Origin of the sequence: Yoonia litorea (assembly GCF_900114675.1) — a bacterium.
Taxonomy (GTDB): Bacteria; Pseudomonadota; Alphaproteobacteria; order Rhodobacterales; family Rhodobacteraceae; genus Yoonia; species Yoonia litorea.
In genome coordinates this window covers 112809-169984 of the sequence record NZ_FOZM01000002.1, presented here as the reverse complement: position 1 = coordinate 169984, position 57176 = coordinate 112809, and the positions used below count along the sequence as shown (strand labels likewise).

Annotated in this window: 53 protein-coding genes, 1 tRNA gene and 1 riboswitch (2 of these 55 cut by a window edge); of the genes, 37 read left to right on the top strand and 17 right to left on the bottom strand. The window is 57.6% G+C overall.

The annotated features are described in order from the left end of the window. Together BM316_RS11040 and BM316_RS11035 are read left to right on the top strand one after the other, a co-directional pair. Positions 1 to 471: the final stretch of a glycosyltransferase family 32 protein gene (locus BM316_RS11040; RefSeq protein ID WP_090208320.1), read on the top strand. Its footprint begins 1038 nt before the window's first position; the window shows 471 of its 1509 coding nt (coding positions 1039-1509); its start codon lies beyond the left edge, outside the window; it ends in the stop codon at positions 469 to 471. Next, positions 468 to 1274: an alpha/beta hydrolase gene (locus BM316_RS11035; protein ID WP_090208316.1), complete on the top strand. Its 807-nt coding sequence runs from the start codon at positions 468 to 470 to the stop codon at positions 1272 to 1274. The genes BM316_RS11040 and BM316_RS11035 overlap by 4 nt, the downstream gene beginning before the upstream one ends. On the opposite strand, the gene BM316_RS11030 is transcribed toward BM316_RS11035, so the two are convergent. The 5 genes from BM316_RS11030 to BM316_RS11010 form a co-directional block, all read right to left on the bottom strand. After that, a complete protein-coding gene (locus BM316_RS11030) occupies positions 1271 to 2080 on the bottom strand; it encodes a glycosyltransferase family 32 protein (protein ID WP_090208313.1) in 810 nt (269 codons plus the stop codon). The two genes, BM316_RS11035 and BM316_RS11030, sit on opposite strands and share 4 nt — an antisense overlap. Before the next feature lie 70 nt (positions 2081 to 2150). Next, positions 2151 to 4451 carry a sulfatase-like hydrolase/transferase gene (locus BM316_RS11025; protein WP_090208310.1) on the bottom strand — a complete coding sequence of 767 codons (2301 nt, stop codon included), beginning with the start codon at positions 4449 to 4451 and terminating at the stop codon, positions 2151 to 2153. Between the two features lie 4 nt (positions 4452 to 4455). Beyond that, positions 4456 to 5241 (bottom strand): hypothetical protein, encoded by a 786-nt coding sequence (locus BM316_RS11020; RefSeq protein WP_090208307.1) that lies wholly within the window; start codon positions 5239 to 5241, stop codon positions 4456 to 4458. Beyond that, positions 5234 to 6721 (bottom strand): hypothetical protein, encoded by a 1488-nt coding sequence (locus BM316_RS11015; protein ID WP_090208304.1) that lies wholly within the window; start codon positions 6719 to 6721, stop codon positions 5234 to 5236. Before BM316_RS11015 ends, BM316_RS11020 begins: the two co-directional genes overlap by 8 nt. A gap of 79 nt (positions 6722 to 6800) precedes the next feature. Further along, the gene (locus BM316_RS11010; protein WP_090209402.1) at positions 6801 to 8558 is read right to left on the bottom strand and encodes a glycosyltransferase family 2 protein; all 1758 of its coding nucleotides are present in this window, start codon (positions 8556 to 8558) and stop codon (positions 6801 to 6803) included. Positions 8559 to 8715: 157 nt separating this feature from the next. Between BM316_RS11010 and BM316_RS11005 the strand changes: the two genes are divergently transcribed. Beyond that, positions 8716 to 9726, top strand: coding sequence for a glycosyltransferase family 8 protein (locus tag BM316_RS11005; protein ID WP_090208302.1), 1011 nt, complete (start codon positions 8716 to 8718; stop codon positions 9724 to 9726). A 77-nt stretch (positions 9727 to 9803) separates the two neighbouring features. Here BM316_RS11005 and BM316_RS11000 read toward each other — a convergent pair. Then, positions 9804 to 9890: transfer RNA gene (locus tag BM316_RS11000), tRNA-Leu, on the bottom strand. 154 nt (positions 9891 to 10044) lie between these two features. On the opposite strand from BM316_RS11000, the gene BM316_RS10995 reads away from it, so the two are divergent. Beyond that, a complete protein-coding gene (locus BM316_RS10995) occupies positions 10045 to 11025 on the top strand; it encodes a complex I NDUFA9 subunit family protein (RefSeq protein WP_090208299.1) in 981 nt (326 codons plus the stop codon). On the opposite strand, the gene BM316_RS10990 is transcribed toward BM316_RS10995, so the two are convergent. Continuing rightward, positions 11022 to 11825: an undecaprenyl-diphosphate phosphatase gene (locus tag BM316_RS10990; protein WP_090208296.1), complete on the bottom strand. Its 804-nt coding sequence runs from the start codon at positions 11823 to 11825 to the stop codon at positions 11022 to 11024. The two genes, BM316_RS10995 and BM316_RS10990, sit on opposite strands and share 4 nt — an antisense overlap. Before the next feature lie 218 nt (positions 11826 to 12043). Here BM316_RS10990 and BM316_RS10985 point away from each other — a divergent pair, with 218 nt between their 5' ends. From BM316_RS10985 to BM316_RS10950, 8 genes are all read left to right on the top strand, one after another. Then, the gene (locus tag BM316_RS10985; RefSeq protein WP_090208293.1) at positions 12044 to 13471 is read left to right on the top strand and encodes an NAD(P)-dependent oxidoreductase; all 1428 of its coding nucleotides are present in this window, start codon (positions 12044 to 12046) and stop codon (positions 13469 to 13471) included. Positions 13472 to 13569: 98 nt separating this feature from the next. Beyond that, positions 13570 to 14241: a hypothetical protein gene (locus BM316_RS10980; protein ID WP_090208291.1), complete on the top strand. Its 672-nt coding sequence runs from the start codon at positions 13570 to 13572 to the stop codon at positions 14239 to 14241. 57 nt (positions 14242 to 14298) lie between these two features. Then, positions 14299 to 18831: a glutamate synthase large subunit gene (gene gltB, locus BM316_RS10975; RefSeq protein WP_090208288.1), complete on the top strand. Its 4533-nt coding sequence runs from the start codon at positions 14299 to 14301 to the stop codon at positions 18829 to 18831. A gap of 72 nt (positions 18832 to 18903) precedes the next feature. Continuing rightward, the gene (gene mtgA / locus BM316_RS10970; protein ID WP_090209399.1) at positions 18904 to 19680 is read left to right on the top strand and encodes a monofunctional biosynthetic peptidoglycan transglycosylase; all 777 of its coding nucleotides are present in this window, start codon (positions 18904 to 18906) and stop codon (positions 19678 to 19680) included. Positions 19681 to 19734: 54 nt separating this feature from the next. Next, positions 19735 to 20400: an FtsZ-binding protein FzlA gene (gene fzlA / locus BM316_RS10965; protein WP_090208285.1), complete on the top strand. Its 666-nt coding sequence runs from the start codon at positions 19735 to 19737 to the stop codon at positions 20398 to 20400. A gap of 32 nt (positions 20401 to 20432) precedes the next feature. Beyond that, positions 20433 to 21497: a tRNA epoxyqueuosine(34) reductase QueG gene (gene queG / locus BM316_RS10960; protein ID WP_090209397.1), complete on the top strand. Its 1065-nt coding sequence runs from the start codon at positions 20433 to 20435 to the stop codon at positions 21495 to 21497. Next, on the top strand, positions 21472 to 22626 hold the full coding sequence (locus tag BM316_RS10955) for a PQQ-dependent sugar dehydrogenase (RefSeq protein ID WP_090208284.1): 1155 nt from the start codon (positions 21472 to 21474) through the stop codon (positions 22624 to 22626). The genes queG and BM316_RS10955 overlap by 26 nt, the downstream gene beginning before the upstream one ends. A 54-nt stretch (positions 22627 to 22680) precedes the next feature. Beyond that, the gene (locus tag BM316_RS10950; RefSeq protein WP_090208281.1) at positions 22681 to 23601 is read left to right on the top strand and encodes a DMT family transporter; all 921 of its coding nucleotides are present in this window, start codon (positions 22681 to 22683) and stop codon (positions 23599 to 23601) included. Here the strand turns inward: BM316_RS10950 and BM316_RS10945 are convergent. Further along, positions 23598 to 24170 (bottom strand): hypothetical protein, encoded by a 573-nt coding sequence (locus tag BM316_RS10945; protein WP_131802573.1) that lies wholly within the window; start codon positions 24168 to 24170, stop codon positions 23598 to 23600. The genes BM316_RS10950 and BM316_RS10945 overlap by 4 nt on opposite strands. A 272-nt stretch (positions 24171 to 24442) precedes the next feature. Here BM316_RS10945 and BM316_RS10940 point away from each other — a divergent pair, with 272 nt between their 5' ends. Further along, positions 24443 to 24625: a hypothetical protein gene (locus BM316_RS10940; RefSeq protein ID WP_131802572.1), complete on the top strand. Its 183-nt coding sequence runs from the start codon at positions 24443 to 24445 to the stop codon at positions 24623 to 24625. A 55-nt stretch (positions 24626 to 24680) separates the two neighbouring features. Here the strand turns inward: BM316_RS10940 and BM316_RS10935 are convergent, their stop codons facing one another. Next, positions 24681 to 25550 carry a branched-chain amino acid aminotransferase gene (locus BM316_RS10935; RefSeq protein ID WP_090209394.1) on the bottom strand — a complete coding sequence of 290 codons (870 nt, stop codon included), beginning with the start codon at positions 25548 to 25550 and terminating at the stop codon, positions 24681 to 24683. 148 nt (positions 25551 to 25698) lie between these two features. Between BM316_RS10935 and BM316_RS10930 the strand changes: the two genes are divergently transcribed. From BM316_RS10930 to BM316_RS10900, 7 genes are all read left to right on the top strand, one after another. Further along, the gene (locus BM316_RS10930) at positions 25699 to 26205 is read left to right on the top strand and encodes a MarR family winged helix-turn-helix transcriptional regulator (RefSeq protein ID WP_090208272.1); all 507 of its coding nucleotides are present in this window, start codon (positions 25699 to 25701) and stop codon (positions 26203 to 26205) included. Beyond that, the gene (locus BM316_RS10925) at positions 26202 to 26903 is read left to right on the top strand and encodes a response regulator (RefSeq protein WP_090208269.1); all 702 of its coding nucleotides are present in this window, start codon (positions 26202 to 26204) and stop codon (positions 26901 to 26903) included. The genes BM316_RS10930 and BM316_RS10925 overlap by 4 nt, the downstream gene beginning before the upstream one ends. Before the next feature lie 72 nt (positions 26904 to 26975). Further along, the gene (locus BM316_RS10920; protein ID WP_090208266.1) at positions 26976 to 27899 is read left to right on the top strand and encodes a histone deacetylase family protein; all 924 of its coding nucleotides are present in this window, start codon (positions 26976 to 26978) and stop codon (positions 27897 to 27899) included. Beyond that, complete coding sequence (locus tag BM316_RS10915) at positions 27896 to 28129, top strand: exodeoxyribonuclease VII small subunit (protein WP_090208264.1); 234 nt, start codon at positions 27896 to 27898, stop codon at positions 28127 to 28129. Before BM316_RS10920 ends, BM316_RS10915 begins: the two co-directional genes overlap by 4 nt. Next, a complete protein-coding gene (locus BM316_RS10910) occupies positions 28122 to 29024 on the top strand; it encodes a polyprenyl synthetase family protein (RefSeq protein WP_090208262.1) in 903 nt (300 codons plus the stop codon). The genes BM316_RS10915 and BM316_RS10910 overlap by 8 nt, the downstream gene beginning before the upstream one ends. Positions 29025 to 29035: 11 nt before the next feature. Continuing rightward, positions 29036 to 30949 carry a 1-deoxy-D-xylulose-5-phosphate synthase gene (dxs, locus tag BM316_RS10905; protein ID WP_090208259.1) on the top strand — a complete coding sequence of 638 codons (1914 nt, stop codon included), beginning with the start codon at positions 29036 to 29038 and terminating at the stop codon, positions 30947 to 30949. Positions 30950 to 30989: 40 nt separating this feature from the next. Further along, positions 30990 to 31991, top strand: a complete 1002-nt coding sequence (locus BM316_RS10900) for an ATP-grasp domain-containing protein (RefSeq protein WP_090208257.1) — start codon at positions 30990 to 30992, stop codon at positions 31989 to 31991. Here the strand turns inward: BM316_RS10900 and BM316_RS10895 are convergent. Then, on the bottom strand, positions 31988 to 32761 hold the full coding sequence (locus BM316_RS10895) for an ion transporter (RefSeq protein ID WP_090208253.1): 774 nt from the start codon (positions 32759 to 32761) through the stop codon (positions 31988 to 31990). The two genes, BM316_RS10900 and BM316_RS10895, sit on opposite strands and share 4 nt — an antisense overlap. A gap of 134 nt (positions 32762 to 32895) precedes the next feature. Between BM316_RS10895 and BM316_RS10890 the strand changes: the two genes are divergently transcribed. Then, complete coding sequence (locus tag BM316_RS10890; protein ID WP_090209390.1) at positions 32896 to 33552, top strand: androgen-induced gene 1 family protein; 657 nt, start codon at positions 32896 to 32898, stop codon at positions 33550 to 33552. On the opposite strand, the gene BM316_RS10885 is transcribed toward BM316_RS10890, so the two are convergent. Then, the gene (locus tag BM316_RS10885; RefSeq protein ID WP_090208250.1) at positions 33518 to 34378 is read right to left on the bottom strand and encodes an SDR family oxidoreductase; all 861 of its coding nucleotides are present in this window, start codon (positions 34376 to 34378) and stop codon (positions 33518 to 33520) included. The genes BM316_RS10890 and BM316_RS10885 overlap by 35 nt on opposite strands. A 56-nt stretch (positions 34379 to 34434) precedes the next feature. On the opposite strand from BM316_RS10885, the gene BM316_RS10880 reads away from it, so the two are divergent. Then, positions 34435 to 35061 carry a class I SAM-dependent DNA methyltransferase gene (locus BM316_RS10880; RefSeq protein WP_090208247.1) on the top strand — a complete coding sequence of 209 codons (627 nt, stop codon included), beginning with the start codon at positions 34435 to 34437 and terminating at the stop codon, positions 35059 to 35061. Here the strand turns inward: BM316_RS10880 and BM316_RS10875 are convergent. After that, positions 35058 to 35807 (bottom strand): class II aldolase and adducin N-terminal domain-containing protein, encoded by a 750-nt coding sequence (locus BM316_RS10875; protein ID WP_090209387.1) that lies wholly within the window; start codon positions 35805 to 35807, stop codon positions 35058 to 35060. The two genes, BM316_RS10880 and BM316_RS10875, sit on opposite strands and share 4 nt — an antisense overlap. A gap of 70 nt (positions 35808 to 35877) precedes the next feature. Between BM316_RS10875 and araD the strand changes: the two genes are divergently transcribed. From araD to BM316_RS10860, 3 genes are read left to right on the top strand one after another with little or no spacing between them, the layout of a single operon-like run. After that, positions 35878 to 37635: an L-arabinonate dehydratase gene (gene araD, locus BM316_RS10870; RefSeq protein ID WP_090209384.1), complete on the top strand. Its 1758-nt coding sequence runs from the start codon at positions 35878 to 35880 to the stop codon at positions 37633 to 37635. After that, positions 37635 to 38546 (top strand): Gfo/Idh/MocA family protein, encoded by a 912-nt coding sequence (locus BM316_RS10865; protein WP_090208245.1) that lies wholly within the window; start codon positions 37635 to 37637, stop codon positions 38544 to 38546. The genes araD and BM316_RS10865 overlap by 1 nt, the downstream gene beginning before the upstream one ends. 56 nt (positions 38547 to 38602) lie before the next feature. Beyond that, a complete protein-coding gene (locus BM316_RS10860; protein WP_090208242.1) occupies positions 38603 to 38866 on the top strand; it encodes a DUF7218 family protein in 264 nt (87 codons plus the stop codon). Positions 38867 to 38901: 35 nt separating this feature from the next. Here the strand turns inward: BM316_RS10860 and BM316_RS10855 are convergent, their stop codons facing one another. Next, positions 38902 to 39570: a ferredoxin reductase domain-containing protein gene (locus BM316_RS10855; protein ID WP_090209381.1), complete on the bottom strand. Its 669-nt coding sequence runs from the start codon at positions 39568 to 39570 to the stop codon at positions 38902 to 38904. 269 nt (positions 39571 to 39839) lie between these two features. On the opposite strand from BM316_RS10855, the gene BM316_RS10850 reads away from it, so the two are divergent. Continuing rightward, the gene (locus BM316_RS10850; RefSeq protein WP_131802571.1) at positions 39840 to 41009 is read left to right on the top strand and encodes an NAD(P)/FAD-dependent oxidoreductase; all 1170 of its coding nucleotides are present in this window, start codon (positions 39840 to 39842) and stop codon (positions 41007 to 41009) included. Positions 41010 to 41033: 24 nt separating this feature from the next. On the opposite strand, the gene BM316_RS10845 is transcribed toward BM316_RS10850, so the two are convergent. Together BM316_RS10845 and BM316_RS10840 are read right to left on the bottom strand one after the other, a co-directional pair. Then, a complete protein-coding gene (locus BM316_RS10845; RefSeq protein WP_090208237.1) occupies positions 41034 to 42056 on the bottom strand; it encodes a P1 family peptidase in 1023 nt (340 codons plus the stop codon). Further along, on the bottom strand, positions 42040 to 42777 hold the full coding sequence (locus tag BM316_RS10840) for a glucose 1-dehydrogenase (RefSeq protein ID WP_090208234.1): 738 nt from the start codon (positions 42775 to 42777) through the stop codon (positions 42040 to 42042). The genes BM316_RS10845 and BM316_RS10840 overlap by 17 nt, the downstream gene beginning before the upstream one ends. Before the next feature lie 95 nt (positions 42778 to 42872). After that, a riboswitch (FMN riboswitch) is annotated at positions 42873 to 43020 on the top strand. 76 nt (positions 43021 to 43096) lie between these two features. On the opposite strand from BM316_RS10840, the gene BM316_RS10835 reads away from it, so the two are divergent. From BM316_RS10835 to panC, 3 genes are all read left to right on the top strand, one after another. Then, positions 43097 to 43510, top strand: coding sequence for a 6,7-dimethyl-8-ribityllumazine synthase (locus tag BM316_RS10835; protein ID WP_090209378.1), 414 nt, complete (start codon positions 43097 to 43099; stop codon positions 43508 to 43510). Positions 43511 to 43641: 131 nt separating this feature from the next. Then, positions 43642 to 44466 (top strand): 3-methyl-2-oxobutanoate hydroxymethyltransferase, encoded by an 825-nt coding sequence (gene panB / locus BM316_RS10830; RefSeq protein WP_090208232.1) that lies wholly within the window; start codon positions 43642 to 43644, stop codon positions 44464 to 44466. Then, a complete protein-coding gene (panC, locus tag BM316_RS10825) occupies positions 44463 to 45305 on the top strand; it encodes a pantoate--beta-alanine ligase (protein WP_090208229.1) in 843 nt (280 codons plus the stop codon). Before panB ends, panC begins: the two co-directional genes overlap by 4 nt. Positions 45306 to 45383: 78 nt before the next feature. On the opposite strand, the gene BM316_RS10820 is transcribed toward panC, so the two are convergent. Together BM316_RS10820 and BM316_RS10815 are read right to left on the bottom strand one after the other, a co-directional pair. Then, on the bottom strand, positions 45384 to 46163 hold the full coding sequence (locus tag BM316_RS10820) for a methyltransferase domain-containing protein (protein ID WP_165606583.1): 780 nt from the start codon (positions 46161 to 46163) through the stop codon (positions 45384 to 45386). 161 nt (positions 46164 to 46324) lie between these two features. Beyond that, positions 46325 to 47608, bottom strand: coding sequence for an acetylornithine deacetylase/succinyl-diaminopimelate desuccinylase family protein (locus tag BM316_RS10815; RefSeq protein WP_090208222.1), 1284 nt, complete (start codon positions 47606 to 47608; stop codon positions 46325 to 46327). Between the two features lie 159 nt (positions 47609 to 47767). Between BM316_RS10815 and BM316_RS10810 the strand changes: the two genes are divergently transcribed. The 8 genes from BM316_RS10810 to BM316_RS10775 form a co-directional block, all read left to right on the top strand. Next, entirely contained in the window at positions 47768 to 48697 is a 930-nt protein-coding gene (locus BM316_RS10810) for a glycosyltransferase family 2 protein (protein ID WP_090208220.1), read from the top strand. Positions 48698 to 48701: 4 nt separating this feature from the next. Beyond that, positions 48702 to 49145, top strand: a complete 444-nt coding sequence (locus BM316_RS10805; protein ID WP_090208217.1) for a GtrA family protein — start codon at positions 48702 to 48704, stop codon at positions 49143 to 49145. Beyond that, complete coding sequence (locus tag BM316_RS10800) at positions 49145 to 50926, top strand: hypothetical protein (protein ID WP_090208215.1); 1782 nt, start codon at positions 49145 to 49147, stop codon at positions 50924 to 50926. Before BM316_RS10805 ends, BM316_RS10800 begins: the two co-directional genes overlap by 1 nt. 15 nt (positions 50927 to 50941) lie before the next feature. Further along, positions 50942 to 52951, top strand: a complete 2010-nt coding sequence (locus BM316_RS10795) for a hydantoinase/oxoprolinase N-terminal domain-containing protein (RefSeq protein WP_090208211.1) — start codon at positions 50942 to 50944, stop codon at positions 52949 to 52951. A gap of 102 nt (positions 52952 to 53053) precedes the next feature. Further along, positions 53054 to 53662 carry a CDP-alcohol phosphatidyltransferase family protein gene (locus BM316_RS10790; protein WP_090208209.1) on the top strand — a complete coding sequence of 203 codons (609 nt, stop codon included), beginning with the start codon at positions 53054 to 53056 and terminating at the stop codon, positions 53660 to 53662. A 13-nt stretch (positions 53663 to 53675) separates the two neighbouring features. Beyond that, on the top strand, positions 53676 to 54875 hold the full coding sequence (locus tag BM316_RS10785) for an ABC transporter substrate-binding protein (protein WP_090208207.1): 1200 nt from the start codon (positions 53676 to 53678) through the stop codon (positions 54873 to 54875). Positions 54876 to 54914: 39 nt separating this feature from the next. After that, positions 54915 to 56609, top strand: coding sequence for an ABC transporter permease (locus BM316_RS10780; protein ID WP_090208204.1), 1695 nt, complete (start codon positions 54915 to 54917; stop codon positions 56607 to 56609). Beyond that, positions 56602 to 57176, top strand: the 5' portion of a protein-coding gene (locus BM316_RS10775; protein ID WP_090208201.1) for an ATP-binding cassette domain-containing protein. 64 nt of this gene lie beyond the right edge of the window; the window shows 575 of its 639 coding nt (coding positions 1-575); it begins with the start codon at positions 56602 to 56604; the stop codon falls past the right edge of the window. Before BM316_RS10780 ends, BM316_RS10775 begins: the two co-directional genes overlap by 8 nt.

Sequence of the window (57176 nt, the reverse complement as noted above, 5' to 3'; positions counted from 1 at the left end):
GCCGGACATCTTCCCCTTGTGGCGATGCACCTTAACCCTGATTTGCGGATATGTGCGATCGACAGCGGCAAATGGCGCCGTGACAAAGATCGCAACCCTCCGGCGACGCAAGTTTATGTTCCGGCAGCAGCAAATTGGCTGAATGCGCGATTTCCCGAAGCCGTCTCTGCATCAGTTGGGATGGAAGCTGAGCATCTGACAAACATGTCCCAAGACGCTGCAAACCATCGCCGCTTCGATCTACTCTTGATGCCTGCAAGTGACGTCACCAGTCTTTCAGTCCTCAAAGCCGCGTTGCCACTTCTGAAAGAGGACGCTGTCGTTGTGACGGCCAGTGCGCAACATCTGACTGGTGCAACGCAAGCCACCCGATTTCTGATGCAAGACCTCGCCTGCTGCCCAATCGAGCAACATGATTACGGGACGCATAACGGGTCCATGAGTGCATTTCGGCCCATAGCAGTCCGATGACTGATCAGATTGCAATCCAGCCCATAGAATTAAGTTATGCCCCACCTCATCTGGCGCTCGATTTGTGGCGTCCTGAGAAGGATTATAGAGGCTTGGTGGTCCATGCGCATGGGGGCGGTTTTGTGCATGGCTCCCGCGATGATCGTATTGCGCGGGCCTACGGACCGTTGTTGTCGGCCCGCGGCATCGGTTTTGCCAGTATCTCCTATCGAAAAGGGGGTGCGCCGCGCCGTGCATTTGAACCCAAGGCGCTTGAGCGTATCAGCGCCGCATCAAGCAAGAGCGCAGCCTTCTACCCGAACGTGAGGGAAGGCTTATTCGGGCCTGCACTCTACCGGGCGGCTGTGGACTTCGGAAAAGCAGTTGCGTTTCTGCGGTCTGAGGAGGCTTTGGGATTGAAAGGCTGTTCCTGGGTGGCGATGGGCAACTCCTCTGGCGCATTGGCGGCCATCGGAGTTGCGCACGGACTAGAAGGACTCGAGCCTCAACCGGGGGTGCAGCGGCCAAAGAAATGCATCGCCATTGCGAGCGTAGCACCACAACCTTGGGTGCTGTCACAGGATGGTCCCCCTGTAAGTCTTCTATGCGCGAGAGGCGATCAGGTCTTCCCGAGAAATGATATCAGCCGACTTGATGCATTCATTGATGCCAATGCGCTGCCGGTGACAATCAATCGAATTCCTTATGGTCAGCATATGCGGCCTGTCAGAGAGGTTTTAACCGATAACCGCGGCGAACTGACCGGATGGGCGGAATGGCTGGTGAATGAAATAGAGTCAGCACTCCCACGAACCGACGGCTAGCCCAAGGCCTCACCGGGATCGATTCCGACTTCCTTGCACATACGCCACGCATAGCTGTTTTTGAGAGGCTTGTGCTTACGCCACCAAGGTTTCGTGCCGTTGGTATAAAGATGGACTGACACAGTCTGGTCCGTGAACCAGCCTTCAACCCGCCCGTGGGGGTCATAAAAAATATCGTTGAGTTGGAATGGCACCGGGTAAAGAACATCCGGTGTCATCGCCTTGTCGAAATCACCTGTTTGCTTGGCGAAGTGCGTAAATGCCTGTGGTCCGAATGCGGTGCGTTCGGTTTTGTATATCTTGACCGCGTGGGACTCATTGCCCTTTTGGCGGTCCATTTTCTTGCGTTGGTTGGCATTCCACCAAGCGGGATAGTCGGGAAGATTGTCGTAGTAATCAATCAACTGTTCGATGAGTTCACACTGTCTTGGCAGGCCGACCACGCCACAATTCAATGCCCCGCGCATGCCGTGTCCAGCATAGATCCACTTCCATTCGTCCGGGAAAGGCTTATGACAGAAGGCGTCGCAGTCGATCCAGATGGCGCCTGTCTTCTGGATCATTTTGTAGCGAAAGACGTTGGACAAAAACGAAGCTGACGTCGCTTCAACAATGTCCATCGGAACATCCATGATTTCGGAAGCGGGCCGGATCTCGACACCATCCGGCGCGTTCGTCACCGTGTCTGTGCAGTAAAGCGTGACAGGATGCCCATGTCGAAGATGCGATTTCAGGCAGAGTTGGTTGAGATATTGAAGCCGGTCTCCGATCCACAGAGAGGCGACAGGTCGGCGGTCGAGGGGCATCGCATTTGCCTTGGTCGGTTGGGAATAATTTAGCGAGACTATCCCCATTTCTGGGGAATGTGCAAAGGGATTAGGTGCTTAGAAGCAGTTGATCCTTGATATGATCCGGCTCGCGCACACCGGTGATTTCCACGATGGACAGACCGCAGCGCAGGCGGACGCGGCCCTTCTCGAAGAGTTGCACGTTTGGTCGTTTTGGCCAGTCGCTCAGATCGTAGATTTGTTCCGGCGCCCAGCTGCGAATGATGGTAATCCCGCCATAGCCAATCCGAAATGTGACAGCACCACTGCCGGGATCAATTTGATTCACACCGGTTCCCACGACAACAACGTCGTCACCGTGGGACAGAGAAATCAGGTTCTGGCCCGGACCGGTGTCAACAAAGGATGATCCGTCACCGTCATAAATACGGTCATTCCCGTGACCGCCATAGAGTTTGTTGTTTCCGCGTCTGCCATGGATAACGTCATCCCCGGTTCCGCCATCCAGAAGGTCGTTGCCCGGTCCACCAGACAAATAGTCGTTGCCAGCTTCGCCGTAAAAGTAATGGCGCGCGTTATCCATCGTGGCTTTCGCAATCAACTGATCGTCGCCAGCGCCGCCATAGAATGTCGCGCCACCGTATTTAGGCCCGAACATGATGTCGTCTTTGGTTGAACCCTTCACGTCGACGGTGACACGCTCTGAGGTTTCAAATTCAATCGGACTGTCAGGGTGGGCAACAATCTGGATGGTCTTGGCTGAGCTTCCGTCGGATTCTTTGCGTGAAACCACCGTCGCGATGCGGATCTTCTCAACATTGGCGGGACAGTGAAGGACATAGTCGTCCGGACCCGCCATGTACCAAAGCGTGTCTGTCCCGCCGTCCTTGTCCTCACTGATTTTTTCCGCGTCGCTGCCATAGGCCCAATAGTGGTTGTCAGCGCCACCCCCTGCCAGAACCACACTACCGTCAACCGCCATCATCGCATTGACGCCTTTGGCGGGGTTTTCGAACCCGCGCAGGTCCAGACCGAGTTCAAGTGCCCCACTGACGAGTTCGTTGCGCAGGAAATCCATAGGCGCACTCTCGATGAGGTTGGTCGTCTCGCCGGGATCGCTGACGATGTCGTAGACGTGTTCTTCGCCGTTGGGATACCGAAAATAGCGCAAATGCTCGTAGCCTTCGACCGACGGCCTGACCGACAACGTGCCAAAAACACATGTGACTGGGGACTTGCTTCGGTCAAAGTGTCCGAATGATGGGTCGATCAACGGCAGAAGGCTTTGACCGCTTGTCCAATCTGGCCTTGGCGGCAGATCGGCAAGCTGCATGATCGTTTTGGGGATGTTGTGAAGCGATACAGGAAGCGCGATCTCCTGCCCGCCATTCATGCCAGCGTGCCAGATACCGAGCGGAATATGTGCTGCACTGTCCCACTGGCTCATCTTGTGAAAACTATCGTGATTGCCAAGATTGAAACCGTTGTCAGACAGAAATACGACAGTGGTATTCTCTGCGATCGGTGAGGCGCGCAAGGCATCAAGGAAACGCCCGATTTCATGGTCAACATGAGAAATCGCGGCGAAGTAGGCGCGGACGACTTGTCGCCAAGCCTCGTCCCCTGATTTTTCCGGTGTCCAGCGCCCATTGGCGATGTAGGCTGCTTCGTAAACCGCAAAACCCGGCTGTGGTCCGTGGTAATCTTCTTCCGCCGCAATCGTGGGCCACTTGATGCCGCGCACGTCATACTGCTGATAGAACCTGTCGGGGCAATCAAGGTTGTAGTGCGGATGCTTAAAGCCGAGTTGAATCAGGTTCCGCCGGTTCGGGTCCACACGCTTGAGGAAATCAATCGCGTTTTGAGCAACCTGAAAGTCATAGAACTTGTCGTCCTGTGAGCCGTCGTCATCGGGGTGGTTTACACCACGAATGCCCGGCCCGCGTCCAAGGTAGTCATGCACCCTTTCACGTTTGCTATTGTCGACGGCGCGGCAGTCTTCATGAAACAGGATGCGTTGGTATTCTGCTGGCATAGGGCGGTAGTTGGCATCTACTTTACCGGTCGTGAAATTGTAAAAGCCAGCCCGTCTCAGGTCGTAGGCCCAAGCCTTCTCGGGTGGGTAGATATCGCGCCAGAACCGGTTGAGATCGACCAGACCGCTGCGAAATGGCGATATGCCTGTCGCAAGCTCAGCACGGCATGGTGCGCAAAGCGGCACTGTCGCATAAGCGTTCGTGAACCTCACACCTTCTGCCATGAAGCGATCAAGGTTGGGGGTCTGGATCGTAATTCCGAACGTGTCGCGCCAAGTGAAGACATCAATCATGTCATCCACCCAAATGGCGCAGATATTCCCGCCCTTTACGCTTTCGGCAGTAAAGGCCATGGCGTCAGTGCTCCCAAAGGAAATAGCGTTTTAGGTCTGTATAGGCTTTTGCGTCCTCAGCGCCCCGCGGAATCAACAGCGCGTGTTTGGGCCAGAACAGAACATCAAGAACTGTCGCGCCACCCAAAGTTTTTTTGAGCCCGCTACGATTGCTGCGGCATCCGATAAAGAGATCAGCCTCGGTACGCATACCTGCATCAGCGCCATGAGCAACGACAGGCGTTGACAAATTTTCCGCAACGGCCAAGGTGTTGCCGGACAAGGTAACAATCGCCATGCGAACACGGTCCGATGGAGAGGTGACAGGAGCCAAGACTTCGACAGCGCCACGCGTATCTTTCGCAGTGAAAAAATCGCCAGCGTCAGACAGAAAGACATAATTGCTGTCGGCGTCGCTGCCACCAGAATAGCCGGTGTTGACGGTCACAAGCGTCTTTGATTGCCCATCCGGTGCGGGCCGATAGAGAACCGCCATTGAGAAGGTGCCTGCGTTTTCCGTGATGTTCGGGACAACAAGTCCACAATTGGTTTCAGGGATGCACTGTAACCCAACCAGAGCTTCAGACTTAAAGAGCCGCCCGTTGCCCTCGTTAGGCTCAGCGGGTGTCGCTGTCTTGTGGCCATCAATACTCTGCCATTTCTGGATTGCACCGGTCTCGTCATCAACCTCGAAGCTTTCCCTGTCTCCATGAAGCCAGACTGCGCCCGTACGTTGCAGCTGGCTGGCGAATGTCTCGCGTGCACCGCCCAAAAGGGCGCCATCCGGCAGGGATTGGTCCAGCTTAAGCATCGGAGGCCCCCGGCTGTAGCGGTAACAGACAGGGAAGCGCCCAACGGTTCAGAACGCGGCCTGTCTTGCTTTCCAACTGCCAGGTATCCCTGACAACACCACAATTTGCCGGATAACTGCCATCGCGGGGTGCTGCACCAAACGCGTAGGCGATTTGCACACCTTCACCCTCTGGCCGCGCCGAAAGTCGCAGATGCAAGGCCTTCGAGTCATCTGGGTCGACGCTGACGTCCGTCACATCAACGGGATTGTCAGCATACAGCACGCGAAAACCCCCACCGGCCCCGGCATCGAAAGGATCGTATTGATCAACAACAAGATCAGTCATCGACTGTGCGACGACTTTAATCACCTTGGGATCGCCCGTTCGTTCGGCCAGATAGAATGTCGGGCATTGCCAGTTTTCGGGATCAGCGATAGCTGCAGCCGTCATTTCAGCCATCTCGCGGCGCGCGTCCGTCGTTGCGCGTTCAAATCTGTCGTGCGCAAACATGTAGCTCGGGGCAGAATACAAAAAGCGATGTGACCCGTGGTTCCAAGCCAGTTCCCACTGCCCCTCAATCGCCGCAGCTTGTGTGATTTCAGCCGTTCCGCTTTCCATCCGTGCGACAAAAACAGGATTTTCAAACCCGAGTTTGAAAAGCGCATCTTCAGCGCGACCCATGACCGACAGCATCCCATCTCGGTAAGCAACCGCGTCATCCGATGTATCTTCTAGGCTGTAGTCCAGGTGGACGCACATCAGCTTGGGTTTTTTTCCCATGCGTTTGGCGGCCAAAGTAAGGTTGCTGGCAGCGGCTACAAAGTTCTCAAACGCCTTTCCGTTGGCAAGTTGTGCGGATGTTGCTGAGCTGTCGGTTTCCACCCGGGTCATGAAAACAGGAAAAGCCGCGTATTTTTCCTGCTGCCAACGAATGAAGGTTTCTGCGACCAGCGCCTCGTGGGTGACCTCGCGCAGATGTTCAAGCGTATCGACGGATTTGGCATCCTCGACGCCTGCATGTCCAACTGCGCCGATGTCGTCTGCTGGTGCCGTGATATGCTGCGGATAATGTGAGGCTTCACGGGTTGCGATGGCCGCGCGCGGACCGCCGAGGCCAAGAATCCCGACGAGCGGGCCCGGTGCATCACCTAGAATATCGCCGCCGTCGCCGAGCCTGCGAAACCCGCGAACACCTTGATCGCCTGGAAGGTTGGCTGCAAAATATAGCCACTCCCCGTCTTGCCGCACCTCCCAAGCGTCGATGCCTTCCAGATGCTCATGTGGATCGACACGGATGCTGGAAGGTTTCTGGCTATCAGACCGTTCTGACGTAGGCGGAATGCGATGATCCAGGCGCAGTGCGATATCGTCGATCACCTTGTCAGAAAGGCGCATGACCAACCCGGTCGGGTCATAGCGGATCACATCGCCGTTGCGCGAAACAACGACCACACCATGGCCTGCTATTGCTTTTGTGTCGTCTGGTTCTTCTGCCAAAGCTTGCCCTGTTTTTGGTGGATTATTCAGTCAAAGCACATCTGAAACCAACGGGCGATGCAACGCAAGTTATTGAAGGCTAGATTGACTTATCGAACTGCAGCGATCCAGCGCTTGCACGCCCTTCGGTTTCCAAAAAGCCGTTATCCTTGAGTATTGGCGCATAGTCTGTGCGATAACGATCCTCGGTCGCCGTGTCGTGGAATGGTATGATCACACGCCGGACGGATTCCAGGTCAGCCTTCGCGAGAGCGTCTGGTGGCAGATCTGGCGCGTGAGACAGGCGCAAAGCGTCCGGTTTAAAGTCCCGCAGGTAGGCAGCCAATCCCGACGCGGCACCGTCACGATCTGCCGGAAGGAATAGATCAGCATCCGATAGCTTGAGCCGCGCTGTACTGGCCATCCCATTTCGCGCTGCGATATCTTTTGCAATTCTGATCAGCCCCTTGCGATAGTCCTGCGCCATCACGACAAGCTCGTCAGTCTCGCGCAGCGCTTTGAGAGGAATGAAGCCGACACCAGTCCCGATGTCCAAGAGCCTTTTCATACCGACAAGATAGCTGCCGATATTGCGCGCATGACGTCGGTCGAACCGACCTGTCAGAACGCTGTTGAGGCTATCAGGATGAAAGATGCGCGGGTCGGTAGGCAGTGCAATTTCATGATTGGGCACCCAGTCAACTGTGTTGTCTCCAGAAACCTCTATCGCACCTTGGACGTAATGATCGCCAGCCGCGTCGCCCCACCCTGCCACATTGGGCTGGCGGCGCTCGGTTTTCGGCTGGTTTCCGACATTTCGTTCAACGCGGCTCATCAAGGCGGCGATCTTTGCCGGGTCGCGTGCAACAGGCGGTTTCGCAACGACCTGAGTGATAGGCACATTGCTGGCCTCAATCAGGGCATCACGCAATTGGCAATAAGCATCGGTGGCTTTGTAGGCTGCAAGTTTCGCTTCAATCGCGTCAAGCGCGGCAAAGTGCAGGCGGTTCAGAACGGGATCAGTCAACAATTCATCCATGATGGCCTGTCGCATTGCAGCGTGGCGCAAAATGGCTTTGTCTTCGACCTCGTTGCGGTCCTGAAGTGCCCAATAGTCGGCGTTATACTTGTCTTTCTTGTTGTTGACGTTACCCCGGAACTTCCTGACCGCGTATGCATCGACCGACTTGACCGCGTAGTGGTTCATCTGCGCCCAGTCGTATCCAAGGGTTCGCCTGATCGAGCGCCAACCGCGAAACTTGAAATAGTCCTCCATCGGATCGCCAGACCCATTGAGCCATTTCACCGTCTCGGGAAATTCCGTCTCAAGCCATCTGTTTTTGATTGAAGGCCGGTGTATTCCAAGCTTCCAATATGTCGGATCAAATTTGAAAAGAGTTTTGACACCCCAGCCCTTGTTCCAGAGTTCCGGAGCCGCGCGGAGGTACTGTTCGGTGACAGGCGCACGAGACCATGCAACCTGTCCTCCTGATCCGAATATGCGCCATGTGATGACAATGCCGTTTGCATCCCGCGCCACGGCATCTGTGATCATGCCATCAACTGTGCCAGAGGGATGCTTGACTGCCAGAAACTCATCAGCATCCAGCAAGATCATCCAGTCCGACGCTCTGACGAGTGGTTCAGCCTGCGCATGTTTGATCGCTGAAGGTTGCGGCTTGCCACCCTCTGGGACCCTGTTTGGGCGATGGTGCCCAAGCCCCAGTTCTTCAAGGCGCATCAGCATCTCGACCGTGCCGTCGGTACAGTCGTTCGTGTAGACAAGAATATCTGTAAAGCCGACCGCCAGATGATGGGCAAACCACTCCAACAGGAAAGGCGCTTCGTCCTTCATCATCGATACGGCCATAATTGTGCCGTGAGAACTGTTTGGTTTGAGGTGGTGCATCGGGTTTACTGCTTTTGCGTTCACGTCATTATGCCAGCCAAGGCAAAGAATACAGTCCCTGGCTTGGATTAGCGTACGTCAGCAGAGTGGGGCGGATGGACTGACCATGATGAAACCGAAAAAACAGCTCGCGGTTTGCCTGTGCTCGGATGCCAACATGATCTGGCAATCACTCTTTGCGTTGGGAAGGCTGATCGCACTGAATGACGGACCTGACGTGCACTTCTTCCTTTTTCACAGCGCATCTTTTGATGAACGATACCGTAGCGCGGTGCCGCAAGGGGTCACTTTGATCAAACAGTCAGCACCCGTCGACGGAAACAGGTCTGAACCGGGGCTGCCAACGCTGACATCGGGACACTTCCTCAGGCTTGCCGCCTTGGAGCAACTGTCAGAGGAATTTGAAAGGGTCGTTTATTTTGACTCTGACATTTTTGCCAGATGGGGCAGTGTCGCCCATTTATCGCTGATTGAAATGGCGGACCGGCCTCTTGCCGCCGTAAGGGACGTATCGCTCTGGCAAGGCAAACCGATTGGCAAGCACAGGGACTATCATCGGTCACTGCCCGCAAAGGTGCGTGGAAACTACTTCAATTCCGGCATGCTCCTCGTCAATTCAGATGCTTTCCGGTTAGAGGAAATTGGACGGCGTGCCGCAACCTATTGGACCGAAAATCCGGAAACCTGCCGCTTCGGCGACCAGTCAGCGCTCAACCGTGTCGTTGACGGTAACTGGATCGAGCTTTCGCCAAGCTGGAACTGGCAGGCAATCCTGCCCTATCAACCACTGATCGCCTCCCGCAACCCGCGGATCGTGCACTTCATCGGCCGCAACAAACCATGGGTCGATCCGCTGGCGCATCAGGAGGAAATCTATTGGTACAAGATGCAGTTGTTTTTGCGGGAAAATAGTCTGCATGATGAAATAGATGCACATCGGCGGGGCTTTCGCCAGCCAGTTGAAGAGCGGAAAAGGTTCAGAGTGTTGCGCGATCTCGCAGGTGATGTCTTTGAGACGCGTAAGAGGCTGCAGCACTACTTTGATCGAGACGATTTTGCCGACATCAGCGCAGGTTTGCAGACCTATCGCACAGACGATCTGACGATGGACTGCTGAGTCGGGTCGCTTCAGTCAAGGCAAGCGCAAACGAATGCCAGCCCGTCCGGCAGATGATGGGAAAAGAACTTTGGAAATGGTGCCCAGGAGAGGACTCGAACCTCCACGTCCATACAGACACCAGCACCTGAAGCTGGCGCGTCTACCAATTCCGCCACCTGGGCACAGGGTCGGTGAAGCGCGATTTACGCTTGAGCGCGGGGGCTGTCAACGCGATTCGAGGACAAAAAGGCGCGGCCGCACGGAATCATTGGTTTGCGCCTTGTCTGGACCCATCCTCAGGGGTAAACCCAAGCCGACTATTTGAGAGGCCCCGCGATGTCCAAGCTCGTTACAATCTTTGGCGGTTCCGGTTTTGTCGGACGCTACATTGCCCGCCGCATGGCAAAAGAAGGGTGGCGTGTCCGCGTGGCCGTGCGCAACGTCAACGAGGCAATGTTCGTCCGCCCTTACGGTGTGGTGGGTCAGGTTGAACCTGTTTTTTGCAACATTCGCGATGATGCCTCTGTCGCGTTGGTGACAAAGGGCGCCGACGCAGTGGTCAATTGCGTGGGTGTTCTTGATGAGGTTGGCAAGAACACATTCAGTGCCGTGCAAGCCGAGGGTGCAGAACGGATTGCGCGCATCGCCGCAGAGCACGGGATCACCCGTATGGTCCACATTTCTGCCATCGGCGCGGACGAAAACGCACAGAGCGAATATTCCAAGACCAAAGCTGCGGGTGAAGCCGGTGTCCTGGAACACATGCCGCATGCGGTGATTTTGCGGCCTTCGATCATTTTTGGACCGGAAGACCAATTCTTCAATCGCTTTGCCTCGATGAGCCGCCTTGGCCCTGTGCTGCCGGTCGTCGGTGCGGAAACAAAGTTCCAGCCAGTTTATGTGGATGATGTTGCCGCAGTCGCAGCCAATGCCGTCTTGGGCGACGTGAAAGGCGGCGTTTACGAATTGGGTGGCCCCGATGTTCACAGTTTCCGCGAGTTGATGCATATCATGCTGGACGTGATCCGCCGTCGCCGCTTGGTCGTCGGGTTGCCTTTCTGGTTTGCCAATATCATGGCGACCGGTTTTTCCGCCGTTCGCTTCCTGACCGCCGGTTTGGTCAAGCCTCCTGTCACGAAAGATCAGATTCGCAATCTCGCGGTCTACAACGTGGTTTCAGAGGGGGCGCAAGGATTTGATGATCTGGGTCTGCGTCCCACAGCAATCGAGGCAGTCTTGCCAGACTATCTGTGGCGTTTCCGTCCGTCAGGTCAGTACGATGCGATCAAGGAATCCGCAAAGAACCTGAAAGCCTAAGTGTAGGCGATCCAGAGCAGGACAACGCCCAGCGCGATCCGGTAGATCACGTAAGGCGTGAAGCTGATCGACTTCAAAAGCCGCATCATGAGGCTCAGTGCAAGTAGCGCGGCGACAAATGACATGGCGACAACGATACCAATGTCGCGCCATGCGCCGGTGTCGCCCGATGCAATCACGTCGAGTCCCAGCAAGGAGGCCGATGCGATGATCGTCGGAATAGACATGAGCATGGCAAGCCGCGCTGCCTCTGATCGTCCATAGCCCAGCATCCGTCCGGCCGTAATTGTGATGCCCGACCGCGATGTGCCAGGGATCAAGGCGACTGCCTGCCAAAGCCCCATCTGGAAGGCATGTTTCAGTGTCCAGCCCTCGGCCGCGCGGTCTTGCGTGCCCTTTTGGTCCGCCCAATAAAGCAGGATGCCAAAAACAATCATTGCCCAGCCGATCACGGCAATGCCACGCATCATATCCGAAAGACCGGTGACCTTCAGGATCAGGCCAGCAATCACCACCGGGATTGTTGCAATGATCAGGCAAAGCGCAAGGAACGCGCCTTGCGTGTCGATCTTGCCTCGCGCCAATCGCGCAAGTCCGCTCAGGGCGAGTTTCACGTCCTTCCAGAAGTATAGAATGACGGCGCCCAGCGTGCCCAGATGCGCCGCAACGTCGATGACCTGGCCTTGATCAGCCAGCCCCGAAAGGCTTGGCAGTAGGATCAAATGGCCAGAGGATGACACCGGCAGGAACTCGGTCAGACCTTGGATCAGCGCGATCAACAGCAGATTAAAGGTGGTCATGGTGGGGCCTTTTGATTCGTTGCCGACAACCTAAACGCCTAGAATCTTGGGGGAAGAGGGGATATAGGTAACAATTCGGACCTAAATCTTAAGAAAATTTACATAATGACGCTATCGAGATCATCATTTTTGCTCATATAGGTCAGTAGTATTGCCTTTTCATTTCCTGAAGAGCGTTTTACAAGGCATCTCGCTTTGGAAATCGGGGAGGGCGGCGGATGGCTGGCCAGAAGATGTTGAAGTTTACGCAGATCGGGCGCGAAATGCCGGAGAAGCGGCCGCCGAACTTGCGCAAGGAAGACTTCAGCGAGATCTATGCCGAATACGCCCTGGAAAAGGCGGAAGAGCAGGCGGCCCGCTGCAGCCAATGCGGTGTTCCTTACTGCCAGTCCCACTGCCCGCTTCACAACAACATCCCCGACTGGCTGCGTCTGACCGCCGAGGGTCGCTTGCAGGAGGCCTATGAGGTCAGCCAGGCCACGAACACCTTCCCTGAAATCTGTGGCCGTATCTGCCCGCAGGATCGTCTTTGCGAAGGCAACTGCGTGATTGAACAATCCGGCCACGGCACTGTGACGATCGGCTCTGTCGAGAAATTCATCACTGACACCGCGTTTGAAGAAGGCTGGGTCAAGCCGATCCGCCCGTCGATGGAGCGCAGCGAAAGCGTGGGCATCATCGGCGCCGGCCCCGGTGGTCTGGCCGCTGCTGACATGCTGCGCCGTCAGGGTGTGCAGGTGACTGTTTATGACCGTTATGACCGTGGTGGCGGTCTGCTGACCTATGGCATCCCCGGCTTCAAGCTGGAAAAAGATGTCGTCATGCAGCGGATGGCCCAACTTGAGGACGGTGGCGTGCAGTTTGTGCTGAACTGCGACGTTGGCGAGGACCTGTCGTTTGACGCGATCCGCGGCAAGCATGACGCCGTGCTGATTGCCACAGGCGTCTATAAAACAAGGGATTTGCCGAATTCCCATGCAGAAGGGATCGTCAGCGCGATTGATTATCTGACCGCCAGCAACCGCAAGAGCTTTGGCGATGATGTGCCTGAGTTCGAAAGCGGAGAGTTGAACGCCGAAGGCAAGCGCGTTGTCGTGATCGGCGGTGGTGATACGGCAATGGACTGTGTGCGCACTGCCATCCGTCAGGGCGCGACCAGCGTCAAATGCCTGTACCGCCGTGACAAGGCCAATATGCCAGGCTCGCAGCGCGAGGTTCAGAACGCAGAAGAAGAAGGCGTGGAGTTTGTCTGGCTGTCCGCGCCTGACGGCTTTGAAGGTGACGCGGTTACTGGCGTGAAGGTGCAAAAGATGCGCTTGGGCGCGCCTGATGCGACAGGTCGCCAGACACCGGAAGTGATCGAAGGTGCCGATTATGTCGAAGAAGCCGACCTTGTGATCAAGGCGCTGGGCTTTGAGCCTGAAGACCTGCCGCAACTGTGGGGCGTCGAAGGTCTGGAAGTCACCCGCTGGGGCACGATCAAGGCCGAGTTCACGACCGGCAAGACAAGCCTTGAGGGTGTCTATGCTGCTGGCGATATTGTCCGCGGCGCGTCGCTTGTGGTCTGGGCGATCCGGGACGGACGCGACTGTGCAGAGGCCATTCTGGAGTATCTCGGACAGGCCGAAACCGTCGCCGCAGAGTGAGTCACACCCCGTACACCAACTGTACACAACCTGTGCACCGACTGTGCAGACAACCTGATGACCGATACGTCAATGGCACTGACCTGAAGGGTAAAGAGATGATGAAACCGATGATCGTGCTTGCAGCACTGGCCGCAACAACACCGGCTGTTGCCCAGCAGAGTTTCGCCGCCCCCGAGGGCTGCGAAGCCAAGCTGACCGTGCAGCACAAGGGCTGTATCGTCGTGAACGTCTGGCAGTGCGAAGAGGACAATCCGGGTGATCAATGGATCGCGCTTCTGAGCCAAGGCGGTTTGTTCAGCGTCCAGCGTGTTGACCGCGAGTTCCAGTGGATCGAAGCCTTCAAGATCACCGGTGACGAAGAGCTGATCATGCCGGCAGATGACCCTGCCTCGCTTGACGAGCTTTTTGCCAACCAGATTGATACGTGGGATTTCACGCTCGACACCGATCTGGGGCTTGAGCGCCATGTGGGATACGACCTTCTGACCGGTGAAACAGTGATCATCGACGGTGAAGAACTGCTGCAGACCGAATTCCAGGGCCGCACGATTGACGCCGAAGGCGACGAAATCGACGCCAGCAGTGGCCGCCAGTACGTCAGCGAGAAGCACCGGATGTTTTTCCTTGGTGAGACATGGCAGGCCGAAAGCCCTGACGACATCCTCGATTTCTCGCCTGTCGAATTCATCTACCCCGGCGAGCAGGGCTTTTTCACAGCCGAACCGGTTTACGAATGCAACGAAATTGATGCGGCCTTCCGTCCGTAATCTGCAACGACCCAAAGCCCACCCCAGTGGTGGCCCCGCCTAGAAAAGGAACGACCGATGACAACTTTTGACGAGACTTGGGTTGCCGCCGAAGAGGCCAAGCGCCAGTGGATGGCCGAGAATGGTCTTTACAAGGCGGATGACGAGCATGCCTCTTGTGGCGTGGGCCTTGTTGTTGCGATTGACGGCACGCCGTCACGCGATGTTGTTGCAAAGGGTATTGATGCGCTGAAAGCCGTCTGGCACCGCGGCGCGGTTGATGCTGACGGCAAGACCGGCGACGGTGCCGGCATTCATGTCCAGATCCCTGTTCCGTTCTTTTACGACCAGATCGAGCGCACGGGCCATGCCCCTGAAAATGACAAGCTGATCGCGGTTGGCCAGATCTTCTTACCACGCACCGACTTTGGCGCGCAGGAAAGCTGCCGGACCATCGTGGAAACCGAAGTCCTGCGGATGGGTCACTACATCTACGGTTGGCGTCATGTGCCGGTGAACACCGAAGTTCTGGGCGAGAAGGCGAATGCGACCCGTCCCGAGATCGAGCAAATCCTGATCCGGAATGAAAAGGGTCTGGATGAAGAGCAGTTCGAGCGCGAGCTTTACATCATCCGTCGCCGTATCGAGAAGGCGGCAACCTCTGCCGGGATTTCCGGCATGTATGTCTGTTCGCTGTCCTGCCGGTCTTTGATCTACAAAGGCATGATGCTGGCCGAGCAGGTGGCCGAGTTCTATCCCGATCTGATGGATGCGCGGTTCGAATCCGCCTTTGCGATCTATCACCAGCGCTATTCGACAAACACCTTCCCGCAGTGGTCGCTGGCACAGCCGTTCCGCATGTTGGCGCACAACGGTGAGATCAACACGTTGAAAGGCAACGTCAACTGGATGCGCAGCCATGAAATCCGCATGGCCTCTGGTGCGTTTGGCGACAAGGCCGAGGACATCAAGCCGATCATCCCGTCGGGTGCGTCTGACTCTGCCGCCCTTGACGCAGTGTTCGAGGTGCTGGTCCGCGCTGGCCGCAATGCGCCGATGGCCAAAACGATGATGGTGCCTGAGGCCTGGTCAAAGCAGGCTGTGGAAATGCCGCAGGCGTGGCAGGATATGTATGGCTATTGCAACGCTGTGATGGAGCCTTGGGATGGTCCGGCAGCGCTTGCCATGACGGATGGCCGCTGGGTCTGTGGCGGTCTGGACCGCAACGGCCTGCGCCCATTGCGCTACGTTGTGACTGGTGACGGTCTGTTGGTGGCGGGCTCCGAAGTGGGCATGGTCACAATCGACGAGGCAACCGTGGTTGAAAAGGGCGCCTTGGGCCCCGGCCAGATGATTGCTGTCGATATGCAGGAAGGCCGTCTGTTCCATGACGAGGAACTGAAAGACAAGCTTGCCGCGGCACAGCCGTTCGGTGAATGGGTGGAAAAGGTCGTCGATCTCAATGATCTGATGAGCGATGTGCCCGAGAAGGCGCTTTATGAGGCCGAAGAACTGCGCAAGCGTCAGGTGGCGGCCGGTTACAGCATCGAAGAGCTTGAGCAGGTGCTGGCCCCGATGGCCGAAGACGGCAAGGAGATGATCGCCTCGATGGGCGACGATACGCCGTCGGCGGTTCTGTCCAAGACCTATCGTCCGTTGTCGCATTTCTTCCGCCAGAATTTCTCTCAGGTGACGAACCCGCCGATTGACAGCTTGCGCGAAAGCCGCGTGATGAGCCTCAAGACGCGGTTCGGGAACCTCAAGAACGTGCTGGATGAAAGCAGCAGCCAGACAGAGATTCTGGTGCTGGAAAGCCCGTTTGTCGGGAATGCCGAATTTGACGAGATGATGCGCCACTTTGGCGATAGCGTCGCGGTGATCGACTGCACATTCGCGGCGGGCCGTGGTGCTTTGAACGCAGGGTTGCAGCGTATCCGTGACGAGGCCGAGGATGCGGTGCGGTCGGGTGCCGGGCATATTGTGCTGACCGATCAGGAACAGTCAGAGGACCGGATCGCGATGCCGATGATCCTTGCCACCTCGGCGGTGCATTCCGGTCTGACCAAGAAGGGTCTGCGGACCTTCTGTTCGCTCAACGTCCGGTCGGCTGAGTGTATTGATCCGCATTACTTTGCCGTGCTGATCGGCTGTGGTGCGACCACAGTGAACGCCTATCTGGCACAGGATTCCATTGCGGACCGTGTGCGCCGTGGCCTGATCGAAGGATCGCTGACAGATGCCGTCCGCCGCTACCGTGCGGCGATTGACGCCGGTCTTCTCAAGATCATGTCGAAGATGGGGATTTCTGTTCTGTCGTCATATCGCGGTGGTCTGAATTTCGAGGCTGTCGGGCTGTCGCGCGCCATGTGTGCGGAATACTTCCCCGGTATGCACAGCCGTATCTCTGGTATCGGTACCAACGGTATTCAGGGCAAGCTGGAAGAGGTCCACGCCAAAGGCTGGAAAGGCGGCACAGACGTTTTGCCAATCGGTGGCTTCTACAAGGCGCGTCGCTCAGGCGAGAAGCACGCTTGGGAAGCACAGACAATGCACATGATGCAGGCGGCGTGTAACAAGGCGTCCTATGCTTTGTGGCAGCAATACTCCAAGTCGATGCAATCCAACCCGCCGATCCATCTGCGTGATCTGCTGGCCATCAAGCCGCTGGGTGCGCCAGTTCCAATCGAAGAGGTCGAAAGCATCACGGCGATCCGCAAGCGTTTCGTGACGCCCGGGATGTCGCTTGGCGCGCTGAGCCCCGAGGCCCACAAGACCCTGAACGTTGCCATGAACCGCATCGGCGCAAAGTCTGACAGCGGCGAGGGTGGCGAAGATCCGGCACATTTCAACCCGGAGCCCAACGGCGACAACCCGTCTGCGAAGATCAAGCAGGTGGCCTCCGGCCGGTTCGGCGTCACAGCCGAATACCTCAACGCCTGCGAAGAGCTTGAAATCAAGGTCGCCCAAGGCGCCAAGCCCGGTGAGGGTGGTCAGCTTCCGGGGATGAAGGTCACCGACCTGATTGCCCGCCTGCGCCATTCGACAAAGGGTGTGACCCTGATCTCGCCGCCGCCACACCACGATATCTATTCTATCGAGGATCTGGCGCAGCTGATCTATGACCTCAAGCAGATCAACCCGCGCTGTAAGGTGACGGTCAAGCTCGTCTCGTCTTCGGGTGTCGGCACGATTGCTGCCGGTGTCGCGAAGGCCAAGGCCGATGTGATCCTGATTTCGGGTCACAATGGCGGCACGGGCGCATCGCCAGGCACGTCGATCAAATATGCCGGTCTGCCTTGGGAGATGGGTCTGACTGAGGCGCATCAGGTCTTGGCGATGAACAACCTGCGCGAGCGGATCACGCTGCGCACGGATGGCGGCTTGCGGACGGGCCGTGACATTGTGATGGCCGCGATGATGGGTGCCGAGGAATACGGCATCGGCACCGCCGCCCTGATCGCCATGGGCTGCATCATGGTACGTCAGTGTCAGTCAAACACCTGTCCTGTCGGTGTCTGCACGCAGGACGAAGCCTTGCGTGAAAAGTTCACCGGCAACGCCGACAAGGTCGTGAACCTCATCACCTTCTATGCGACCGAAGTGCGTGAAATCCTCGCCTCCATCGGAGCGCGGTCCTTGGATGACGTGATCGGTCGGGCTGATCTGTTGACGCAGGTTTCGCGTGGGTCGGCGCATCTGGATGATCTGGACCTCAATCCGCTTTTGATCACGGTCGATGGTGCCAACAAGATCACTTATGACCGTAACCGTCCCCGCAACGCGGTGGATGACACGCTGGATGCACAGATCGTCAAGGATGCGGCACGTTTCCTCAACGATGGTGAGAAGATGCAGTTGGATTATGCAGTGCAGAACACGCTGCGGACCATCGGCACACGGACGTCGAGCCACATTGTTCAGCAGTTCGGGATGCGCAATGCGCTGCAGCCTGATCACCTGACGGTCAAGCTGCGTGGGTCGGCCGGTCAGTCCTTGGGTGCTTTTGCGGCGCCCGGCCTGAAACTGGAAGTCTCAGGCGATGCCAACGACTATGTCGGTAAGGGTCTGTCTGGCGGCACGATCGTCGTGCGTCCGCCGATGGTCAGCCCGCTTGTTGCCTCTGATAACACGATCATCGGCAATACGGTGCTTTACGGTGCGACTGACGGCTATCTCTTTGCTGCCGGTCGTGCGGGTGAGCGTTTCGCGGTGCGCAACTCAGGTGCAAAGGTCGTGATCGAAGGCTGCGGCACCAATGGTTGTGAATACATGACCGGCGGCGTTGCGGTGATCCTTGGATCAATCGGGGCGAACTTCGGTGCGGGTATGACAGGCGGTATGGCCTATCTTTATGACCCGACAGGCGAGGCTGCACCGCTGATGAACATGGAAACGCTGGTGACATGCCCTGTCACTGTCGATCATTGGGAAGCGCAGCTTAAAGGACTGATCGAACGCCATGTGGCCGAGACAGCCAGCGTCAAGGCCGCCGATATCCTGCAGCACTGGGATGTGGAGAAGGCGAACTTCATCCAGATTTGCCCGAAAGAGATGTTGGTCCACCTGCCGCATCCGCTGAGCATCGAAGAAACCGCGATCCCTGCGGAATAAAGGACACGCCCCCGCAGTAATCCTACTGCGGGGGCGTTGACGTTCTGGCCATCTGCATGGCTTATGGAGCCAATGGCAGAGCAGAGCAAAGCGCGGGCCAAAGGCAAAAAGCCAGCCCCGAAAAAGAAGACCGCATCAAAGAAACAGGAACAGCCCGGGCTGATCCTGCGTGTGCGCCGGTTTGTCCGTCGCAGTGTGATGTGGGCTGTCTTGGGTGTGGCGGGTTTTGTCGTTCTCTGGACTGCGCTTTATGCGGTGATCAACCCGCCGACGACGCCATACATGTTTTCCGAAAGCCGTCGTCTGGATGGTATCGCACAGGATTGGGTGCCGCTTGAGGAGATCGCGCCGGTCATGGCGCGTGCGGTTGTTGCCGCTGAGGATGCAAATTTCTGTCTGCATTGGGGGCTGGACGTTAATGCCATCCAGCGGGCGGTGGATAACGGGGTTGGCGGTGCATCGACCATTTCACAGCAGGTGGTGAAGAATGTGTTTCTCTGGCACGGGCGGTCCTGGGCGCGCAAGGCCATCGAGGCGCTCTGGACCCCTGTGACAGAGGCGCTTTGGTCCAAGCGTCGTATCGTCGAGCTTTATCTCAACGTGGCGGAGTTTGATGAAGGTGTGTTTGGCGTTCAGGCGGCGGCGCGGCATTACTTCGGTGTGGATGCGGCGGATTTGACGCGCAGGCAGGCCGCGCGTTTGGCGGCGATCCTGCCTGCGCCGAAGGACCGCTCTGCCAGCAACCCCAGCACATTTACGCGCAACCGTGCGGCCTCCATCCTGTCAGGCGCCGATACGATTGCGGCGGACGGGCGCGCGGATTGCTTTGAAAACGCCGCTGACCGTTGATCTGGGCTGCCGCTTGCGGCATTGAAGACCCACCCCCATATTGCGAGCTTTTGCATGAATACGCTTTATCATTACGCGCTTTCCCCTTTTTGCCGCAAAGTCAGGCTGTCGCTGGCGGAAAAGAAGATCGAGGTCGGACTGGTCGAGGAACGCTATTGGGAGCGTGATCCTGACTTCATGCGCCGCAATCCCGCCGGCAAGGTGCCGGTGCTGAAGATGGACGGCATGACCATGTCCGACAGCGCGGCGATCTGCGAATATCTTGAAGAGGCCTATCCGACGCCGAACCTGCTGCCGCGTGATCCCAAGGCACGGTTCGAAGCACGGCGGCTGGTGGGATGGTTTGACGACAAGTTCTACCATGAGGTGACAGCGATGCTCACCGGTGAGCGGGTCAACCGCAAGGTGATGGGCACGGGCTATCCAGACAGTTCCAACGTCAAGGCGGGGGCGAAGGCGATCAAGTATCACCTCGACTACATGGCGTTCCTGCTGGAGGACCGCCGCTGGCTGGCCGGCAATGACATGACACTGGCGGACTTTGCAGCGGCGGCGCAGTTGTCATGCCTTGATTACACCAGTGACGTGGACTGGAACCGCAGCGAGGCGGTCAAGGACTGGTATGCGAAGATCAAATCGCGGCCGGCCTTCCGGTCCATTCTGGCCGACGAGGTGCCGGGGTTCACACCGGCGGCGCATTACGCGGACCTCGATTTCTAGGGGTGGCTGCCTCTGCCGAGGGATTTGGCACCATGGACCGTCTGAAAGACCGTTTGCAGGAAGAGGCGCTGGCGGCTGGCTTTGCCGCAATGGGCGTATGCCGGCCTGATGCGGTGCCTGAATTGCCAGCGCGACTGCAGGCTTTTGTGGGTGCGGGGATGCACGGCCAGATGGGCTGGATGGCAGAGCGCATGAACTGGCGCGCGAACCCTGCGGCCCTTTGGCCCGAGGCACGCTCGGTCATCATGCTGGCAGAGATCTATACACCCGAGCACGATCCTTTGGCGGTGCTGGAAGAAACCGATCGCGCGGCGATCAGTGTCTATGCGCAAAACAAGGATTACCATGACGTCGTGAAAAAGCGCCTCAAGAAGGTGGGGCGCTGGTTGATTGATCAGGTGGAAGGGGCGGAGATCAAGGTCTTTGTCGATACCGCCCCTGTCATGGAAAAGCCGTTGGCGCAGGCTGCCGGTCTTGGCTGGCAGGGCAAACATACCAACCTGTTGAGCCGTGATCTGGGCAATTGGTTTTTCCTTGGCGCGATCTTCACGACTGTTGAACTGGACCCTGATCGCGGCGAGACCAGTCATTGCGGCAGTTGCACGGCCTGTCTTGATATCTGCCCGACAGATGCGTTTCCGGCCCCCTACAAACTGGATGCGCGCCGCTGCATCAGCTATCTGACGATTGAACATAAAGGGCCGGTTGACGAGAGCTTGCGTCCGCTGATGGGCAATCGCATTTACGGTTGCGATGATTGTCTGGCAGTTTGCCCCTGGAACAAATTTGCGGTCACGGGACGGGATGCGCGTCTTGCGGCACGCGACGATCTGGTCGCGCCACCGCTTGCAGATCTGGCCACATTGGACGATGCGGCGTTTCGCGCGAAATTTTCGGGATCACCGATCAAGCGCATCGGGCGCGACCGTTTTGTCAGGAATGTCGCTTATGCGATCGGCAATTCGGGCGATCCTGCACTGTTGACGGCGGTTTCACCTTTGCTTGAGGATCAGGACGCAACGGTCGCCGACGCGGCGCGTTGGGCTATCTCCCGCATAAAGGAGATTGCCAATGTTGAAACAGACGATCGTACTTAGCCTCTTCCCGCTCTCGGTGGCAGCACAGGTTGCCCAAGGGCCTGCCAACGCAGATTTCGATCCTGCCTTCGAAAATCAGACACGCGCGCCTGCCTTGCCGGAGACATCTGTCTCGACAGAGGTTTTCGCCACCGGCCTGAACGGGCCATGGGGGCTTGATCGCCTGCCGAGCGGTCAGTTTCTTGTCACCGAAATTACGGGTGACATGCGTGTGATCAATGCTGACGGAAGCGTCAGCGGCCCGATTTCGGGCCTGCCAGAGATCGCCGTGCAGGGACAGGGCGGATTGCTGGACGTGAATGTCTCGCCGGATTTCAGCAACGACCGGTTGGTATTCTGGACTTACGCCAAACCTGTCGATGGCGGGCTTGTGACTGCAGCGGCCAGAGGCACGCTCGACAATCAGGGCCGTCTGACGGACGTCATGGATATTTTCGTACAAGACCCACCGGTGCGCGGTGGACGTCATTTCGGAAGCCGTATCGTTCCCATGGCAGATGGCACCGTCTTTATCACGACCGGCGACCGTGGTGCCGGTGACAGCGGCGATCTTGTGCAGGACATCAACAGCACCCACGGCAAGATCATTCGCGTGAACTACGATGGCTCCATTCCGCAGGATAATCCTTTTGTGGGCCGCGACGGCGATGACGCAATCTGGTCGCTCGGCCACCGTAACGTGCAAGGTGCAACACTTGGGCCGGACGGTGCGCTTTGGACAGTCGAGCACGGCCCGCGCGGGGGTGATGAATTGAACCGCCCCCAAAGCGGCGAGAATTACGGCTGGCCTGTTGTTAGCTACGGCATCAACTACGGCGGGTCCGAGGTGAGCGAGGGGATCGCCCGTGCTGAAGGATTTGAAGGGCCGGTTTACTATTGGGACCCTGTGATCGCGCCTTCTGGCATGACCGTCTATGACGGATCGTTCGGGCCGTGGCAGGGAGACCTGCTGATTGCGTCACTGAATCCCGGTGGCATGGTGCGTCTTGATATCGAGGATGGCCGTGTTGCGGGTGAGGAACGCCTTGTCAGAGAGCTTGGGCGTCTGCGTGATATCGAGGTGCTGGATGACGGTGCGGTCCTTGTCATCAATGACAGTGGACGCGCGGTGCGGGTGATCCCGCAATAAGACTTTCGCTGCGCAGACGGGCGGCATAGGTTGGCCTCAGCAAGGGGCCCTATCATGCAACCGCTGCGCGGCATCGTCTTCAAAATTCTGTCTGTCTGCATGTTCATGGCCATGGCGAGCCTCGTCAAAGCGTCATCTGCAGAGGTGCCGCCGGGGCAGGCTGTTTTCTTCCGGTCATTCTTTGCCCTGCCGATCATTCTGGGGTGGCTCGCGATCCGGCATGAATTGCGGGACGGGTGGAAATCCAAGAACCCGATGGGCCATGTCTGGCGCGGTCTGATCGGGACCAGCGCAATGGGTCTGGGCTTTACCGGTCTGGGCCTCTTGCCGTTGCCAGAGGTCACTGCGATCGGCTATGCGGCGCCGCTTCTGGTCGTTGTCTTTGCGGCGATGTTTCTGGGCGAAAACGTCAGGGCTTTTCGCCTGTCTGCGGTCGCGCTGGGCATGGTCGGCGTTCTGATTGTTCTGTCACCACGGCTGTCGGTTGGGACGTCCTTGAACATGTCTGAAACGCTTGGGGCGATTGTCGTTTTGATGGGCGCGGTGCTGGCTGCGCTGGCACAGGTGTTTATCCGCAAACTGGTCCAGACAGAGACGACGGCGGCGATTGTTTTCTGGTTCACGATCACATCGTCACTGCTGGCCCTGCTGACCTTGCCCTGGGGCTGGGTGATGCCGTCGTGGCCTGTGATTGCGATGCTGGTCATGGCGGGGCTTCTTGGCGGGATCGGGCAGATCCTGCTGACATCAAGCTACCGCTATGCCGATGCATCGCTTGTGGCCCCCTTTGACTACACCTCGATGTTGCTGGCCTTGCTGATCGGCTTTTTCATCTTCGACGAGGTGCCGACCGGCACCATGTTGGTCGGTGCAGGGATCGTGATTGCTGCAGGCGTCCTCATCATCTGGCGGGAACGCCAGTTGGGGTTGCAGCGCGCACAGCAGCGCAAAGCAACCGGCAACGTAGGATCCTAGCGGCCCAGACCGATCTTGCGGATCAGGTTCTTTGCAGAGGCAAGTTTGCGTCCCAGACCGGGGGGCTGATCGGGCACGTTGAGGCCCAGATCGGCATAAAGCGACCAGATGCGCGGGTCTGTGTCCGGTGAAAGCTGCGAGGGCACTTGGGCAGGCACACCACCTTGGGGGCGCTGGAACTCTGTCGGGATGTGGAAAGGCAAGCTGTTTGTAGCATGCACCAGCAGTTTCTGGTTCAGGCGGGACATCATGCGCGGGTGGGCGTCTTGCGCCTCGACCATGAGGTTATGCGTCCTGAAAGAGCCCGTGTCCCAGTTAAAGAGCACGACGGCAAACAGGTTGTCGGGGCCCGGACGCGCCGGCAGCGGTTGCGGTCTGTCGACATGTTGGGCCGGGTTTGACCGATAGAAGGCATGGGCGGCAACGGCGAAATCACATTGCGGCTGGCTCAACATCCAGTGGATCAGCCCGTTGTGCGCATCGCTGCGGGCGCGGCGGATCGTGTCGAGCCACAGGTCCTGTGGCGCATGTTTGAGCAGATTCCGAATTCTGAAATCGTTGTCGGACATGCGTGTTCGGTTGGGATTTGGGGGTGCGTTTCTATCGTCAGGGAGAACCATGGCTAATCAATCTGTTACTCGTGAAATTCCGTATAGCTTCGCCAATAATCCCGTCAGAAGTTTGACTGCGCCTGCCATGATCGGGATTTTGTTGTTGTCCCAAGCGCCCGTAATCGCGGGTCAGAGCGGCTGATTATCGCTGAATTTGAGACAAAACAGATGGAATTGACGGAAATCCGCCGATTGGTGTTATGGTGGACGCCCAACGATCGGAGGATGAGATGGCAAAACACATACTCGACAGACCGACGAAGCAGCGCGATTCTGATTTGGCGCACGCGGTTCTGAAGGCCGGTAAGGAATATCCACATCGCGAGACACTGGCGCTACAGCGGCGGACGCGCTTGCGGCAGGACGGCCAGAAGCAGGCGCAATTCCTGCGCTGCGCACGCGAAGAGGCCTGAACACATGAAAAAGGGGCGCTGCTGCGCCCCTTTGGATCATTTTTAAGCTTCGCGCTTAGGAACGGACGAGTTTCTCGTAGTCCTCGGCAATCTCACGTGTGATTGCGCCAACTTCAAAATTATAGTCGCCGATCTGTCCGACGGGCGTGACCTCGGCTGCGGTACCGGTCAGCCAGCACTGCTCGAAACCTTCCAGTTCCTCAGGCATGATGTGCCGTTCGTGCACTGTCAGTCCTTTGTCCTTGAGCATACCGATGACGGTCTGGCGGGTCAGCCCATTGAGGAAAGCATCGGCCAGAGGGGTATGCACCTCGCCATCCTTCACAAAGAAGATGTTGGCGCCTGTCGCCTCTGCGACATAGCCGCGATAGTCGAACATCATGGCGTCAGAGCAGCCTTTGGCCTCAGCCGTATGCTTGGACATGGTCGCAATCATGTAAAGGCCAGCCGCCTTTGCCTGTGATGGCGCTGTTTCCGGGCTTGGGCGTTTCCATTTTGCGATGTCGAGCTTGGCACCCTTCATCTTGGCATCACCGTAGTAGTTGCCCCATTCCCAGACTGCGACGGCCATGTGGACAGGGTTGCGGGCAGAGGCGACACCCATGTCCTCACCTGCGCCGCGCCAAGCGACCGCGCGGACATAGGCATCCTTGAGGTTGTTGGCGTCGAGCGCGGCCTGCTTGGCGGCCTCGATTTCGTCAACGGTGTAGGGAATCTGAAAGTCGATCAACTGGCCGGATTTGATCAAGCGCTCTGAGTGTTCGCGCGATTTGAAAATCTTGCCGGAGTAGCAACGCTCGCCCTCAAAGACGGAGGAGGCGTAGTGCATGGCGTGGGTCAGGATATGCACCTTTGCATCCCGCCATTCGACCAGCTGGCCGTCCATCCAGATTTTGCCGTCTCTATCGTCGTATGCGCCAGCCATCGCTGCCTCCATCCCAAATTTGCATAAGTTACGCAGATAGGTCCGTTTCGGACATAATATTACGTAGTTTCTGCCGATCGCTAACAGTTGATTCTTGGAATGTCAACAAAGCTGACGTATTCTTGCGTCAGTTTGAGGGAGGACAGGCATGAATCAGGGATTGCCACCGCAGATGGGGCAGAGCCTGCTTTTTCTGACAGATGAGCAGTTGCGCAAGGGGATCGAGGCGATGTTCTTTGCCTATCGCGGGTTCACTGCGGACCCCGACCGCATTCTGGCCGAGAAATCCTACGGTCGTGCGCACCATCGGGCGATCCATTTCATCAACCGCAGCCCCGGCACAACGGTCAATAATCTTCTGTCTATTCTGGGCGTTACAAAACAGTCGCTCAATCGTGTCTTGCGGACTTTGATCGAAGACGGTTTGGTAGCAAGCACCGTTGGCACCCGTGACAAGCGCGAGCGGCATTTGCACCTGACTGATGCGGGTGCGGCCCTTGAGCGCGAGTTGTCGGACGCCCAGCGTGACCGGATGCGTGCGGCTTATCGTGCCGCCGGTCCAGAGGCGGTTGCCGGTTTCCGGCAGGTGCTTGAAGCGATGATGGATGACGAGACGCGCCAGCATTATAAGGCGATGAAGGACCGAAGTGAATGAATAGCGACGACGCCCACCTGTTGATTGTCGATGATGACGAGCGCATCAGAGGGTTGTTGCAGAAGTTCCTGATCCGCTCCGGTTTTCTGGTCTCGACCGCGCGGGATGCGGCCCATGCTCGTCGTATTCTGTCAGGGCTGGAGTTTGATCTGATCGTGCTTGACGTGATGATGCCCGGCGAAGACGGCATGGCGCTCTGTCGTGATCTCCGCCAAAAAATGACCACACCCATCATGCTCCTGACCGCAAAGGGCGGAACTGACGACCGTATTACGGGGCTTGAGGCGGGGGCGGACGACTACCTTGCAAAACCATTTGAGCCAAAAGAACTGTTGTTGCGGATCAATGCGATCCTGCGCCGTGTTCCGGCGGCAGAGCCTGCAGTTGTTCTGCCCAAAGTCCTGAATCTCGGGCCGGTGCGTTACGATATTGAGCGCGGCGAGATGTGGAATGGCGATCAGCTTGTCCGCCTCACAGCGACGGAAAGCCAGCTTATGCGTATCTTCTCGGGGTGTCCTGGCGAAGCGGTGACGCGCACACGTTTGGTCGAAGAGCTCAGCCGGTCAGGCGGCCAAACGCAGGAACGCGCGGTGGATGTGCAGATCACCAGACTGCGTCGCAAGATCGAGGTGGACCCCAAACAGCCGCGCTATCTGCAGACTGTGCGCGGTGCGGGATATATGTTGTCGCCCGAATAGGCGTCCGCGCCAAAGGCATTTTTAGAACACGAGCAGCTTGTAGTTGCCCGCCGAATTGGGTCTGTTGTCGGTATGACAACAGCTTTGATAACACATGAAGATTGCTACGGGCATGTAACGCCTCCGGGGCATCCAGAACAGGTGGCGCGTCTTGACGCGGTGTTGGGTGCGCTTGAGGGATTTGATCTCAAGCGGGTCAAGGCGCCACTGGCAGCCGATGATGATTTGCTGCGGGCGCACCCCAAGCGTCATATTGATGCCGTCCGTGCTGCGGCCCCCACAGAGGGGTGGCGCTCTTTGGATGCTGACACCCATATGTCAGCAGGCACATTGGCTGCGGCCTATCGCGCGGCAGGCGGTGCTGTGCGTGCGGTTGATCTTGTATTGGGGGGCGAGGCGCAGAACGCCTTTGCTGCCGTGCGTCCCCCCGGACACCATGCCGAGCGAGAGACGGCGATGGGATTTTGTTTCTTCGGCAATGTCGTTGTGGCCGCGCGTCATGCGCTGGACCATCACGGATTGTCGCGCGTGGCCATCGTGGATTTTGATGTCCATCACGGCAATGGCACACAGGATCTGGTCGAGGATGATCCGCGCATTCTGTTCTGCTCATCACATCAGTCACCGCTTTATCCCGGGACCGGGGCCGTGCATGAGACCGGTAGCGGCAATATCCTGAACGTGCCTTTGCCCGGCGGAACGGGATCAGCCGGATTCCGTGCAGCCTACGAGGCGCAGGTGTTGCCGCGTGTGGATGCCTTCAAGCCGGAGCTTATCATCATCTCGGCAGGGTTCGATGCCCATAAGGATGACCCTTTGGCGGGGATGGAACTTGAGGTGGACGATTTCGCGTGGGTCACCGAGAAACTCTGTGATTTGGCGGACAAACACTGTGCCGGACGGGTGGTTTCCAGTCTTGAAGGGGGCTATGACTTGCCCGCGTTGGGCGCGTCCGCTGCCGCCCATGTCCGTGTTCTGGAGGAAAGAGGCCGATGAGCGATATTGACGGGATGAGCTTTGAAGACGCGATCAAGGAGCTTGAGAAAGTTGTTGGTCAGCTGGAGCGTGGCGATGTGGCGCTGGATGAAAGCATCGCGCTTTACGAACGTGGCGCGGCCCTGAAGGCCCGCTGCGAAGCCAAGCTTAAGGAGGCCGAGGAAAAGGTCGCCAAGATCACCTTGGGTGCCGATGGCGCACCAGAGAAGACGGCTCCTCTGGATGGCTGACACCGGCCTTCGTCTTGCCGCGCTGGAGCGCCGTCCGTTGACGGACGCGCTGGCGCATGCCGGTGAGGTCGCGCAGGCGCGGATCGGATTTGCGCTGAGTGCGCTGGATGGTGCCGTGCCAGAGGCGATGCTCTATGCGGTCAAAGGCGGCAAGGCGCTCCGCGCGTTCCTCGCGCTTGAAAGCGCCCGCCTGCATGACATCAATCCAGCCAAGGCGGCCGGTGCTGCTGCTGCGATCGAATGCATCCATGCCTATTCGCTGGTCCACGATGATATGCCTTGCATGGATGACGACGACACGCGCCGCGGTCAGCCGACCGTGCACCGCAAATGGGATGAAGCGACTGCCGTTCTGGCCGGCGATGGTTTGCAGGCGCTAGCATTTGAGCTGCTCGTGCAGGCCGAATGCTCGCCGCGGGCCAAGATGAACCTTGTGGTGTCCTTGGCCCATGCCGCGGGAGTACGCGGAATGGTCGGTGGTCAGGCTGCGGATATTGCAGCCGAGTCAGCCGCTGTGCCGCTCGATCTGGATCAGATCATGGCTTTGCAGGCGGGCAAGACCGGTGCTTTGATCACATGGTCGGCGCTTGTGGGGCCGCGCATGGCAGAGGCCGAACGCGAGCCGCTGACAATCTACGGCGAGGCTTTGGGTCTGGCATTCCAGATTGCCGACGACATTCTGGATGAAACAGGCGATGCCGCTGTCGTGGGCAAAGCTGTTGGCAAGGACGCGGCGGCTGGTAAAGCGACGTTTGTTTCCCTATTAGGCCTCGATGGGGCAAAGCGACGCGCAAGCCAACTGGTTGATGATGCCTGCGACGCGCTATCTCCTTACGGCGAAGACGCCGAAACGCTGAAAGAAGCCGCGCGGTTCGTCATTGCGCGCACGCATTAGGAAGGCTCGTCATGTCAGACCGACCGCACACTCCCGTTCTGGATCGGGTGCAGACCCCATCCGACATGAAGGGGCTGACGGACCGCGAGTTGCGCCAGCTTGCTGATGAATTGCGGGCCGAGACGATTTCGGCAGTGTCGGAAACGGGCGGGCATTTGGGGGCCGGTCTCGGCGTGGTCGAGATGACTGTGGCCTTGCATGCTGTTTTCGATGCGCCCAAGGACAAGATCATCTGGGATGTGTCCCACCAGTGCTACCCGCACAAGATTTTGACAGGTCGCCGTGACCGTATTCGTACCTTGCGCCAGGAAGGCGGATTGTCGGGTTTCACGAAACGCTCCGAAAGCCCATATGATCCGTTTGGTGCCGCGCATTCGAGCACGTCGATTTCTGCAGCCTTGGGCTTTGCCGTTGCCCGCGATCTGGGTGGCGAAGGTGGTGACGCGATTGCCATTATCGGTGACGGGTCCATGTCGGCAGGCATGGCCTATGAGGCGATGAACAATGCCGGTCATCTGGGCAAACGGATGATTGTCATCCTCAATGACAACGAAATGTCGATTGCCCCGCCAACGGGCGCGATGTCGTCCTATCTGTCGCGTCTTTATGCAGGCGAGCCGTTTCAGGAATTCAAAGCCGCCGCGAAAGGCGCGGTCTCGCTCTTGCCTGAGCCTTTCCGCGAAGGGGCCAAACGTGCGAAAGATGTGCTCAAGCATATGACAGTCGGCGGCACCTTGTTCGAGGAACTGGGATTTTCCTATCTGGGGCCCATTGACGGCCATGATATGGAGCAGCTTCTGTCGGTTTTGCGTACCGTCAAGGCGCGCGCTGACGGCCCGATCCTGATCCATGCCATCACCAAAAAGGGTAAGGGCTATGCCCCTGCCGAGTTTGCCGATGACAAGGGTCATGCCACGGCTAAATTCGATGTGGTCACAGGCAAGCAAAAGAAAGCTCCGAGTAACGCGCCAAGCTACACTTCGGTCTTTTCCGATACGCTGTGCAAGCTCGCCGCTGATGACAGCAAGATCTGCGCGGTAACGGCGGCGATGCCGGACGGCACAGGCCTTTCGCGCTTTATGGAACGCTATACCAGCCGCTGCTTTGACGTGGGCATTGCTGAACAGCACGCGGTGACGTTCAGTGCTGGCCTTGCTGCCGGCGGGATGCGCCCGTTTTGTGCGCTTTATTCGACATTCCTGCAGCGCGGCTACGATCAGGTTGTGCACGATGTGGCCATCCAACGCCTGCCTGTCCGGTTTGCGATTGATCGCGCCGGACTGGTCGGGGCGGACGGGGCTACACATGCGGGATCATTCGATGTGGCCTATCTGGCCAATCTGCCCGGTTTCGTCGTGATGGCGGCTGCCGACGAGGCAGAACTAGTGCGCATGGTGGCAACAGCCGCCGCCCATGACGAAGGGCCGATCGCCTTCCGCTTTCCACGTGGTGAGGGTGTCGGGGTCGAGATGCCCGAGAATCCGGAAACATTGGAAATCGGCAAGGGTCGCATGATCCGTGAGGGTGCGCGGGTTGCGATCCTGTCATTCGGGACACGCTTGCAAGAGGCCGAGAAAGCCTGCGAAGCATTGGCGGCTAAGGGCATCGCGCCAACACTTGCCGATGCGCGTTTCGCAAAGCCGCTCGACCGGGACATGATCTTGGATCTGGCGAGATCGCATGAGGCGCTTATCACCGTCGAAGAGGGTGCTATCGGCGGCTTTGGATCGCATGTGGCCCAACTGTTGGCGGACGAAGGTGTCTTTGACACCGGCTTGAAGTTCAGGTCGATGGTTCTGCCCGATACATTTATTGATCAGGCAAGCCCTAAGGCGATGTATGATATTGCAGGCATGAACGCCGAGCATATTGAAGCAAAAGTGCTGGATGTATTGGGCGTCGCGGTCATGGAGAAGCGGGCGTAATCTGCGCGTATCTCCGCCCGCATTTTAAAGGGCGAGGACGATGGCAAAGAAAACCGGAATCTTCTATCGGGCTGTACCGGATAGCGGGCAAGCCTCTGTCATGGTGAATGCGCAGAACAAGCTCAATCTGGGCTTTCCCAATTGCTTTATCCCGACCCCGCGGATTGAAAAGCTGATTGGCGAAACGGCAGAGACACTTTGGTTTCCGATCAAGGATGGCACAAAGGTTTCGCTGCCCAAACAGCCATGGTTTATCAACTTCTGCGCGGATGCCGATGAGTACAGTCGGGCGATGACCTATCTGAAACATATCCTCTCAAAGACTGGCGCGCCGGTCTTTAACCATCCCGATGCCGTGATGAATTCGCGCCGTGATAAGGTCGCGGCATTGTTGCAGGATATCCCGAACCTGACGACGCCGCGCTGTGTCCGTTTTACGCCAAAGATGCCTGACGACTTCGTGCGGACCTTTGAAGAAAGCGGTCTGTCATATCCCGTGCTGGTGCGCCCGATCGCGACCCAATCCGGGGTGCATCTGGTGCGGATCGACAACAGCGCTGATTGGGACAAGGTTCACAGCATTCCTTGGGGCGGGCACACGCTTCATATGACGCAGTTTGTTGATTTCGCCACGCCAGAGGGTGAATACCTCAAGATCAGGGCTGTCTGCGCCGGTGACCGGATCTTTATCCGCCATGTGCTGATTTCGGACAACTGGCTGGTTCATGCGATGGATCGGACCGATGCAATCGTCGATCGCGAATTTGCGTTGCACGAAGAGCTGCAGAAAAGCGAAACCTTCAAGTCTGTCGTCAGCGAGATCAGAACGCGGATCGGCCTGGACTTTTTCGGCATTGATCTGGGCTGGTCAGAGGCCGATCAGTTCGTCCTGTTCGAGGCGAACGCTGCGATGTCAATTCTGTCGAATGCGCATATGCCGACCTACAGGCGCGCGGACTACCTCAAGATCCTGAAAGAAATCGAGGAAGGTGTCGTCAGGACGATCAGGAAAGTGCAGTTCCGCGCTGCGCGGGGTGGCTAGCCCCGCTCTTCGAGTTTTTTCTCGATCGCGGCCAGCTTTGCCAGCACCTCGTCACGGTAGCTGTCGGTTGCTGCATTGGTTTCTTCGGCATGGGCGTCTTGCATCGAGTTCACGATCAGACCGACCAGCAGGTTCACCACCGCAAAGGTCGTGACCATGATGAATGGGACAAAGAACACCCAGGCGTAGGGGTAGACTTCCATCACGGGGCGAACGATGCCCATCGACCAGCTTTCCAGCGTCATGATCTGGAAGAGGGAATATCCAGACCGCCCCAGCGTGCCGAACCACTCGGGAAAGGCGTCACCAAAGAGCTTGGTGGCCATCACGGCGCCGATATAGAACACGATCCCCATCAACAGGAATACCGATCCCATGCCTGGCAGGGCTGTCACGAAACCTTCGACCACGCGGCGCAGCGAAGGCACCACAGAGATCACACGCAAGACGCGCAGGATGCGCAATGCCCGCAATACAGAGAGCCCGCCATTGCCAGGAATAAGCGACACGCCGACGATGACGAAATCAAAGATGTTCCAGCCGGACCGGAAGAACCGCCCGCGGTAGGCAAAGAGCTTCAACAGAAGTTCGACCACGAAAATGCCAAGGCAAATCCGGTCCAGTAGCAGGATAAGTGGACCAGCCGTGCTCATCAGCCGGTCAGAGGTCTCCATCCCGAGGATAACCGCGTTAAACACAATGACCGCAACGATGAAGTTGCGCACCTGGTTGGTTTCGATAAAGGCGGTTGTCTTTTCGCGTAAGGTCATTGGATGTCTACCGTCTGGAATGCGTGTCATATGGCCTGCAATTTGCTGACCTACAAGCGCGGAGCGGGACGCAAGGTCAGTCTGGACGCAGATGGATTGTGTTTTGCATGGTTTGTGCAGAAAGTGAGCAAATCATGAACCTCAATCCCCGTCTGATCTTTCGCTGGACCGCCTTCCTGTTGGCCGCAGGGTATTGCGTGCGTACCTTGGTTTTCAGCGGGTGGGAGTCATTCGGCGGACCCTTCCGCTTTCTCACGGTCTGGGCGTTGTTCTTTTCATTTTTCGCCTTCAGCCGCATGATGGCGCTTGAAGAGGGACGAAGCGACAAACGCTGGGACGGGTTTGTTTCGATGACGGCCGTCATCAATACGATGGTCGTGATCCTTTACTGGCGTCTTTACTTTGCTGATCCGACATCAGTGACGCGTGATGGCCAGTTGGCGGCCTGGCATCTTGAAATCTACATGCACCTTGTCGGGCCACTGTTACAGGTGATTGATACAATCTTTGTGCACCGCAGCTACCGCAGGCTCATGCCGGCGCTTGGCTGGCTTTTGGGCGTAATCGCGACCTATCTGGCTTTGGCAGAGTTGGTTTTCCAACCGCTGAACACGACACCAGCAGGGTCGGTGACGTCCGGCCTGCCTTACCCGTTCCTCAACAGTCTTGAATTCTCGGACCGCGCCGTCTTTTACGTGACAAATTTTGCCACCGCGCTTGTCTTGTTGTTGTTTTACGCCGCGATCGCATGGGCCGTCAGACGCCAATTTCCTGCGCCAGCAACGCCTTAAGGCCGGATTTGTAGTCGGGATACAGCAGTTCCACGCCCAACTCGTCCTTGATCCGATCGTTTCGCACTTTTTTGCTTTCGGCATAAAAGCTGCGCGCCATCGGTGACATGTCGGCGGTTTCAAAGTCCTCGGCGGGTGGCACCGGGACGCCGAGCAGCTCAGCGGCATAGGCGATCACGTCTTCTGGCGGGGCCGGGTCATCATCACAGACGTTATAAGCAGCACCGGGATTGGGTTGTGCGATAGACGCCGCCAAGACTCGCGCGATGTCAGCGACATGGGTGCGGCTGAACACCTGTCCTTGCTTGATGATCCGCCGCGCAGTCCCGTTGCGCACCTTTGAAAACGGACCACGCCCTGGCCCATAGATGCCAGCCAGCCGGAAAATATGCAGTGGCAGACCGGGGATACTGGCCCATGCGCTTTCTGCGGCTTGTCTGGCGACACCGCGTTTTGTTGCTGGCGTCAGCGGCGTGTTTTCGTCGACCCAATCGCCATCATGGTCACCATAGACGCCTGTGGTCGACAAATAGCCGACCCATTCAAACTGTTCCGCACGTTCTGCGATCTCGTCGCGCAGTTCTGCGAGAACGGGATCACCATTGTCGTCGGGTGCCGCCGAGATAAGAAGATGGGTCGCCGCATTGAGTGCCGGTATCATATCCGCACCGGGCCAGATGCGCGGCTCTACCCCTTCAGTCATCAGCCGGGGGGCTTTGTCTTCGGAACGGGTCGTTCCGATCACCCGCCAATCCTGCGGCAAGAGAAGTCGCGCGAGGGCGCGGGCTGAATAGCCGTGCCCGAAAGAAATCAGTGTCTTGGTCATGCTGCCGGTCGTGCCAAATCGCTTGTGAAAGCGCAAGCCTATGCTAGCGTTTGTCTATGGCTAAGCTGCCCGATGTTGATTCTGCCTATGCGTTGACATCCCCGGATGAGATCAAGGACCTCTACCGGCAGTGGTCGCACAGCTATGATGTCGGATTTGGTGAATCCCAAGGGTACCAACTGCCACGCGAAGTGGCGGCTGCCTTTGTCGGCGCGGGCGGTGAAGGCCCGGTTCTGGATGTGGGTGCGGGTACCGGGCTTGTCGGCGAAGTGCTACGGGTGATGAACACCGAACCAATCGACGGGATCGACCTGTCTCAAGAGATGCTTGATATGGCGGCTATGAAAGGCATCTATCGGCATCTGGTTGTGTGTGATGTGACAGAGCCGCTTGATCTTCGGGATGCTCCCTACAATGGGGTCGTGAGCGCCGGAACCTTTACGCTGGGACATGTGGGACCATCGGCGATCCATAACCTGATTGATGTTGCAGCAACTGGCGCAGTGTTCGTCCTGTCGGTCAATCAGGCGCACTATGCGACAGGCGGGTTTGAGGCGGTGTTCGAGGATCTCGGCGCACAAATCAGTGCCTTACAGTTCCGCGATGTACGCATCTATGATGATCGCGCTGACGAGGTGCATCGCAACGACATTGCCCGCCTCGTGATTTTCACCAAGTCCTAGTGCGCATAATCTGACTTTTCTGCGTCGAGGATGGCTTTGAGCTCGGCCAGATGCCGCACGTCTTGTTCGGGGTAGTCTTCCAGTTCCCGTGCGGTCTTTTCGGCGATCTCATCAGGCAGGACCCGTAATTCCTGACCAGTTTGTAGCGCGCGAATGTAAGTCTCGGCAGCGCGCTCAAAGTAGTACATCCGGTTGAAAGTCTCGGCCACGGTTTCGCCGATGACCAGAACACCGTGGTTGCCCATGATCATCACGCGCTTTTTTGGATCATCAAAGAGGGCGGCGCAGCGCTCACCTTCTTCTTCAAAGGCGAGTCCGCCGTAGCCTTCGTCAATGACATAGCGATTGAAAAAGGTCGCACAATTCTGGTCGATGGGAGGCAGGCGGCTGTCCTTGAGGGACGCCAACACCGTGGCGTGGATTGAATGCACATGCATCGCACAGCGCGCATGCGGAACGTGGCGGTGAATGCCGCCATGCAGGCCCCAAGCGGTCGGGTCGGGGGCGTTTGGACCGGTCAGCGTTTCAGGGTCATTGGCATCCACCTCGATCAGGTCGCTGGCTTTGATCCGCGCAAAATGCATCTGGTTGGGGTTCATCAGGAAGCGTGTGCCATCCTCGTTGATGGCAAAGCTGAAGTGATTGGCAACGCCCTCATGCATGTTCAGGCGCGCTGTCCAGCGGAAGGCCGCAGCCATGTCAATGCGCGCGTCCCAATGGGTGATGTTTTGTGCGTGCTGGTTCATCGTCGCTCCTTGGATTTGCATACCGGGCGGGGTAATGATGGCGCTATCACCACCGCAAAGGAAGATCAAAATGGCATTCAAGCCTGCCAAATGGCCCCGTAAGTTGCGTTCTCAGGAATGGTTCGGGGGGTCGTCGAAGGACGCGATCTATCACCGCTCGTGGATGAAAAATCAGGGCCTGCCCGCGGATTTGCTGGATGGCCGTCCCGTGATCGGCATCTGCAACACATGGTCGGAGCTGACCCCCTGCAATGCGCATTTGCGCGATCTGGCAGAGCGGGTGAAGTTCGGCGTTTACGAGGCAGGCGGCTTTCCGGTGGAGTTTCCTGTCTTTTCGCCTGCTGAGAGCAGCCTGCGCCCTACGGCCATGATGTTCCGTAACCTCTGCGCCATGGACGTGGAAGAGGCGATCCGTGGCAAGTCGATGGATGGTGTTGTCTTGCTGGCGGGCTGTGACAAGACCACGCCTGCGCTTTTGATGGGGGCTGCTTCGGTCGATTTGCCTGCGATTGTGGTCTCTGGTGGGCCGATGCTGAACGGTCATTTCCGTGGTGAGCGCGTGGGGTCAGGCACACATCTGTGGAAGTTCTCTGAAGCCGTGCGCGCAGGCGAGATGACGGCTGAAGAATTCGTCGAGGCCGAGGCGTCAATGTCCCGTTCCCCCGGTTCATGCAACACGATGGGCACGGCTAGCACCATGGCGAGTATGGCCGAGGCGCTTGGCATGGCGCTGTCCGGTAACGCCGCGATCCCTGCTGTGGACAGCCGCCGCCGTGTGATGGCGCATATCACCGGTCGTCGCATCGTGCAGATGGTCAAGGATGATCTGAAGCCATCGGACGTGATGACGAAGGAGGCTTTCGAGAACGCGATCCGCACGAATGCGGCCATTGGTGGTTCGACCAATGCGGTGATCCACTTGCTGGCAATGGCGGGCCGGACGGAGAATGTGAAACTCACGCTTGATGATTGGGATCGTCTGGGGCGCGATGTGCCGACGATCCTAAACCTGATGCCGTCGGGCAAATATCTGATGGAAGAATTCTTTTATGCAGGCGGTCTGCCCGTCGTCATCAAACGTCTGGGCGAGGCGGGGCTGTTGCACAAGGATGCCCTCACCGTCTCTGGCGGGTCGATCTGGGATGAGGTCAAGGACGTCCAGAACTGGAACGAGGATGTGATCCTGCCGATTGAAAAGGCGCTGACCAAGTCGGGCGGTATTGCTGTGCTGCGCGGCAACCTTGCCCCCGGTGGCGCGGTGTTGAAGCCCTCGGCAGCGACGCCTGAACTGATGAAGCACCGTGGCCGTGCCGTCGTGTTCGAGGATATCGACGACTACAAGGCCCGCATCAACGATGACGATCTCGATATTGATGAAACCTGCGTCATGGTCCTGAAAAACTGCGGGCCCCGCGGGTATCCGGGCATGGCTGAGGTGGGTAATATGGGCCTGCCGCCGAAGATCCTGAAGAAGGGCATCACCGATATGGTGCGCATCTCCGATGCGCGCATGTCGGGGACGGCCTTCGGCACTGTGGTTCTGCATACCTCGCCAGAGGCCGCGCGCGGAGGGCCGCTGGCTGTGGTGCGCAATGGCGATATGATCGAACTGGATGTAGAGGCCCGCAAACTGCATCTGGATATCTCGGACGAGGAACTCGCCGCGCGTCTGGCCGAATGGACTGCCGAGAAGTCCGGTGCGAACCCGCGTCCCGAGAGCGGCTATGCGATGCTCTACCATGACCGCGTGATGGGTGCGGATACAGGCGCGGACTTTGATTTCCTTGTGGGTCATCGCGGCAACGCTGTGGGCAAGGAAGCACACTGATGCCACGCAAGATCTGCCTTGTGGGGATCGGCAAGATCGCCGTTGATCAGCATGTACCATCGATCAAAGCCAGTGCCGATTGGGAACTGGCCGCGACCGTCAGCCGCGCCGGGACGGTTGACGGGGTGCAGGCCTATACCGATTTCGACCTGATGCTGGATGAGCGGAGTGATATCGACACCATATCGCTCTGCCTGCCGCCGGTGCCGCGCTACGATTATGCCGCACGCGCGATTGCCGCAGGTCGTCATGTGATGCTTGAAAAGCCGCCGGGGGCAACCTTGTCCGAGGTGGCTGCACTTGAGGCGATGGCCAAGGCCGCTTGCGTCACGATTTATACTACATGGCATAGCCGCATGGCCGAGGGCGTGGCCCCCGCAAAGGCTTGGCTGGAGGACAAAAAGGTCACCTCTGCGCATATCAACTGGAAAGAGGACGTGCGTCGCTGGCATCCGGGTCAGGATTGGGTCTTTGATCCGGGCGGCATGGGCGTGTTCGATCCGGGCATCAACGCACTCTCGATCATGACCGAGATCCTGCCGATACCGGTCCATCTGCGGTCGGCTGACCTGCTTTTTCCTGCCAATCGTGATACACCGATTGCCGCACATCTGACATGGACTGAAGGTGTCACGGGCGATTTCGACTGGCGGCAGGAAGGCCCGCAGAGCTGGGACATTACTGTCGAGACAAACGGCGGCACGCTGAATTTGCATGACGGTGGCGCGCGGTTGGTGATTGACGGGGCCGAAGTGATCGCAGGGCCGGGCGCAGAATACCCGGCACTTTACGCGCGAATGGCGGAGCTTGTCGCTGGTGGGGCCTCAGAGGTGGACGTCCGCCCGATGCTGCATGTGGCCGACGCTATGACACTGGGTAAGCGTGTCGAAGTTGACGCCTTCGACTGGTAGGGTTGAGGGAACGCGATCGCTTCGTCAGTGGTTCTACTTTCCAAAGGAGACACACAATGACGAAAGATCACGGTCCATCCATCAAGGATGACGAAACCTATGAGGCCCTACGCGAAGATGGGGCCTCAAAAGAAAAAGCCGCCCGCATCGCAAACGCCCAAGCAAGCGATGATCAAGATCCATCAAAGAAAGGTGGCAAGGCAAAGTCCTATGAGGACTGGACCAAGGATGACCTTTATGAGCGGGCACAGGAGCTCGACATAGAAGGACGCTCTGACATGGACAAGGACGAGCTGATCGAAGCGCTACGCAATCACTAAAGCAAAAGGACCGCAAGTTGCGGTCCTTTTCTCATTTACCAGCCTTCTTCGGTAATGATGTTTTCTTTCTTCACACCCATGTCTTTCAAGGCGTCGCGCACATCGTTGACCATTTCGCCGGGGCCGCAAATGTAAAACGGCTGCTCTTTATCCGCGACCAGCTCTTCCAACATTGCTTTGTTAACCTGGCCTTGGCGTGCTTCTGGAACGTCGCCTTCGGAGACGACAAAGGTTTCGTCGACGTTCGCCATCGACTGCCATGTTTCCTTCAGAATGATATCTTCAGGCGTTTTGTTGGCAAAGATCAGCTTGGACGTGCCTTCGCCTTTTTGTTGCTGTGTCCGCAGAATTGAGACGAAAGGTGTCACGCCTGCACCGCCGGCAATGAAGACGCCTGTGCCATGGTCGGTGATTGCTCCGAATGGTTCTGACGCGATGACCTGATCGGTCATGGCAAGATCGGGCACTTTTGCGGTGACGCCGTCATGGTCCGGATAGGATTTGATCACGAACTCCAGATGCGGGTCGTTGGGGCGGGAAGTCATGGTAAAAGGGCGACCTTCATCCCTGATCCCGTCTTTCTGGATTGCGAGTTCTGTGGCTTGGCCTGCCTCGAAAGTGAAGTCTTCGGGGCGGTTGAAGGTCAGCTGATAGGTGTCAGGTGTGACCTGCGCGATATCTTGCAGTGTTAGCGTATAGCTCATCATAAATCCTTTCTTTTGCAATTAACGCGGTCTGGTCCGGCTCAGTTCCGCTCGCGAAGATGCGGCAAAGCAGCCTTGACGCGCTTTCGCGTTGGCATAGCCTGAGGTCGCTGCAGCGGGCGGCGATGATGGAAAGCACTGCGAATGCGCCGAAAGAATTTCAGAGGCGATGAACAGCAACTCCTGGACAGCCCTGTTCCAACGGGGTGGGCTGGGGTTGCTGCAGATGTTCCGGCGCATGGGGATCGTGACAAAGCGGGGGCTTTGCCGTGACGACTTATGACGTCATTGTAGTCGGGGCTGGATTAATGGGAAGCGCAGCCGCCCGCCATCTGGCCGTGATGGGGGCGAAAGTGGCGCTTATCGGACCGGCAGAGCCAGCCGACAAAGCAAGCCATCAGGGCGTCTTTGCAAGCCACTATGATGCAGCCCGGATCACCCGGCAGATCGATACGCGGCGGAACTGGTCCAGATTTAGTCAGGCGGCCATCCAGCGCTATTCCGAAATCGAAAACCTCGGAGGCGAGCGGTTCTTTCGTCCAACAGGCGCGATAATTGCGGGGCCGGAACACGGGGCGGGATCGGACTTCATTCGCAATGCGCAGGCAAATGCTGACAAGGATGGCGTTGCATACGAACCGCTCAGGGCCGACGTGCTGGCTGCGCGGTTTCCAGAGTTTGCGTTTCCAAAGGGGATACTGGCGCTTTACGAAGCGGAGAACGCCGGGTGGATTGATCCACGTGCGCATATCACGGCTGAGATTGCGGCCGCCGAGGCTCTTGGCGTTTCCTTGATCCGTGCCGAAGTCAGACAGCTGAAAGACGAAGGCGGAATGGTCACGGCAATCTGTGCGGATGGTGTGCACGTGACAGCTGGCAAGGCGGTTGTCGCCTGCGGCCCTTTTTCAAAGGCAGTGGGGCTATTGCCAGAGCCGCTGCCAATGAAGGTTTATGCCAGAACGATTGCCTTTTTTGAGCTGGACGAAGCTGAGGCTGCGCGTTTGTTCCGAATGCCCTCGGTGGTCTATGTTCCCCCGGGCGGAGGAACTGATCCCTACATTTTACCCCCTGTGCGGTATCCTGATGGAAAGACTTACATCAAGATTGGCGGCGATCCGATTGACCGTGAACTGGTGACGGTGAACGACATGAAGGCTTGGTTTCAATCCAGTGGCGACCCGACTGCGGGGCGCTTCATCGCTGAGACGCTGCTGGGTTTGATGCCTGATCTGGCGTATAAGTCGATAAGCTATGGAAGCTGCGCGACGTCGTTTTCGCCGCACGGCAACCCTTTCATCTATCATCAGACGAATAGGATCATGGCATTGACCGCTGGCAACGGCGCAGGCGCGAAATGTGCAGACGAACTTGGCAGGCTCGGTGCGCTGGTCGCGATGGGTGAGGATATTCCGATCCACTATGACGGCAAATTTGACTGAGGCCGCGCATCGAAGCGTAATGATCTAGCCCCTGTTCATCCGCTGATATGTCTCGATGAGATCGTCGTCGGTCGGTGAGGCGGCGTAAACGCCACGCGCAATGGCCCGGGAAAGACAGATGGCGGCAGCATTTGAAATCTCCGTAAACTGCGCCGCATCTGTCTCTCCATTGTTGGTTGTTGAGACGCCAAAGACCAGATCGCCATCCAATGGTGTATGTGCGGGAATGATTGCCCGCGCCATGCCGTCATGCGCCGTTACGGCGAGCCTGTGACATTGTGTTTTACTCAGTGGCGCATCGGTTGCGATAATGGCGATTGTCGTGTTGGAGATGGCATTTGCCTGCATCATCATCGCTTGTGCTTTGCGGCTGGGTGTTTCGGGGGCCATCGGGTGTGGGTCGATCCCTGCGCTGCCAAACTCAGCACCAATTTCAAATGGTGCCGCCCAGAAGTGCCGATCGCCTTTTGTGGTGACGCTGCCAAGGCTATTGACCACAACCAATGCGCCAACGGTAGTTCCGTCTGCCATTACGACCGAGGCAGATCCCAGGCCTCCCTTTTGCATTGCGGCCATGGCACCTGTTCCCGCACCCGAAGTGCCGATTTTGAACGCAACGCCAGCTTTATCCAGCGCCTGACGACCTAGCCCGCGATAGGGGTTTTCAGTCCAATTCTTGTTGCCACCGTTAATGAGGTCGAAAACAATAGCGCCTGGCACAATCGGCACGCGCATAATTCCAACTGGGAAACCACGCCCCATCTCCCGCAATCCGTCCATGACCCCGGAACAGGCATCAAGGCCAAAGGCCGAGCCGCCAGAAAGTACAATCGCATCGATCTGTGTGACTGTCTTGTCTGGGGCGAGAAGGTCGGTTTCCTTGGTTCCCGGTGCACCGCCCATGACGTGTACACTTGCGGTGAAAGGCGCGTCGCCAACAAGGACCGTTGTCCCTGTCTTGATGACATGATCTTCGGCGTTACCGACGCGCAGACCTGCAATATCGGTGATGAGGTTGAGGGGACCGGGTCTAGATGCAGCGGCCACCGTCAACCTCCATCGCGACGCCTGTGATCATACTGGCTTCATCAGAGCACAAGAAACAGGCCGCGTTCCCCATATCCTCTGGCGTGGAGAAACGCCCTATCGGGATCGTTGACAGAAACTTGGCCCGTACCTCAGGTGTGTCCTCGCCCATAAAGGACTTCAGCAGTGGCGTTTCACCAGCGACCGGATTGATGGCATTGACCCTCACGCCGTCTGGCGCGAGTTCGACGGCCATGGCTTTGGTCGCCGTGATCACCCAGCCTTTTGACGCGTTGTACCAGTTCAGCCGAGGTCGAGGAGACACGCCTGCGGTCGAGGCGACGTTCAGGATCACGCCGTTCTTGCGCGATTTGAAATGCGGAACGAAGGCTCTGGCCGTCAGATAGACGGACTTCATGTTCACATTATGGACACGATCAAAGTCGGCCTCTGAGACATCTTCCATCGCTGTTGGCAGATGCGTGGTTCCGGCGTTGTTCACCAGAATATCGAGCGGACCTTCGCCGAGAACAGTCTTGGCCAGGGCATTGACAGAGCCGCCATCGCCGATGTCACACACATGCGCCGTGCCACCGATCTCTGAGGCAATGTCCTTTGCTGCCTGCAAATTGATGTCGACGACGATGACTGTCGCACCCTCTGCAGCAAATTTCCGGGCAATACCTGCACCAAAGCCGGAGCCACCCCCTGTGACGATTGCGCGCTTGCCCTGCAGTCTCATGCCAGATCCCCCTTTTGATGCGGCAAGCCTAGAGCAGAGGGCGTGCACCGCAACGGGTTTCTTGTTGCGGCTCAGCGCCTGCGCTGGCACAGAGGACGCATTCTCAGGGCGGGGTGAAATTCCCCACCGGCGGTATGTGGGGAACCACGAGCCCGCGAGCGCCTTTTGCATGAAGCGATAGGGTCAGCAGATCAGGTGCGATGCCTGAGCCGACGGTGATAGTCCGGATGAAAGAGAATGCGTCGGATCACGTGGCAAGGGCTGCGGGATGTGGCGTGTGATGCCTTGGGGTGACGTGTCGAACCAAAAGGAGATCACTATGACACTTCCCCAATTTGCATTCATCAAGGCCGGTTGGCATGGCGAGATCGTCGATCGCACACTTGATGGGTTCCTGACTGAAATTCCCAAAGCGCAAGTCAGTGTTTTTGATGTGCCGGGTGCATTCGAGATGCCATTGATGGCACAACGGTTGGCCAAGACAGGCGAGTACGCGGCGATTGCCTGCGCAGCCTTGGTCGTCGATGGCGGGATTTATCGCCATGACTTTGTTGCCAGCGCTGTTGTTGATGGTTTGATGCGTGTTGGCCTCGACACCAACGTTCCGGTGCTTTCCGTCAGCCTGACGCCGCACCATTTTCAGGAAACCGAACATCATAAGGCGATCTACAAAGACCACTTTGTGATCAAGGGGCAAGAGGCCGCGAAGGCTGCTTTGATGCTGGCTGCCTGAGCATTAAAGAGGCGCGCGCCTAGCATCTTTGGCGCGTCCGATTTGCCGCAACGTTGTTTCAGATCAATGCCTTCATGCTGGAAAGGACGCATTTTCGCTGCTATTGCCACAGTAGCCAAAGGGGAACGACCATGAGTGCTACCGCCAAGAAACGGGCGCCGATGCCTGATGATATCCGCGCTGCAAAAGGCGGGACGCCGCTGGTCAGCCTGACGGCCTATACCACACCGATGGCCCAGATGATGGACGCGCATTGCGACTTTGTGCTTGTTGGCGACAGCGTCGGGATGGTGCTGCATGGTCTGCCGTCGACGCTGGGTGTGACGATGGAAATGATGATCATGCACGGTCAGGCTGTTGCGCGCGGGCTATCAACCGCGATGATGGTGATCGACATGCCCTTCGGATCCTATGAGGAAAGCCCCGAGCAAGCCTTCCGCAATGCTGCCCGCCTGATGGCTGAAACGCATGCAGGTGCAGTGAAGCTGGAAGGTGGCGTGGCGATGGCCGAAACAATTGCATTTCTCGTCCGGCGCGGCATTCCCGTCATGGCGCATATTGGTCTGACGCCGCAATCGATCAACACGCTTGGCGGCTACAAGGTGCAGGGGCGTGGTGCGCAGCGTAATGCTCTTGTGGCTGACGCAACGGCTGTAGCTGAGGCAGGCGCGTTCTCGGTCGTGCTGGAAAAAGTCCCCCAAAACCTAGCGGATCAGATCACAGCCGACATACCGATCCCCACGATTGGTATCGGGGCCAGCGCCGGGTGCGACGGACAAATCCTTGTCGTTGATGATATGCTGGGCCTCTTTACCGCGTTTAAAGCCAAGTTTGTCAAACGTTACGCCGAATTGGGACAAGGCGCAGAGGATGCAATCGCCGCCTATGCGGCAGAAGTGCGCGAACGTAGCTTCCCGGGTGACGAACATGTCTTTGCAGACGAGGTTAAGAAATGATTGCTCCGATTGTTCGGACGCTGCCTGAGCTGCGTGCAGAAACAAAAGTCTGGCGCAAGGCTGGCGAAACAATTGGTGTGGTGCCAACGATGGGCGCTTTGCATGAGGGGCATCTGTCACTGGTGCGCGCGGCACGCGCCAAATGCGATCGCGTCATCGTCACGATCTTCGTTAACCCCAAGCAGTTCAATGATCCCAAAGATCTTGAGAATTATCCCCGCACAGAGCAGGAAGATGCCCGCAAGCTGAAATCCATCGGAATTGATCTGATCTATGTCCCCGACCCGGATCAGATTTATCCAGAGGGGTTCGCGACGACCGTTTCGGTCTCTGGCTTGACCGATATGCTCTGTGGGGAAAGCAGGCCGGGGCACTTCGACGGCGTGGCCACTGTTGTTTCAAAGCTCTTTTTGCAGACCAGTGCGGATTTCGCGTTTTTTGGCGAAAAGGACTTTCAACAGCTGCAAATCGTGCGCCGGATGGCCGCCGATCTGGATATCGAGATTGAAGTCATCGGGTGCCCGACCATCCGCGAGGAAGACGGGCTGGCGATGTCATCGCGCAACCTGCTTTTGTCGGACAGATCGCGGATCAAGGCACCCGTGCTGGCCGAGGTGATGAACGATGTGCGCGATGCGCTGCGGGCGGGTGGCAGAATGTCCGAGATCGGACCCGAAGCCGAAGCGCGGATCCTCGCGGCGGGTTTCAACAAGGTCGATTATCTGGAACTGCGCGCCGGCCGTGATCTGGGGCTCTTGGATACCGCCAGCGAGGATGCGCGCCTGTTTGCCGCCGCGTGGCTGGCAGGTGTGCGTCTGATCGACAATATCGGGGTCTGAGGGGCGGCAGAGGATAATTTCAGGACGGACCACTAACTCGCGCTGAATGTCACAGCGTCAGCTAACTGGCACACCTGATCATCCAGATTTTCTTGCCGACACAACAAACTGCGTAATCGAGAAAAAGAACCGACCCTCCTTTGCCAGACTGATCTGTTCGTCGAACCACGCATCTGCGACTTCAACCGCCACATGCTCATTCGTTATCGCGTATTGTCGCATCAGGTGCATCATCATGATCGCAATACCATCGGGTTTGAGAATATGGTCTGTCAGTGTGACAGGATTGACAGCATCAATGTGGTGACCGAGGCTCCTGATGATCCCCGGAAGGCGCGCAGGAAGATCGCCTGCAACAAAGTGCTGGTCCCATGATGCAATGAGCGTTGCCATTCGCTCTGGATTGTCGCTGAACCAAATGAAACTCCCAAAGTGCAAATCGCTGATGACCAGACGACCCTTCGGTTTAAGGCAGCGCATGGCGTCCGTAACTGCACTTTCGATATCCTCGATATACTCAAAGGTCTGAACCGAAACGGCCTTGTCAGCTACAGCATCCTCAACCGGCATTTCGTTCGCGAAGCCATCAAGAAATTTGACCCAAGGATAGTCTTTGCACCGTAAGACACCAACCGTGCGCATATCCTCACTGGGGTCGATGCCGATCACCGAACCACTTTGTCCAACTGCACGGGCCAATTCCGCAGTCAGCAATCCATTGCCACAGCCAATATCCAGAATTGTCTCTCCCGGACTTGGTTGGAGCACGTCAAAGGAGGCCTGTCTTCGTCGGGTAAGGTCCGCCCCTTGGTAGGCATTGTCCAGAAGACGAGTGACCTCTGCATCAAATTTGAGCACTTGTCCCTCCCTGGAGTTCGGCACAGGCTTTGGCTTCACCCTACCAGAAAAACGGACTTAGCGCTAATTTCTAAGCGTAGGTGTTCTGGAAGAGGGGCGCCCTTTGGGTACAGCACGGTAGCGATCAATAGGCCGCATACGCGCGTCCGAGACCTAAACTGTTATTCCGTCGAGCCAGTCAAAACCCGCCGCAACGCCCCCGCCATAACCTTGGCGCTGTCCAGCATATCGTCGACCCCGACGTATTCATCTGGCTTGTGGGCCAGCTCGAGTATCCCCGGCCCGTAGGCGATGCAGTTCTTCAGCTTCCCGATCCGGTCGATGTGTTTTTGGTCATAGGTTCCCGGTGAAGCCACGAATTCGGCGGGTTTGCCGAGAACACGTTCGATCTCGGCGGCGACTGTCTGGACCACCGGCGCCTCTCGGTCGGTCATACTGGGCAGGACCACGTTCACTTCGCGCAGGTCATAGTCGAAACGGTCGCGCTTGGCTTTGATATCGTCGAGAAGGGCGCGGACCTCGCCACGGACGTCATCGATGTTTTCTTCCGCCAGAAACCGTCGATCGATCATGATCCGGCAGCTATCTGGCACACAATGCGCGGGCAGGCCGGTGTAGTCGGCGTCCTGTTCCGGCTGACCGCCGTGGATGGAGTTGATATTCATCGTTGACGACCGCGCGCCTTCGGGCACCACGGGCATTTCTGTCGTCCTCGCGGCCATTGCGGGGTAGAGCTTTTCTTCAAATGCCTCAAGCACAGCCCCCATATGCCGCACCGCGCAGTCACCGAGGAACGGCATCGAGCCATGAGCGATTTCGCCGAAGGTCTCTATCTCAGCCCACCAGCCGCCTCGATGCCCCAAACACACGCGATCTTTGTTGAGCGGTTCAGGAATAATCACATGCTGCACGCGTGCCGGATCGAAGTAGCCTTGCTCGGCAAGGTAGGCCACGCCACCGTATCCGCCTGATTCCTCGTCAGCTGTCCCGCTGATTTCGATCGCGCCAGCAAATGCGGGATAGGTCGCGATGAAGGCTTCGGCGGCGATGATAGACGCCGCCAACCCGCCTTTCATGTCGCATGCGCCACGCCCGTAGATTTTTCCGTCAATCAACGCACCGCCAAAGGGGTCTTGGGTCCAGCCGTGACCAACCTCGACGACATCGGTATGGCTGTTGAAATGCACACAATCGCCCGACCGGGAGCCTTCTCGCCGCGCAACGATGTTCCAGCGGGGGTATCGGTCACTATCACCCGGCGTGCCGTGCGCGCGGATGAATTCGGTTTCAAAGGCTGACTTTCGTAGCCGATTGTCCAAGAATTCGCAGATCAGCCTGTAGTCCTGCCCCGGCGGGTTCAGTGTCGGGATGCGGATCAGATCCTGTGTGAGACCGATAAGGTCATCACGGCGTTGATCAATGGCACGGAGAAGAGCGTCGGTCATACCTTACTATCAAGCGGTTTGTTCCGCTCGGCAACGGTGCGTCACCGGAAATGCATCACCGTGCCACAAAACGACCCTAAAAGCGGCGCAACGGCTTGTTTGATTGCCGCGTGCGGTTCAAAGTTACGCAAAAATGAAAAACAGAGAGGCAGTTGGGGCATGGAGCAGCCAAAAGTTGCAGTATTGATCCCTTGCTACAACGAAGCAGTCGCAATCGGGCAAGTCGTTGCCGACTTCCGTGAAGCTTTGCCTGATGCGAAAATCTACGTCTACGATAACAATTCGACAGATGGCACGGCTGATGTGGCGCGCGATGCGGGGGCAATTGTCAGGGTCGAAACCCAGCAAGGCAAAGGCAACGTCGTCCGTCGGATGTTCGCAGATGTTGAGGCCGATATTTATGTAATGGTCGATGGTGACAACACCTATGAGGCCGCAGCCGCCCCGCGCCTCATTGAACGGCTCAAGTCCGAGACCCTCGATATGGTGAACGGGTGCCGTGTCACGGAAATCCGCGATGCCTACCGGCCGGGCCATCGGTTTGGAAACTGGATGCTGACCAGTCTCGTGGGCCGTATCTTCGGAAATCGCACCAAGGACATGCTGTCAGGTTATCGTGTCTTCTCGCGCCGCTTCGTCAAAAGCTTCCCGGCCTTGTCGCGCGGGTTCGAGATTGAAACCGAGCTGACAGTTCACGCGCTTGAATTGCGTATGCCTATTGCAGATGAAGAGACAGCATACTTAGATCGCCTGCCTGGATCGGACAGCAAGTTGAACACAATCCGCGACGGGATCAGAATCCTGACGATGATCCTGCTTCTGGTAAAGGAAGAGCGCCCATTGATGCTGTTTGGCGGGCTTTCGGTCTTGCTTGCCGTCATTTCCATCGCGCTGGGCTTGCCGGTGATTTTTGAATTTGCTGAGACTGGCCTCGTCCCGCGCTTTCCGACGGCCATTCTTGCGTCGGCTGTGATGGTCATCGCGGTGCTGTCGCTGATGTCGGCTCTCATCTTGGATACTGTCACAGTCGGGCGGCGCGAGATGAAGCGGATGGCATATCTCGCCTTACCAGCCGTCAAAGCGGAATAGAGGGATGGCTGACCGCCTGTTTCAACAGATTGCGAAGTTTGGCGTGGTCGGCGCACTGGGTTTCTGTGTCGATGGCGGACTGCTTTGGCTTTTTGTCGAGAATGGGATCGACCCCTATCTTGCGCGGGCAATCTCATTTCCCTGCGCTGTACTTGTCACCTGGTATTGTAATCGCGTCTGGACGTTTTCAGCGTCGCGCGCGGACAGTCATTTGCGACAACTTGGTAGCTACTTTGGCGTGCAAGTCGTCGGCGGGCTTACGAACTACGTCGTCTACGCATTCTGGATCGCGGTTTTTGGCACTGATCCGGCGAATGTCATGGTCGGTTTTGCTTTGGGTTCGGCATTGGGCGCCATCGTCAACTTTGTTGGCGCAAGACAATTTGCATTCAGGGCCTCTCAGCAGGACGACAAGCTCCCCACTCCAAAAGCAAAGTCGCCGCATTGATGATTCACGAAGCAAAAATCAGTGGTCGCGACAGCAAATCGGTGAAAGTGGTCTTTGCACTCGCAATGATTTTCTGCGCCATTTTCATCCTTGCAAGAGCTTATGCGATTGTCTGGTTCCTGGATGGTGATGTGCTCAAGCTCGACAATGACAGCGTGATGCGTCTCGTGACGGTGCGCAGTTGGCTGGAAGGGCAGCCTTGGTTCGATACAACCGAATACCGACTGATGCCGCCTGACGGCGTCAACATGCATTGGTCGCGGTACATCGACGGCATTCTGGGCGGCATGATGCTGTTGCTTGGAAATTTCCTGCCTGCCGCCGAGGCGGAGTTGTGGGCGGTTATCATCTGGCCCGTCTTCCTCTCACTTGTTCTATTGGCGGTGGTAGGCAGTGGTGCATACCGTCTTTTCGGTGGGGTTGCTGCCAGTTTTGCCGTTCTGACGGCAACGACATGGCCGGTCACGCAGCAGTTTTACTTCCTACCCGGGAAGATTGATCATCATAACGTGCAGATCGTGGCCATTGTCGCATTGACGCTGTTAGTCATTCAGCCGCGAAACCCGCAACGCTCGGCAGCATTATCGGGCCTGATCGCAGCCTTTGCGCTGGCGATAGGCTTGGAGACGCTGCTTTTCATTCTGGCATTGGGATTGCTGCTGTTTATTCGCGCAAACTTGGTTCGATTTCAGCAAGCTGATCGTATCCTGACGGGGTTCAGTGGTGGGCTCTTTTTCGGAAGTGTTTTGTTCTGGATTGGACAGACCGCACCGTCGGACCTGACACGACCAGTCTGCGATCAACTCGGCGCACCCGTTGTTTCGCTAACCCTGATTGCGTTTGTCGCAAGTGTCTTGCCAATTGCCATTGCAAAGGAGCGTATCGCCTTGCGGTGGGCGATTGGGCTCGGCACTGTTCTTGTTGGCTGCGCGATAGCATGGCCGCTACTGGGACCATGCCTGGCGGGGCCCTATGGCGCTTTGCCAGATGATGTGCGCCGGATTATCGCGACCGGAATTACGGAAGCGCGCCCGGGATTGTCCTTTGCAGCTTTCAACCCCGCACTCTATTTCCAGATCGTTGCACCGGTCGTTGGCGCCATTCTCATGGGCGGCATGCTCTTCGCAAGACGCTCCGCGCGTGTTGAGCGCGACAGTCTGGGTATCCTAATCCTTCTGGCGATTGTTGGGTTTGTTGCATCGTTTTCGCAGGTTAGACTGGTGTTGATGAGCGCGCCGGCCGTTCCATTGCTTGTCGGGTGCGGGATGGCGGCTCTTCTACAGCGCTATTTGCGCAATCGGTCGTTGCGTGACGCGGGTATCCTGCTGCTCGTCGGTGTGCTGGTCATAGCTCCAGTCTTGCTGCGCGACGCTCTGAACCAGACGGTCTTCGCCAACAGCCCAAGCACGGCTGGCCGCCTTGATACTGATTGTCGCGTGGCTGAGGATCTGGCTGCACTGGATGCGCTGGAGCCAAGCATCTTCATCGGGTCTCTCAATCTTGGTCCTGCAATCCTCTTTGCGACGAAGCACAAGACGGTGTCTGGTCCATATCACCGAAGCCCCGATGCATTTGCGAATGGATATACGCCGTTTCGCCTGAACGAAGCCGAAATGCGGGACTGGGTCATGCAGACCAATGCGACCCACCTTATCCTGTGTGAGACGTCGCAGTATGGTGAAGGGTTCGCGCAGCAGCTTGTCGAAGGGGCGAGCGCCGACTGGCTGATACCAATAAGACTGGACGCGGGCGCATTGTTGGTATTTGAAATTTCTTCATAAGTCTGAAGGTGAAGAATGGCCTATTTGCTCGGTGTTGATACAGGCGGAACCTATACCGACGCAGTCATTCTGGACGAGGCATCAGACAAAGTTGTCTCTTCGGCGAAAGCACTGACATCGCGGCCTGATCTTGCTGTTGGCGTAGCCGAGGCGATCGACAAGGCGCTTGGAGACGCTGCGGTTGATCCCTCAGATATCGCGATGGTTTCGCTTTCGACGACGCTCGCGACGAATGCGCTTGTCGAGGGGCTAGGCGGACGCGTGGCCTTGGTCGCGATCGGGTTTGATGATGGCGACCTGAACCGTGCAGGATTGGCTGATGCGATGCGGAGCGAGCCCGTGATCATGATTGAAGGGGGCCATAATCACGCAGGACAGGAACGTTGCCCGCTTGATCATGACGCGTTGCGCCATGCCGTGGCGGATCTTGATGACGGTATAACCGGGTTCGCAATTGCGTCTGCGTTCGCGACCCGGAATGCAGCGCATGAGGTGGCTGCTCGCGATATCATCCGTGCGGCGACGCAAAAACCCGTCAGTTGTTCGCATGACCTCAGCCAGGCGCTTGGCGGCCCAAAGCGTGCGTTGACCGCGGTTTTGAACGCGCGTCTGATTGGCATGATTGATCGTCTTATCGCGGCCTGCGAGGCGCATCTTGCAAAGGTCGGCATTTCGGCGCGGCTGATGGTGGTCAGGGGTGACGGCGCGCTTGTCTCGTCAAAGATCGCGCGTGAAAAGCCTATCGAAACTATTCTCAGCGGACCTGCTGCATCAATTGCCGGTGCAAGCTGGCTGACAGGAGAGACGGATGCCCTTGTCAGTGACATCGGCGGGACAACGACAGATATTTGTTTGCTGCGCGACGGAAGGCCCAAGATTGACCCGCAAGGCGCGAGGGTAGGGCCGTTCCGCACCATGGTCGAGGCCGTGGCGATGCGGACTTGGGGATTGGGCGGTGACAGCGAGGTTCATGTTCGGGATGGGCTGGATGGCGGGCTCTTTCTGGGGCCGCGCCGTCTGATGCCTTTGTCACTTGCGGCGGTTCACTTCCCTGAACTTGTCCACGCGACACTGGATCGCGCTTTGGCGCAGGATGTGCCTGCGTCTGACGGCGGGCTTTTTGTGATCCCGCTTTTTGATGCCATACCTGATAGCCTTGATGCCAAGGAAGCAGCAGTCGCCGCACGGCTCACCGATGGGCCCTTGCGTCTGGGACATGCGGTACAATCGCGGATGGAGAATCCCGCCTTGATGCGGTTGGTCAACCGTGGCCTTGCGATGCTTTCCGGTGTCACACCGTCTGATGCCTCTCATGTTTTGGATTTGAACAGCGCCTGGGATGCTGATGCAGCGCGAAAGGCCCTCACATTGTTTGCACGACGCAGAACCGGGAGCGGCACCCGGGTTGCGGATGGTGCAGAGGCCCTCGCGCGACGGGTTATCGATCAACTGACGGCCCAGACCGTTGATTGCCTTTTGCAAGCAGGCTTTGCCGAAGATGAACGTGACTGGCGCGACCCGGCTGGACTTGCCTCACATCCACTGACGCTTGCTGGCCTCGATGAAACCAAGGGTGTGGTCAATATCAAGCTCGCGCTGGGTGTGCCGGTGGTCGGGCTCGGAGCATCTGCCCCCACCTACTATGCTGCGGTTGGCAAAAGACTTGGCACACGCATGGTCCTGCCAGAACATGCGGGCGTGGCAAATGCTATCGGGGCCGTCGTTGGACAGGTGCGCATGCAAGCGACCGGAACGGTGACAAGTGCGGGCGAAGGTGTCTTTGCGGTGCATTTTCCCGATGGACCAAAGTCGTTTGCAGACCGCGATACGGCACTGAGAGCACTTGAAACCCATCTGCGGACACAGGCTGAAAACGCCGTCAGGACATCCGGCGTTGAGGAAGTCCGTTTCAGCGTCTCTCGCGACATCTCAGAAGTCGACGTCGAGAACCGGAAGATGTTCGTCGAAGCTCTTATCCGGGTTGAGGCAAGCGGGCGGCCAAGGATCACGGCACCGGACGCCTAGATTGTGTCAGATCAGGGCAGCACACTCACTTTCGCGTCAGGCGAATTGCGTCATCCCGCCGCATGCTGCACAAGGACTGCGAACAAATGTGACTGCGACCAGATGCTTGACCGCTACGCCCGCCAAATCATTAACCCGCCGCTGAACTGGACGGGGCGCAGGATCGCCGCTCTTGGCATGAGCGCAGATACGGTGACGTTGATTGGTCTGGGTCTGGGATTGCTGGCAGCGCTGATGATTGCGTTCGGTGCAGCAACGCTGGCGCTTGCCCCCTTGCTGGCAAGTCGCCTTGCCGATGGACTGGACGGCGCGGTGGCACGGGCCACCCAGAAAACTGATTTCGGTGGCTACCTCGATATTGCTGCCGATTTTCTTTTTTACGGCGCCATTCCCTTTGCTTTCGTTGTGGCCGACCCTGTCGCGAACGGGGTCGCGGGGGCATTTCTATTGGCGTCGTTTTACTTCAACGGCACGAGCTTTCTTGGCTACGCGATCCTTGCCGAAAAGAACGGCCATAAAACCGACGCGCAGGGCCAAAAGTCGCTCTACTATTCCAATGGGATCTTGGAAGGTACGGAAACGATCGTCTTCTTTGTTATCCTCTGCATCGTGCCCACCTATTTTGCACCCCTGGCCTGGATATTTGGCGCATTGTGCTTTGCGACCGCGCTTTTGCGGATCTACGCCGCCAAACAGAACTACCCGACCTAAAAGGACAAGAAACATGAAACATCTCGCCGTTCTGGCCGCCTTGCTGACGCCACTTCCTGCGATCGCCAACCCGGACCCCAGTGACTGGACTGCGGTAACCGAGGAAGCTGAGGGCCAGACCGTTTTCTGGAATGCCTGGGGTGGGTCAACCACAACCAACGATTTTATTGCTTGGGTCGGAGAGCGTGTGGCTGAAGACTACGGTGTGACGCTTGAACACGTAAAGCTGACGGATACTGCCGATGCTGTCACGCGTGTGCTTGCTGAAAAGCAAGCGGGCGAAGATGACGACGGTGCCATCGATATGATCTGGATTAACGGTGCAAACTTCGCGGCGATGAAAGAGGCTGATTTGCTCTTCGGACCATTTGCAGAGCAACTGCCAAACTGGGCGTTTGTCGATGTCGAAGGCAAGACCGTGCAGACGGACTTCACGGTCCCTGTCGAAGGGTATGAGGCACCGTGGGCCATGGCGCAGGTGGTCTTTATCCATGACACCGCTGATCTGGCCGAACCTCTGGGGTCGATGAATGCGATACTTGAATGGTCGCAGGCAAATCCTGGCCGGTTCACCTATCCGCAGCCACCTGACTTTCTTGGCACGACCTTCCTCAAACAGGCGCTGGTTGATCTGCTGGATGACCCATCCGTTCTGGCCGATCCCGCAACTGACGAAAACTATGCCGAGGTGACGGCACCGCTCTGGGCCTTTCTTGAGGATCTGACGCCGACCTTGTGGCGTGAGGGACGTGCATATCCGGCCAGCGGGCCTGCACAGCTGCAGCTCATTGCAGATGGTGAGGTTGATCTTGCGATTTCGTTCAGCCCGGGTGAGGCCACAGCCGCTATTGCAAACAACCAGTTGCCGCCCAGCGTCCGGACGTTTGTCTTGGACAAAGGCACGATCGGGAATGCGTCCTTTGTGGCGATCCCATACAATTCCGGCAGTAAGGAAGCGGCCATGGTTGTGGCGAATTTCCTAATGTCACCAGAGGCGCAGGTGCGCGCTCAGAATCCCGAAATACTCGGGTACGGAACGGTTCTCGATATGCAGGCTTTGAGTGACGACGATCGTGCTGCCTTTGAAAACCTCGAACTGGGTATTGCGACACTGTCGCCCGCAGAGCTAGGGACTGTTCAGGATGAACCACACCCAAGCTGGATGACCCGTATTGCGGACGACTGGGCAGACCGTTACGGCGTCGCGCAGTAATGGATGCGGCGCGGTCTTTGGGCCGCGCCATCGAAACGAATGAGACGCCGCCGCTTCCTGCCACTGCTGCCAGCGCTTACGCTTCTGGCAATGCTCGGGCCTGTTGCGGCAGGTCTTTGGTGGACGCTTCTGCCAGCCTTTGGGCATCTTCCCGCCGCCGGCTTGACCGGTCCATCCATTGATCCTTTCAATGCGTTGTTTGATTGGCAGGGCCTGCCGCGCGCCGCGTTTCTATCATTGAGCACCGGCCTCATCGCGACGGCGGTTTCGTTGTTGATCGTTACGCTGGTCACGGCAGGATGGTCAGGCACCAAACCATTTCGGGTGCTGGAGCGGCTTTTGTCGCCACTGTTGTCGGTTCCCCATGCTGCTGCCGCGTTTGGCCTGGCATTCTTGATTGCACCATCAGGCTGGCTGTCGCGGATGGTCTCCCCGGGCTTGACTGGATGGGAGCGCCCCCCTGATCTGTTGATCGTGCAGGACACCTGGGGTCTGACGATGGCGGCGGGGCTGGTCGCTAAAGAAGTCCCGTTTCTTTTGCTGATCACGCTTGCGGCTTTGGGCCAGACCGATGCACGGCAAAGCGTCAATGTCGCTCAAGCCTTGGGTTATGGGCGGTTGACAGGGTGGCTCAAGACCGTTTTCCCGCGCGTATATGCGCAAATACGGCCACCGGTTTATGTGGTTTTGGCCTATTCGATGTCCGTCGTGGATGTGGCGGTCATTCTCGGCCCTAACACCCCACCGCCGCTGTCAGTGCAGATTGTCAAATGGATGTCCGATCCTGACCTCGCGATGCGTTTGGTAGCGGCAGCGGGTGCATTACTGCAGCTTGGCCTCGTCATCGGGGCGCTCGTGCTCTGGCGTGCAGGCGAAAGTCTTGTCGCGTTTCTCGGAGAGCGCTGGATTTGCGCAGGACGGCGGGGACGATGGGATGGCGTTGTCGCCGGCACGGCTTTGTTCGGCGGTGCGGCAGCGGCTCTGGCTGTGCTGCTTGGCCTTCTTGTCTTGGCGATCTGGTCATTCGCTGGGTTTTGGGGTTATCCAGATGCGCTCCCCAATGGGTTTACCATGCGCAACTGGATGCGTCATGGCGACGGTGCGCTTGAAGCACTTGGAGAGACAGCTTTCATTGCCCTAGTGGCGGCCACCGCCGCAGTACTTTTGACGATTGGGTGTCTTGAAGCAGAATATCGCTACGGCCTGCGGCTTCGCGCGCGGACTGTTTGGTTGCTTTATCTTCCACTTCTGGTGCCTCAGATAGCGTTTCTGCCGGGTCTGCAAACCCTGCTTCTCGGCGTGGGGGCGGAAATTGGGCGCATCCCGGTCATCGTTGCGCATCTGGTTTTTGTCCTTCCTTACGTTTTCCTGTCGCTGGCCGACCCCTACCGGGCGTGGGATGGGCGTATGGGAACGATCGCTTCGGCCCTAGGTGCGGGCCCTGAGAGAGTTCTTTGGCACGTTAGGTTGCCGATGCTCTTGCGACCGATCCTGACGGCGTTTGCCGTGGGGCTGGCTGTCTCGGTCGGTCAGTATCTGCCGACTCTCTTGATTGGTGGGGGACGTGTGGCGACACTCACGACGGAAGCTGTCGCATTGGCATCAGGCGGGGACCGACAGGCGATCGGGGTTTATGCCTTGATGCAGACTGGCGCTGCGCTGATACCGTTCGCATTGGCGCTTCTTGTTCCGGCGCTTGTGTGGCGCAACAGAAGAGGGCTGCGGTATGGATAGCGGGCTGACGTTGCGCAATGTGACGATTTCAAAAGGGGATCAGTGCCTTTTGCAGGTAGATCACCATATTTCTGCGGGTCACGTCCTGACAGTGATGGGGCCGTCGGGCGTTGGGAAGTCGACGCTGTTGTCATTCATCACCGGAACGCTTGCCCCCGATTTTCGGGCGCAAGGACGGGTTCTTCTTGACGGAGAAGATATCACGGATCTGCCCTCGCACACCCGTGGCGTTGGAATCCTGTTTCAGGATGATCTTTTGTTTCCGCATCTTTCAGTTGGCGCCAACCTCGCATTTGGTTTGGCACAAGGCGGCGGCCGGCAAGAGCGCCTTGCCAAGGTTGCCGAGGCGCTGAAAGAAATTGGTCTTGAAGGGTTTGCCGACCGTGATCCTGCGACGCTTTCGGGCGGGCAAAAAGCACGCGTCGCCCTGATGCGAATGCTTCTTTCAGAACCCCGAGCCCTTCTGTTGGATGAACCGTTCTCTCGGCTTGATATGGCCCTGCGAGCGCAGATCAGGACTATGGTTTTTGATCGTGCGCGCGCAAGATCACTTCCCGTCTTGATGGT

Coding starts and splice junctions, on each gene's coding strand:
- panC (WP_090208229.1), top strand. CDS start 44,463: ATGATTGCTCCGATTGTTCGGACGCTGCCTGAGCTGCGTGCAGAAACA.
- BM316_RS10990 (WP_090208296.1), bottom strand. CDS start 11,825: ATGACCACCTTTAATCTGCTGTTGATCGCGCTGATCCAAGGTCTGACC.
- BM316_RS10780 (WP_090208204.1), top strand. CDS start 54,915: ATGAGACGCCGCCGCTTCCTGCCACTGCTGCCAGCGCTTACGCTTCTG.
- BM316_RS10955 (WP_090208284.1), top strand. CDS start 21,472: ATGTTGAAACAGACGATCGTACTTAGCCTCTTCCCGCTCTCGGTGGCA.
- BM316_RS10840 (WP_090208234.1), bottom strand. CDS start 42,777: ATGAGACTGCAGGGCAAGCGCGCAATCGTCACAGGGGGTGGCTCCGGC.
- BM316_RS10880 (WP_090208247.1), top strand. CDS start 34,435: ATGGCTAAGCTGCCCGATGTTGATTCTGCCTATGCGTTGACATCCCCG.
- BM316_RS10890 (WP_090209390.1), top strand. CDS start 32,896: ATGAACCTCAATCCCCGTCTGATCTTTCGCTGGACCGCCTTCCTGTTG.
- BM316_RS10795 (WP_090208211.1), top strand. CDS start 50,942: ATGGCCTATTTGCTCGGTGTTGATACAGGCGGAACCTATACCGACGCA.
- BM316_RS10995 (WP_090208299.1), top strand. CDS start 10,045: ATGTCCAAGCTCGTTACAATCTTTGGCGGTTCCGGTTTTGTCGGACGC.
- BM316_RS10945 (WP_131802573.1), bottom strand. CDS start 24,170: ATGTCCGACAACGATTTCAGAATTCGGAATCTGCTCAAACATGCGCCA.
- BM316_RS10810 (WP_090208220.1), top strand. CDS start 47,768: ATGGAGCAGCCAAAAGTTGCAGTATTGATCCCTTGCTACAACGAAGCA.
- BM316_RS10925 (WP_090208269.1), top strand. CDS start 26,202: ATGAATAGCGACGACGCCCACCTGTTGATTGTCGATGATGACGAGCGC.
- fzlA (WP_090208285.1), top strand. CDS start 19,735: ATGAATACGCTTTATCATTACGCGCTTTCCCCTTTTTGCCGCAAAGTC.
- queG (WP_090209397.1), top strand. CDS start 20,433: ATGGACCGTCTGAAAGACCGTTTGCAGGAAGAGGCGCTGGCGGCTGGC.
- BM316_RS10875 (WP_090209387.1), bottom strand. CDS start 35,807: ATGAACCAGCACGCACAAAACATCACCCATTGGGACGCGCGCATTGAC.
- BM316_RS10785 (WP_090208207.1), top strand. CDS start 53,676: ATGAAACATCTCGCCGTTCTGGCCGCCTTGCTGACGCCACTTCCTGCG.
- BM316_RS10895 (WP_090208253.1), bottom strand. CDS start 32,761: ATGACCTTACGCGAAAAGACAACCGCCTTTATCGAAACCAACCAGGTG.
- BM316_RS10855 (WP_090209381.1), bottom strand. CDS start 39,570: ATGAGCTATACGCTAACACTGCAAGATATCGCGCAGGTCACACCTGAC.
- BM316_RS10910 (WP_090208262.1), top strand. CDS start 28,122: ATGGCTGACACCGGCCTTCGTCTTGCCGCGCTGGAGCGCCGTCCGTTG.
- BM316_RS10800 (WP_090208215.1), top strand. CDS start 49,145: ATGATTCACGAAGCAAAAATCAGTGGTCGCGACAGCAAATCGGTGAAA.
- BM316_RS10935 (WP_090209394.1), bottom strand. CDS start 25,550: ATGGCTGGCGCATACGACGATAGAGACGGCAAAATCTGGATGGACGGC.
- dxs (WP_090208259.1), top strand. CDS start 29,036: ATGTCAGACCGACCGCACACTCCCGTTCTGGATCGGGTGCAGACCCCA.
- BM316_RS10790 (WP_090208209.1), top strand. CDS start 53,054: ATGCTTGACCGCTACGCCCGCCAAATCATTAACCCGCCGCTGAACTGG.
- araD (WP_090209384.1), top strand. CDS start 35,878: ATGGCATTCAAGCCTGCCAAATGGCCCCGTAAGTTGCGTTCTCAGGAA.
- mtgA (WP_090209399.1), top strand. CDS start 18,904: ATGGCAGAGCAGAGCAAAGCGCGGGCCAAAGGCAAAAAGCCAGCCCCG.
- BM316_RS10915 (WP_090208264.1), top strand. CDS start 27,896: ATGAGCGATATTGACGGGATGAGCTTTGAAGACGCGATCAAGGAGCTT.
- panB (WP_090208232.1), top strand. CDS start 43,642: ATGAGTGCTACCGCCAAGAAACGGGCGCCGATGCCTGATGATATCCGC.
- gltB (WP_090208288.1), top strand. CDS start 14,299: ATGACAACTTTTGACGAGACTTGGGTTGCCGCCGAAGAGGCCAAGCGC.
- BM316_RS10805 (WP_090208217.1), top strand. CDS start 48,702: ATGGCTGACCGCCTGTTTCAACAGATTGCGAAGTTTGGCGTGGTCGGC.
- BM316_RS10865 (WP_090208245.1), top strand. CDS start 37,635: ATGCCACGCAAGATCTGCCTTGTGGGGATCGGCAAGATCGCCGTTGAT.
- BM316_RS10985 (WP_090208293.1), top strand. CDS start 12,044: ATGGCTGGCCAGAAGATGTTGAAGTTTACGCAGATCGGGCGCGAAATG.
- BM316_RS10940 (WP_131802572.1), top strand. CDS start 24,443: ATGGCAAAACACATACTCGACAGACCGACGAAGCAGCGCGATTCTGAT.
- BM316_RS11005 (WP_090208302.1), top strand. CDS start 8,716: ATGATGAAACCGAAAAAACAGCTCGCGGTTTGCCTGTGCTCGGATGCC.
- BM316_RS11025 (WP_090208310.1), bottom strand. CDS start 4,451: ATGGCCTTTACTGCCGAAAGCGTAAAGGGCGGGAATATCTGCGCCATT.
- BM316_RS10860 (WP_090208242.1), top strand. CDS start 38,603: ATGACGAAAGATCACGGTCCATCCATCAAGGATGACGAAACCTATGAG.
- BM316_RS10980 (WP_090208291.1), top strand. CDS start 13,570: ATGATGAAACCGATGATCGTGCTTGCAGCACTGGCCGCAACAACACCG.
- BM316_RS10835 (WP_090209378.1), top strand. CDS start 43,097: ATGACACTTCCCCAATTTGCATTCATCAAGGCCGGTTGGCATGGCGAG.
- BM316_RS10815 (WP_090208222.1), bottom strand. CDS start 47,608: ATGACCGACGCTCTTCTCCGTGCCATTGATCAACGCCGTGATGACCTT.
- BM316_RS10930 (WP_090208272.1), top strand. CDS start 25,699: ATGAATCAGGGATTGCCACCGCAGATGGGGCAGAGCCTGCTTTTTCTG.
- BM316_RS10920 (WP_090208266.1), top strand. CDS start 26,976: ATGACAACAGCTTTGATAACACATGAAGATTGCTACGGGCATGTAACG.
- BM316_RS10885 (WP_090208250.1), bottom strand. CDS start 34,378: ATGACCAAGACACTGATTTCTTTCGGGCACGGCTATTCAGCCCGCGCC.
- BM316_RS10900 (WP_090208257.1), top strand. CDS start 30,990: ATGGCAAAGAAAACCGGAATCTTCTATCGGGCTGTACCGGATAGCGGG.
- BM316_RS11035 (WP_090208316.1), top strand. CDS start 468: ATGACTGATCAGATTGCAATCCAGCCCATAGAATTAAGTTATGCCCCA.
- BM316_RS10950 (WP_090208281.1), top strand. CDS start 22,681: ATGCAACCGCTGCGCGGCATCGTCTTCAAAATTCTGTCTGTCTGCATG.
- BM316_RS11030 (WP_090208313.1), bottom strand. CDS start 2,080: ATGCCCCTCGACCGCCGACCTGTCGCCTCTCTGTGGATCGGAGACCGG.
- BM316_RS11010 (WP_090209402.1), bottom strand. CDS start 8,558: ATGATGAAGGACGAAGCGCCTTTCCTGTTGGAGTGGTTTGCCCATCAT.
- BM316_RS11020 (WP_090208307.1), bottom strand. CDS start 5,241: ATGCTTAAGCTGGACCAATCCCTGCCGGATGGCGCCCTTTTGGGCGGT.